Annotated in this window: 47 protein-coding genes, 1 pseudogene and 1 riboswitch (2 of these 49 running past the window's edge); of the genes and pseudogenes, 23 read left to right on the top strand and 25 right to left on the bottom strand. The window is 70.0% G+C overall.

What is annotated here, in order from left to right:
- Positions 1-4,813 carry the beginning of a glycosyltransferase gene (locus tag BJY18_RS25135; RefSeq protein WP_184782425.1) on the bottom strand. 9,812 nt of this gene lie to the left of the window's left edge, so the window shows 4,813 of its 14,625 coding nt (coding positions 1-4,813); its start codon is at positions 4,811-4,813; its stop codon lies beyond the left edge, outside the window.
- A gap of 196 nt (positions 4,814-5,009) precedes the next feature.
- On the opposite strand from BJY18_RS25135, the gene BJY18_RS25130 reads away from it, so the two are divergent.
- Together BJY18_RS25130 and BJY18_RS25125 are read left to right on the top strand one after the other, a co-directional pair.
- Positions 5,010-5,981: a hypothetical protein gene (locus BJY18_RS25130; RefSeq protein WP_184782424.1), complete on the top strand. Its 972-nt coding sequence runs from the start codon at positions 5,010-5,012 to the stop codon at positions 5,979-5,981.
- Positions 5,982-7,991: 2,010 nt separating this feature from the next.
- Positions 7,992-8,282, top strand: a complete 291-nt coding sequence (locus tag BJY18_RS25125; protein ID WP_184782423.1) for a hypothetical protein — start codon at positions 7,992-7,994, stop codon at positions 8,280-8,282.
- Here the strand turns inward: BJY18_RS25125 and BJY18_RS38260 are convergent.
- From BJY18_RS38260 to BJY18_RS25065, 12 genes and pseudogenes are all read right to left on the bottom strand, one after another.
- Positions 8,210-8,527: pseudogene (locus BJY18_RS38260) on the bottom strand (WXG100-like domain-containing protein); the annotation flags it as partial. The gene BJY18_RS25125 and the pseudogene BJY18_RS38260 sit on opposite strands and share 73 nt — an antisense overlap.
- Positions 8,528-8,664: 137 nt before the next feature.
- Entirely contained in the window at positions 8,665-9,066 is a 402-nt protein-coding gene (locus BJY18_RS25115; RefSeq protein WP_246458967.1) for a hypothetical protein, read from the bottom strand.
- Positions 9,063-9,461, bottom strand: coding sequence for a YbaB/EbfC family nucleoid-associated protein (locus BJY18_RS25110; RefSeq protein ID WP_184782421.1), 399 nt, complete (start codon positions 9,459-9,461; stop codon positions 9,063-9,065). Before BJY18_RS25110 ends, BJY18_RS25115 begins: the two co-directional genes overlap by 4 nt.
- A 17-nt stretch (positions 9,462-9,478) precedes the next feature.
- Positions 9,479-12,790 carry a right-handed parallel beta-helix repeat-containing protein gene (locus tag BJY18_RS25105; RefSeq protein ID WP_184782420.1) on the bottom strand — a complete coding sequence of 1,104 codons (3,312 nt, stop codon included), beginning with the start codon at positions 12,788-12,790 and terminating at the stop codon, positions 9,479-9,481.
- A 19-nt stretch (positions 12,791-12,809) separates the two neighbouring features.
- Positions 12,810-15,728 (bottom strand): hypothetical protein, encoded by a 2,919-nt coding sequence (locus BJY18_RS25100; protein WP_184782419.1) that lies wholly within the window; start codon positions 15,726-15,728, stop codon positions 12,810-12,812.
- Positions 15,729-15,762: 34 nt separating this feature from the next.
- The gene (locus BJY18_RS25095) at positions 15,763-16,008 is read right to left on the bottom strand and encodes a type VII secretion protein EccB (RefSeq protein ID WP_184782418.1); all 246 of its coding nucleotides are present in this window, start codon (positions 16,006-16,008) and stop codon (positions 15,763-15,765) included.
- A 22-nt stretch (positions 16,009-16,030) separates the two neighbouring features.
- On the bottom strand, positions 16,031-17,416 hold the full coding sequence (eccD, locus tag BJY18_RS25090; RefSeq protein WP_184782417.1) for a type VII secretion integral membrane protein EccD: 1,386 nt from the start codon (positions 17,414-17,416) through the stop codon (positions 16,031-16,033).
- Positions 17,413-21,435, bottom strand: a complete 4,023-nt coding sequence (gene eccCa, locus BJY18_RS25085; RefSeq protein ID WP_184782416.1) for a type VII secretion protein EccCa — start codon at positions 21,433-21,435, stop codon at positions 17,413-17,415. Before eccCa ends, eccD begins: the two co-directional genes overlap by 4 nt.
- Positions 21,436-21,448: 13 nt before the next feature.
- Positions 21,449-25,123, bottom strand: coding sequence for a WXG100 family type VII secretion target (locus BJY18_RS25080; protein ID WP_184785073.1), 3,675 nt, complete (start codon positions 25,121-25,123; stop codon positions 21,449-21,451).
- Positions 25,124-25,168: 45 nt separating this feature from the next.
- Positions 25,169-25,720 carry a WXG100 family type VII secretion target gene (locus BJY18_RS25075; RefSeq protein ID WP_184782415.1) on the bottom strand — a complete coding sequence of 184 codons (552 nt, stop codon included), beginning with the start codon at positions 25,718-25,720 and terminating at the stop codon, positions 25,169-25,171.
- Positions 25,721-25,792: 72 nt separating this feature from the next.
- Positions 25,793-26,092: a WXG100 family type VII secretion target gene (locus tag BJY18_RS25070; RefSeq protein WP_184782414.1), complete on the bottom strand. Its 300-nt coding sequence runs from the start codon at positions 26,090-26,092 to the stop codon at positions 25,793-25,795.
- A 33-nt stretch (positions 26,093-26,125) separates the two neighbouring features.
- On the bottom strand, positions 26,126-26,464 hold the full coding sequence (locus tag BJY18_RS25065; protein ID WP_184782413.1) for a WXG100 family type VII secretion target: 339 nt from the start codon (positions 26,462-26,464) through the stop codon (positions 26,126-26,128).
- Positions 26,465-26,802: 338 nt separating this feature from the next.
- Between BJY18_RS25065 and BJY18_RS25060 the strand changes: the two genes are divergently transcribed.
- The 5 genes from BJY18_RS25060 to phoU all read left to right on the top strand — a co-directional run bounded on the left by BJY18_RS25060 (position 26,803) and on the right by phoU (position 34,222).
- Complete coding sequence (locus BJY18_RS25060) at positions 26,803-27,636, top strand: alpha/beta fold hydrolase (RefSeq protein ID WP_184782412.1); 834 nt, start codon at positions 26,803-26,805, stop codon at positions 27,634-27,636.
- A 257-nt stretch (positions 27,637-27,893) separates the two neighbouring features.
- Positions 27,894-28,451: an isopentenyl-diphosphate Delta-isomerase gene (gene idi / locus BJY18_RS25055; protein WP_184782411.1), complete on the top strand. Its 558-nt coding sequence runs from the start codon at positions 27,894-27,896 to the stop codon at positions 28,449-28,451.
- Positions 28,452-28,565: 114 nt separating this feature from the next.
- Positions 28,566-29,231 (top strand): GGDEF domain-containing protein, encoded by a 666-nt coding sequence (locus tag BJY18_RS25050; protein ID WP_184784828.1) that lies wholly within the window; start codon positions 28,566-28,568, stop codon positions 29,229-29,231.
- Between the two features lie 2,848 nt (positions 29,232-32,079).
- Entirely contained in the window at positions 32,080-33,477 is a 1,398-nt protein-coding gene (locus BJY18_RS25045) for an LCP family protein (protein WP_184784827.1), read from the top strand.
- A gap of 73 nt (positions 33,478-33,550) precedes the next feature.
- Positions 33,551-34,222, top strand: a complete 672-nt coding sequence (gene phoU, locus BJY18_RS25040) for a phosphate signaling complex protein PhoU (RefSeq protein WP_184782410.1) — start codon at positions 33,551-33,553, stop codon at positions 34,220-34,222.
- 108 nt (positions 34,223-34,330) lie between these two features.
- Here phoU and pstB read toward each other — a convergent pair whose 3' ends face one another.
- From pstB to BJY18_RS25010, 6 genes are all read right to left on the bottom strand, one after another.
- Positions 34,331-35,107 carry a phosphate ABC transporter ATP-binding protein PstB gene (pstB, locus tag BJY18_RS25035; protein WP_184782409.1) on the bottom strand — a complete coding sequence of 259 codons (777 nt, stop codon included), beginning with the start codon at positions 35,105-35,107 and terminating at the stop codon, positions 34,331-34,333.
- Positions 35,108-35,110: 3 nt separating this feature from the next.
- Positions 35,111-36,025 carry a phosphate ABC transporter permease PstA gene (gene pstA / locus BJY18_RS25030; protein ID WP_184782408.1) on the bottom strand — a complete coding sequence of 305 codons (915 nt, stop codon included), beginning with the start codon at positions 36,023-36,025 and terminating at the stop codon, positions 35,111-35,113.
- Positions 36,026-36,027: 2 nt separating this feature from the next.
- Positions 36,028-36,948, bottom strand: coding sequence for a phosphate ABC transporter permease subunit PstC (gene pstC, locus BJY18_RS25025; protein ID WP_184784826.1), 921 nt, complete (start codon positions 36,946-36,948; stop codon positions 36,028-36,030).
- A gap of 192 nt (positions 36,949-37,140) precedes the next feature.
- On the bottom strand, positions 37,141-38,268 hold the full coding sequence (pstS, locus tag BJY18_RS25020) for a phosphate ABC transporter substrate-binding protein PstS (protein WP_184782407.1): 1,128 nt from the start codon (positions 38,266-38,268) through the stop codon (positions 37,141-37,143).
- A 240-nt stretch (positions 38,269-38,508) separates the two neighbouring features.
- On the bottom strand, positions 38,509-39,408 hold the full coding sequence (mshD, locus tag BJY18_RS25015; RefSeq protein ID WP_184782406.1) for a mycothiol synthase: 900 nt from the start codon (positions 39,406-39,408) through the stop codon (positions 38,509-38,511).
- An 83-nt stretch (positions 39,409-39,491) separates the two neighbouring features.
- Positions 39,492-40,238: a response regulator transcription factor gene (locus tag BJY18_RS25010; protein ID WP_184782404.1), complete on the bottom strand. Its 747-nt coding sequence runs from the start codon at positions 40,236-40,238 to the stop codon at positions 39,492-39,494.
- A gap of 227 nt (positions 40,239-40,465) precedes the next feature.
- Between BJY18_RS25010 and BJY18_RS25005 the strand changes: the two genes are divergently transcribed.
- From BJY18_RS25005 to BJY18_RS24970, 9 genes are all read left to right on the top strand, one after another.
- A complete protein-coding gene (locus tag BJY18_RS25005) occupies positions 40,466-41,302 on the top strand; it encodes an LmeA family phospholipid-binding protein (RefSeq protein WP_312873951.1) in 837 nt (278 codons plus the stop codon).
- A 7-nt stretch (positions 41,303-41,309) separates the two neighbouring features.
- On the top strand, positions 41,310-41,813 hold the full coding sequence (locus tag BJY18_RS25000; protein WP_184782400.1) for a TlpA family protein disulfide reductase: 504 nt from the start codon (positions 41,310-41,312) through the stop codon (positions 41,811-41,813).
- 87 nt (positions 41,814-41,900) lie between these two features.
- Entirely contained in the window at positions 41,901-41,999 is a 99-nt protein-coding gene (locus tag BJY18_RS37820) for a putative leader peptide (RefSeq protein ID WP_312873950.1), read from the top strand.
- Positions 42,000-42,081: 82 nt separating this feature from the next.
- Positions 42,082-42,513: a DUF4395 domain-containing protein gene (locus BJY18_RS24995; RefSeq protein ID WP_184782399.1), complete on the top strand. Its 432-nt coding sequence runs from the start codon at positions 42,082-42,084 to the stop codon at positions 42,511-42,513.
- Between the two features lie 31 nt (positions 42,514-42,544).
- Positions 42,545-43,381, top strand: a complete 837-nt coding sequence (locus tag BJY18_RS24990) for a sulfurtransferase (protein ID WP_184782398.1) — start codon at positions 42,545-42,547, stop codon at positions 43,379-43,381.
- Complete coding sequence (locus BJY18_RS24985) at positions 43,381-43,692, top strand: DUF1416 domain-containing protein (RefSeq protein WP_184782397.1); 312 nt, start codon at positions 43,381-43,383, stop codon at positions 43,690-43,692. Before BJY18_RS24990 ends, BJY18_RS24985 begins: the two co-directional genes overlap by 1 nt.
- A 248-nt stretch (positions 43,693-43,940) precedes the next feature.
- A complete protein-coding gene (locus BJY18_RS24980) occupies positions 43,941-44,555 on the top strand; it encodes a heme-binding beta-barrel domain-containing protein (protein WP_184782396.1) in 615 nt (204 codons plus the stop codon).
- Positions 44,556-44,582: 27 nt separating this feature from the next.
- On the top strand, positions 44,583-45,449 hold the full coding sequence (locus BJY18_RS24975) for a 5-oxoprolinase subunit C family protein (protein ID WP_184782395.1): 867 nt from the start codon (positions 44,583-44,585) through the stop codon (positions 45,447-45,449).
- Positions 45,437-45,862 carry a ParB N-terminal domain-containing protein gene (locus BJY18_RS24970; protein ID WP_184782394.1) on the top strand — a complete coding sequence of 142 codons (426 nt, stop codon included), beginning with the start codon at positions 45,437-45,439 and terminating at the stop codon, positions 45,860-45,862. Before BJY18_RS24975 ends, BJY18_RS24970 begins: the two co-directional genes overlap by 13 nt.
- Here BJY18_RS24970 and BJY18_RS24965 read toward each other — a convergent pair.
- Positions 45,838-46,689 carry an aminodeoxychorismate lyase gene (locus BJY18_RS24965; RefSeq protein ID WP_184782393.1) on the bottom strand — a complete coding sequence of 284 codons (852 nt, stop codon included), beginning with the start codon at positions 46,687-46,689 and terminating at the stop codon, positions 45,838-45,840. The two genes, BJY18_RS24970 and BJY18_RS24965, sit on opposite strands and share 25 nt — an antisense overlap.
- An 80-nt stretch (positions 46,690-46,769) precedes the next feature.
- Here BJY18_RS24965 and ygfZ point away from each other — a divergent pair, with 80 nt between their 5' ends.
- From ygfZ to BJY18_RS24950, 3 genes are read left to right on the top strand one after another with little or no spacing between them, the layout of a single operon-like run.
- Positions 46,770-47,891 (top strand): CAF17-like 4Fe-4S cluster assembly/insertion protein YgfZ, encoded by a 1,122-nt coding sequence (gene ygfZ / locus BJY18_RS24960; protein ID WP_184782392.1) that lies wholly within the window; start codon positions 46,770-46,772, stop codon positions 47,889-47,891.
- A gap of 43 nt (positions 47,892-47,934) precedes the next feature.
- Complete coding sequence (locus BJY18_RS24955; RefSeq protein WP_184782391.1) at positions 47,935-48,501, top strand: RsiG family protein; 567 nt, start codon at positions 47,935-47,937, stop codon at positions 48,499-48,501.
- Positions 48,498-49,439 carry an asparaginase gene (locus BJY18_RS24950; RefSeq protein ID WP_184782390.1) on the top strand — a complete coding sequence of 314 codons (942 nt, stop codon included), beginning with the start codon at positions 48,498-48,500 and terminating at the stop codon, positions 49,437-49,439. Before BJY18_RS24955 ends, BJY18_RS24950 begins: the two co-directional genes overlap by 4 nt.
- Here the strand turns inward: BJY18_RS24950 and BJY18_RS24945 are convergent.
- Positions 49,420-50,319 (bottom strand): DUF8083 family protein, encoded by a 900-nt coding sequence (locus BJY18_RS24945; RefSeq protein WP_184782389.1) that lies wholly within the window; start codon positions 50,317-50,319, stop codon positions 49,420-49,422. The two genes, BJY18_RS24950 and BJY18_RS24945, sit on opposite strands and share 20 nt — an antisense overlap.
- Positions 50,320-50,526: 207 nt before the next feature.
- Between BJY18_RS24945 and BJY18_RS24940 the strand changes: the two genes are divergently transcribed.
- Together BJY18_RS24940 and BJY18_RS24935 are read left to right on the top strand one after the other, a co-directional pair.
- Positions 50,527-50,709, top strand: coding sequence for a DUF3073 domain-containing protein (locus tag BJY18_RS24940; protein ID WP_184782387.1), 183 nt, complete (start codon positions 50,527-50,529; stop codon positions 50,707-50,709).
- A 123-nt stretch (positions 50,710-50,832) separates the two neighbouring features.
- Positions 50,833-51,693: a 3-hydroxybutyryl-CoA dehydrogenase gene (locus BJY18_RS24935; RefSeq protein ID WP_184782385.1), complete on the top strand. Its 861-nt coding sequence runs from the start codon at positions 50,833-50,835 to the stop codon at positions 51,691-51,693.
- Here the strand turns inward: BJY18_RS24935 and BJY18_RS24930 are convergent.
- From BJY18_RS24930 to BJY18_RS24915, 4 genes are read right to left on the bottom strand one after another with little or no spacing between them, the layout of a single operon-like run.
- On the bottom strand, positions 51,684-52,475 hold the full coding sequence (locus BJY18_RS24930) for an ECF transporter S component (RefSeq protein WP_184782383.1): 792 nt from the start codon (positions 52,473-52,475) through the stop codon (positions 51,684-51,686). The genes BJY18_RS24935 and BJY18_RS24930 overlap by 10 nt on opposite strands.
- A complete protein-coding gene (locus BJY18_RS24925; RefSeq protein WP_184782381.1) occupies positions 52,472-54,070 on the bottom strand; it encodes an ABC transporter ATP-binding protein in 1,599 nt (532 codons plus the stop codon). Before BJY18_RS24925 ends, BJY18_RS24930 begins: the two co-directional genes overlap by 4 nt.
- Positions 54,067-55,146: a CbiQ family ECF transporter T component gene (locus BJY18_RS24920; RefSeq protein WP_184782379.1), complete on the bottom strand. Its 1,080-nt coding sequence runs from the start codon at positions 55,144-55,146 to the stop codon at positions 54,067-54,069. The genes BJY18_RS24925 and BJY18_RS24920 overlap by 4 nt, the downstream gene beginning before the upstream one ends.
- A complete protein-coding gene (locus BJY18_RS24915; protein WP_184782377.1) occupies positions 55,133-55,789 on the bottom strand; it encodes a hypothetical protein in 657 nt (218 codons plus the stop codon). Before BJY18_RS24915 ends, BJY18_RS24920 begins: the two co-directional genes overlap by 14 nt.
- Positions 55,790-55,806: 17 nt before the next feature.
- A riboswitch (cobalamin riboswitch) is annotated at positions 55,807-55,946 on the bottom strand.
- 33 nt (positions 55,947-55,979) lie between these two features.
- Here BJY18_RS24915 and BJY18_RS24910 point away from each other — a divergent pair.
- Both BJY18_RS24910 and BJY18_RS24905 read left to right on the top strand, forming a co-directional pair.
- Positions 55,980-56,873, top strand: coding sequence for a Gfo/Idh/MocA family protein (locus BJY18_RS24910; RefSeq protein WP_184782375.1), 894 nt, complete (start codon positions 55,980-55,982; stop codon positions 56,871-56,873).
- A gap of 201 nt (positions 56,874-57,074) precedes the next feature.
- Positions 57,075-57,671, top strand: partial view of a VanZ family protein gene (locus BJY18_RS24905; RefSeq protein WP_184782373.1) — the 5' portion only. The gene runs 60 nt beyond the window's last position; only the first 597 of its 657 coding nucleotides appear in the window; it begins with the start codon at positions 57,075-57,077; the stop codon falls past the right edge of the window.

The following is a 57,671-nucleotide window of genomic DNA, read 5'->3' as shown; positions in this document are numbered from 1 at the left end:
CGATCGTCGGCTGCGGCAGCTTCGTGATCCGGTCGGAGCCGACCGAAGCGAAGTCCGGCTCCGCCGTCACGTGCACCTCGTACCACTTCTCGCCGACTCGCACCATCGACTTTCGTCCACTGCCCAGGAAGGACTCGAACTCGGGACCACTCAGCGACTCGGTGATCGCGTCGATGCCTTCGGCTTTCGGCGGATTCTGCTGCGGCGCGCTGAACCCGCGGAGCACGTTCTCGATGGCATTGCCCACGTCCTTCGCACCACGGACGTCCGCCGGAACGATCGACCCGAGTGCTTTCCCGTTCCGCGCGAACTCGGGCAACCGCTGCGTCAGCGGACGCGTATCCGGCTCCTCCTCAGTGGACGTCTCCTCGTCGGCGACGAGTACGGTGTCGTCCTGCTGCGGTTTCCAGTCTGCGACGAGCTGATCGAAGAAGGCCGCACGCTGGGGCGCCTCGGCCCGGAGCCGATCCGGGTCCAGGAAGTAGAACTTGGCTGTCTCAGCCATGTCCTCATTGGGGTTCGTGGAACCGTAACGACTCATCGGCCGCTCGCCGTCGAAGGCCGGGAAGCCGTCCGAAGTCCAGTAGCCGGTGTGCTCGTTGAACGCCCCGAGGTGTTCGCCCCTGAGCGTCTTGGCGATCCGGGCAGCGCGATTGCGGGACAGTTCGTCGCCCTGCTTCGCGAACACGTCCGGGTGCGCGGACTCGAGTCGTGTCACGAATTCCGCACGACGCGGCGAGTTCTCGGCCAGGTTCTGCGGGACGAGTAGATGGGATTTGATCGCCGCCGTGAAGTCGGCGAAGTCGCTGCGGGCGTTCGGATCACTCGGCGGCTCGGCGTCCGGACGCCGCTTCGGGGTGTTGTCCTCGTTCCACACGCCGACGTGTTTGGTGTAGTCGTCGAGAGCGTATTTGAGCAGACCGTGCGAAAGCTCGTGCGTGACCATCCCTTCGACCTCGCGGCGGCCGCCGCCGAAATCCCGGTCAAGGCCGGCGAGCGCGTAGATGTTCACCGTCTTGTGCGAGCCGATGTATTCACCGGCCATAGCAGGCGACATCCGGCCGTTCTCGATGCCCAGGCTCACCGCACCGATGTGCTGCACTTCCTGCTCGATGTCCGCACGGCTGGAGCTTTGCCGTTGCGCACCGATGATCGGCGCGTAGTGCTTCAACGCGTCCTCCGCGCCGGCCCGCTCGTCCGCTGTGAACTCACGCTGTCTCACCGCCTTCAGCGTGAGCGCGCTCGCCTTTGGATTGCTTTCTCGTACTGCTTCGAGGCCACGGTGGGAATCGAAGTCGATCCCGGTCTCCGAATCGGTGGGGTGATCCGAGTCCGGCTTCGGTGGCGCCGCCGCCGGCGTGTGCAGGGACGGCGCGGGATTGTTTCCGAGAGTGTCGGTGAGTGCCTGTCGAGTCGCCACGATGAGGTCGGCGAGCCGCTTCCCGTCCTCCATGTTCTGCCTCATGCCCGCGACCAGACTGCTCCGGTCACCCGGGGACAGGTTCGCGAGCACGTCGGAGAACTTCTCCGGCCGCGGTGGCATCGGCTTGCCGGGTTCGATGCCGGAGAAGGCGGCCTTCTTCGCCAGCTGCACCAGATTCACCTGGTCGGCGGTGAGCTGGGTGTGGTTGCTCAGGTAGCGGCCGATCTGGTCGGCCCATTTGGTGTCTTTCGCGTGGCTCTGGTCGAGTGCGGTGATCCCGTTCGGGTCGGTGCCGACCTTCGCCGCGATCCGCGTGCCGTCGGTCTGGATCGCCACGTTCGGATCGAACTTCGCCACACCGCGGGGGTCCAGGCCGGTCCATTCCGCCTTGCGCTGTGCCAGGACGGAATCGACCAGGCCCTGGCCCTCCTCGGCGTTGTACCGGAACCTGCTGCTGCCTGGTTTGCGGTAGCCGAAGGTGACATCGTTCTCGAGCTGGTCGCGCTTCATCCGGACGAAGGTGTTCGGCTCCGGGAAGTAAACCGAACGCGGATCGACCTCCGCCATCGCCCGGCGTACGTTCAGATCCAGCTGCGCCGCCCGGCTCGCGTTCGCACCGTCGTCCGGCCGTACCTGGTAGCCACCGCTGATCAGCTCCGGTGCACCATCCTCGCTGCCGGTCACGACCGAGTTCACCGCGTCGAACAACGGCCCGCTCGGCGTGTTCAGCGAATGCACGTCCGCGTCGCCCGTGTGGAGGTAGACGTCCTGGTCACCCCCGGATTCGCGGATCTGGCCGATCAGGTCCGCGGTGACCGGATTGCGTGCAATCGTTTCCCGGATCGTGGCGTACGGGATCGTCTTCTGGTCGACCACGTCCGTGGTCGGGTTCTTCCACGTGAATCCCACGACCGCCACCGGGAAGCGGTTGTCCCAGTTGCTCTGGAACTGCTGGATCTGCTGCGAGATCGCCCGTTCCGAACCCGGCGTCCCGTTCAATCCGATCACCAGCGCGAAGCGGCCGTCAGACGAGTTGCCGGTGAAGCCGCCCGCGTACTTCTCGGCGATCGTCTGCAGATCGTCCTTGGTTGTCGCCGGCACTGTGGCCACCACGCCGACGCCGTCCTGGTTGTCGTCGTCGCGCGTGCCGACGTTGCCGATGATCCCGGTCTCGCGCACTACCTTGAAATTGTATTCCTGCTGCGCTTGCTTGAATTCCGCCTTGCCGCCGTTGACCGGCGGGGTGCCTTCGTTCGGGTCCGGTGCATGGCTCGGGAAGTGCAGGCCGGGGTTGGCTTCCGGAGTGTGGTCGTCCTGGGGGGTGGAGTCGTCCGGATTTTCCCGCTGCGAGGCCGGGTTCTGCGCCGGCTCGCTGCCGAGGTGGTGGTCGCGGATGTTCGCGGTGTCCGACACGTTTTCGAGCTGGTCGAGATTGCCCTGGTTGAGCCGCGAGTCGTGCCACGCGTCCGGACCCATCACGCCGGGCTGGTCGTCCCGGTTGAACAGCATGTCGTCGCTGCGGTAGCCCTCCCCCAGACCGAGGAAATGCATCAGCTCGTGGGCGATGCCGAAACTGGAGTCGTGCACGTCCCAGTTGAGCTGATTGGTGTCCGGGGTGCCGCTGTCCACTGTGGAGTCGTGCACATTCACCGGGACCGGGCGTGACGAGTCGGTCTCCCAGCTGGTGTCACCGGGACGAATGTCATCGGCGACGCGCGCGTCGATCCGGATGTGCACCTGGTCGCCGCCGCGCAACTGGTAGTTCTGGTTGATCCAGTCGTCGAGATGGTTCTGCGCGTCCTGGACGAGCTGGGCCCGTTCGTCCGGCGAAACCGATCCGGTGTGGGACGTGAGATCGATCGGGATCGTGTACTCCCGCACCCAATGGCCAGGGGAGGTCTCGAATCGGCGGACATCGAACCGGATGTTCGTGATCGCGCCGGCGAGCTGGCCGCCCTGCAGTCCCTCGCGGTTTCCGCTGAACTGCTCGGCGATCCTCGTGGCCGGGTCGAACCGTTCGGACGCGAACCGCGTGGCCGGGGCAGTGTCCCGGCGACCGTGCCAATCCTGTGGTCCCGGAAGGTTTCTGGAATTGTCCGGCTGCGGGTTCGACGGCGGGTTCGGCTGATTGCGTGGTGCGGCCGAGGGAGTCTGCGTCGCCGCGGAGTGGTTGCCCTGGAGGTTGTCGATGAGGGCTTGCCGCGTCGAGAGGGTCAGGGCGGCGAGCTTCTCGACATCCCCGCGATGGTCTTTCATCTCTCGTTTCAGCGTATTGACGTCCGCCGGCGACAGGTTCGCGGATACCTCGCCGAACCTGCCCGGCCGATTCGGCGTCGGCCCGTTCGGGGTGATTCCGTGGAACGCGGCCTTCGCGGCGATTTTCGCCAGGTTGGGGTCGAGATCGGTGTGGTTCGCGAGGTAATGGCCGATCTGGTCGGACCAGGTGGTTTCGTTCGCGTGACTCTGGGTCAACGCGGTGATGCCGTTCGGGTCCGTACCGACTTTGCTCGCGATGCGCGATCCGTCGGTCCGGATGGCCAGGTCGGAGGTGAACTTCGCGATCGCGTCCGGGTGCCCGCTGTACTGCCAGCCCGGATTCCGCTGCGACAGCACCGAATCGACGAGCCCCTGCCCTTCCTTGGCGCCGTAGTCGAATTTGCCGGTGTTCGGGTTCTTCGTACCGAACGTCGCGTCGTTTTCGAGCTTGCCGCCGTCCATCCGCACGAACGTGTTGGGCTCGGGAAAGTAGACCGACCGCGAGTCGACGCCGGCGAGCGCCTGGCGCACGTCGAGATCCAGTTGGGCGGCCTGGTTGGCGAGGTCCCCGTCGTCCGGACGGACACGGTAGCCGCCACTGATCAGCTCCGGTGCACCCTCCGGATTGTTCCGCACAGTATCGTTCACCGCATCGAAAAGGGGTCCATTATTGGTATCCAGGGAATGCAGGTCTGCATCGCCGATGTGCAGGTATACCTGGTTGTCGCCACCATTCTGACGTATTTTATTAGTCAGGTTCTCGGTGACCGGGTTCCGGACGATCGTCTCGCGGATACCGCCGTAAGGAATGGACTTCTGATCGACGACGTCGGTGGTCGGGTTCTTCCAGGTGAACCCCACCACCGCTACCGGGAAGCGATTGTCCCAGCTGTTCTGGAACTGCTGGATCTGCTGGGATATTGCTTGCTCGGAGCCTGGATTGCCATTGATCCCGATCACCAGGCCGAAGCGGCCCTTGCCGGAATCACCGGTGAACCCGGATTCGTATTTCTGCGCGATCGCGTTGAGGTCGTCGCTGGTGGTAGCGGCGACCGTGGCCACCACGCCGACGCTGTTCTGGTTGCCGGCGTTCCGGTTACCGACGTCGCCGAGGATTCCGGTTTCGTGGACCACGGTGTACTTGAAGTTCTTCAGGTGCTGCCTGAAGTCGTCCTTACCCCCGGTGACCGGAGGATTCTTGCCGACGTTGGGCCCAGGCGTGGGCCTCGGTGCGGGCGCCGGCTTCTTCGGCGCCGCAGCCGGGGTATGAAGATTGCGCCGAGGCGGTTTCGACGGAGTGCTACCGGCCTTCGGCGCCGGCGTGGGATCGGTGCTGATCGACGTGGCCGGCGGGGGAACCGGCCTCGCGGACGGCCCGGACTTCGTCCCGGCAACTGGGTTCGGATTCCGGGACGGGCTGGGCTTCGTCTCGGTGTTCGATCTCGGTTTCGCGGACGGGCTGGGCTTCCCGTCGGTGGCCGGAGACGGGCCCGGGTTTGGCGACGGGGCCGGGTTTTGTGATGAATCCGGGGTCGGCGACGGGCTGGGGTTCGAAGCCGTCGACTGGTTCGAGTTCGGCGACGGAGGCGGGCTGGGCGTCGGCGAGACGTTCGGCTGGGGATTGGCCGTCGGTGAGCTGATGCTGGCTGCGGGGCTCGGGCCGTCGACGTTGCTCTTCGGGTTCGGCCCGGCGTTCGGGGTGGGGCTCAAGGTCGAGCCGACGCCGCGGACGCTGCCGGACGTGGGTGGCGGAACCGGCTTGGGCTGGGGGGTCGGGCCGGGATTGGCGGGACGGTTCGGTCCGGGCGTGGAGTTCTGGCTCGGGGTCGGCGACGGACTGGCCGTGCCGCTGGGGTTCGCGGACGGGTTCGGCGAGGAGTTCACGTTCGGAGTTGACGACGTCCCCGGCGTCGGCGACGGGCTCGGGCTGGGCGCCGGGCGCGGGTTCGGCGAACCGTCGGTGTCCGGCGACGGGGACGGGTTCTGGCCGACGTTCGGGCTGGGTGTCGGGGCGGGATTGGGGCTCGTTTCCGGGCGGGGGCCGGTGCTGGGGCTGAGGCTCGGGCCGTGGTCGGAGTCGTGTCCGGGGGTCGGCGAGGGGGTGGGGGTGTGCTGGGTGCCTGGCTGGTTGCCGGCCGCCGGGCTCGGGTTCGGGACAGAGGCTGGGCCGGTGGCGGGATTCGGTGTGCCTTCGGCGCCGGGGTGCGGGGTGGGTGCCGGGTTCGTGCTCTGGTTGCCGCCGAAACCGGGTAGCCCGGTGTCCTGGTGGGTCGCGGACGACGGCGGCGGGGTGGACAGGTGATCACCAACGGTGGCGGGCGGAGGCGTTGCCGAACCGCCGCGGTTGCCGGTGGGCGGTGCTGAGACGGGCTCGTTGGTGCCGCCGAAGTCGTGCCCCGACGAACTCGGGCCGACGGGCGACGGAGCAGGCCGACCGGTGTCAACCGAACCCGACGTCGACGGCGGAGGCGCAACATCATGGCCGGTGCCCTTCGCGCCGGGGGAGGGATTGGTCGCCGGATTCGGGCTCCCGCCTGGATTGGTACCGGAGTTGGGGTTGGTGCTGGTGCCCGGCGGGTTGGCACTGGTGCCCGGTGGGTTGGCGCTGGTGCCCGGATTAGCGCTGCTGCCTGGGTTGATACCGGTTCCGGAGTTGCTGCCCGGGTCGGTGCTCGTGCCCGGGTCGGTGCTAGCGCCCGGGTTGGTGCTCGTGCCCGGGTTGGTGCTCGTGCCCGGGTTGCTGCCAGTGCCGGAGTTGCTGCCCGGGTTGGCGCTGGCACCCGGGTTGGTACCGCTGCCGGGGTTGATGCCAGTGTCGGAGTTGCTGCCTGGGTTGGCGTTGCCGCCCTGGTCCGAGTTGCCGCCCGGGTTGGTGTTGGCGCTCGGGTTGGCATTGCCGTCCGGATTGCCGTTACCGCCGGGGTTCGCATCGCTGCCCGGGTTGGTGGTGCTGCCGGGGTTTGCGTTGTTTCCTGGGCTTCCGTTGATGGCGGGGTCCGGGTTTCCGCCTGCGTTCGTGGTGGTTCCGGGTTGGGGGTTCGTTGCTGGATTCGTGGTTGGGGGCTGGTTGCCGGGGGCGGGGTCGCCCTGGCCGGTGTCCTGGTTGGTGCTGCCGTTGGTGCTGGGAGTGGTGGCCGGCGGGGTGGCGTTCTGGTTCGTGGTGGACTCGTTGGTGCCGGTATTGGAGTTGGCACCACCCTGGTTGCCGGTGTCGGAATTGGTTCCGCCGGGGCTGGAGTTGGCGTCACCTGGAGAGTTGTGGCTCGTTCCCCCGGTCGGGTTCGTGTTGCCGGACCGGTCGGCGCCCGTCTGGTTCGAACCGCCAGTTGGGTCGGACCCACCTGCCGAACCCGGACCAGTTGCTGGGTCGGACCCATTTGCCGAACCAGGGCTCGTTGCCGGGTCGGACCCACCCGCCGAACTTGGGCCATTCGTTGGGTTCGACCCACCCGTCGAATCCTGACCACTCGCTGGGTTCGACCCACCCGCGGGATTCGAACCGGCTCCGGGAGCGGGGGCGGCCCCTGGAGTGGGTCCGTTCGCTGGGTTCGAGCCGCCAGACGATCCCGAGCCGCCGGTTGGGTTCGAGCCGCCAGACGATCCCGAGCCGCCGGTTGGGTTCGAGCCGCCGGTCGGGCCGGGGCCGCTGCCAGGGGTTGAGCCGGCTGCCGGGTCCGAGTTGCCGGGGGCTCGGGGGGTGTCGCCTCCGGAGTTGCTGTTTCCGGAGCCGTTTCCCCCAGAGCCGTTTCCGCCAGGGGTGCCGCCTCCGGAGTTGCCGCCCTCGGGGGCACCGCCTCCGGAGTTGCTGCCCCCAGAGTCACCGCTCCCGGAGTTGCTGCCGCCGGAACTGCCCCCGGAGCTGCCGCCCGAATCGTTGCCGCCGGGGGATGGCCGGGCGCCGGGTGGGGGTGCGTCGGGGCCGTCTACCGGGGTGACGTCGATGTTGCCGGTTCCGTTGTTGCCGCCGGGGTCCTTCGGGCCCTGTCCCTGGCCGCCGTTGCCGCCGTCGTTCAGGTGGTCGTGCAGGCTCTGGCCGGCGCGACCGGCGCCGTGGGTCGCGGCGCCGCTCAGGCCGCCGTTCAGGGCGCCCCAGCCCAGGCTGTCCAGGTCACCGCCGAAGAGGCCGGCGCCGGACAGGCCCACGACGACCTCGGTCGCCGCTTCGACGCCGGCCGCGCCGAACACGTTGTGGCCCCATTTTCCCAGTCCGCTGTGCGCCCCCGCGGCGAAGGCGCCGCCGATCGCACCCAGTGCGGCGTTCTGGCCGATCTGCTCCCAGTCGAACCCGTCCCGGTTCCCCTGCGCGATCTGGATGAACTCGGCGAGCATCTCCTCGGCCGCCTCTTCGGCCGCCTCCTGCGCGGCCTCCCTCGCGACCCTCGACAGCAAACTCATCAGCCGCGACATCAACGACCGCTCGACCTGCATCACGGCCGTCCGCCCGGCCGCCCAGATAGCCGGGATCAACGGGGCGGTGAACGGGTTCGACATCGCCCAGATCAGGTCCGCCGCGGTCACCGCGATGGAAATCAGAATGCCGTACTTGGCATTTTCCACGTTGAGCGCGTATTCCCGCAGCGCCGCCGCCTGCTGCTGGGCTTGAGCCGCGTACCCGGCGCCCATGGTGCTCAGCTTGTTCGCGAACGACGCGAAGTTCGTCGCAACGTCGCCGCCGACGTTGCTGGTCACCCGCTGCGACAAATTGCTGAAACCCTGGTCCGCCGCCGCGATCTGGGCGGCGACCTGGTCCCATTCCGCGGCCAGTTCGCGGGCCTTGTCCTCGTCGCCCTGCGGCCAGGCGTCACCCGCGATGATGTAGAACACCCAGTTCAGGCTGGGATCGACCATCAGGCTCATCGCGGGTTCACCTCCTTCGGACACAGGCGGGACGGAAACAGGCCGGCGGTTCCGGCGAGACCTCGCCCTCCGGGCTCGTCATTCCCGCGCGGACCGGGTGCGTCGGCCGCGGCGGTTCCTCGCCCGTACTAGGCCGGCGGCGGTGAGTCGGAGTCGCCGCCGGAACCCGAACCGCCGCTGCCCACTTTTTCGTTCAGCTGCGTGAAGTTCTGGAGCAGCAGGTTCGACGCGTCGAAGGCGCCCTGGTCGGCCTCGCGGAACGACGTGGCCATGTCGCCGATCGAGTCACGGGTCGCCTCGACCGCGGCCGCCCAGGCGTTGATGCCGTTGTAGATCCCGGTCGCCGATTCGAGGTGCGTTTTGTAGAACTCGTTGCCGTTCTTGTCGTTCCCGGCGGCGTCGCTGATCCGGCTGGGGTTGGCGAGGCCCTGCACCCGCTGGGCCAGCGTGCGCAGCTCGGTGCTCTTGCCGTCGAATCCGTCGCGTCCGTTGTCGAGTCCGTCGGCGTCGACGAAAAACTGGTCCGTCACGGCAGGTTCCCTTCTTCGAATCCCGGCACACGCGCCGAGAACAGGGCATTCACGTCCACTTTCCCGCTCATCAGATCCTCCGCGGAGATTCCCGGCGGCAGCATCGGCGCCATCAGTTCGGCGGCCGCGGCCACGGACTTCTCCCGTGCCGCGGCAACGGTCTGCACGATCACCGAAGCCAGTTCCGCAGGTGCCATGCGCTTGTACGCGCCGGTCGGGAACGAAAGCTCGGTGAGCTCACCGGTCCGGCCGACAGTGGCGGTCACCTCGCGCCGCGCCGACGTGGCGGAGCTGGTCGCGGTATCGACCTCGTTGCGCGTCTCGTCGAAATGCTCACGCTGACGCTGATAGGCACCCATCGCGTCTTCGAGCATCTTCTCGTACTGCGAACTCATCGAAGGACCTCCCTTGCTCAGCCGACCGAGGCCAGGCCCGGCCCGAGGGCCAGCGCACCGGTGTCGGGCGGGCGGATGCCCCGCAGATCGGCGGCGGCCAGCGTGCGGGACGCGGCAGCGGCCGAAAGCGTGCGGGCGAGTTCGTGCGCGGCGTGTGCGGTGTGCTCGGAGGCCGCGGACAGCTCGTGCGCCAGCGCATCGCGTACGTCGTCGGGAACCTCGTGGCCACGGCGAACCAGCAGCCGCACCGCGATCTCCGCGAGCTCGTCCACTGTGTACTCACCGAGCTGCCAGCCGTACGGGAACGCCTCACGCAAGGTGGGCAGCTGCGCCAGCAGTTTGCCCACCCGATCGCTTTCGCCGGTGAACACCACGACCGGGTCCGCGGGGCGGCGGCCGATCATCCCGGCCAGCGCCTCCAGCGCCTCAACCCCGGGAGTGTGCGGCGACGTGTCCCAGTCGCCGTCGAGATCGACCACCAGCGTGCCGCCGGAGGCGTCGTCCACCGCGGCCCGTACCAGGTGCTCGGCCTGCCCCGGCCAGCGCGGCGACAGTTCCTCGGCGAGGTGCCGGCGCACCATCTGTCCAATGGGGACCATGCCGAACTCGGAAAGAATCTGCCCGTACAGCTTGGCGTACTCCGACCGGCCGGTGCCCCGTTTCCCGCTGATCACCAGATTCGCCTGGTGTCCCAACGGTTGCCTGGCGTGCGTGAGCTTGCCCAGGTTGAGCAGCAACTGCTCGGCATTCTTCCGCACCGAGGACTGCCCGACCAGCCCACTCAGCCGCTTCCACCCCGCACTCGTCTCCACGGCGGCCACCGGATCAGCGGTCACCGACACTGTGGACTGAGCCGCCGACGGCAACTGCGTCAGTTCGGCACCGAGATCGTCGGCAGTCAGCCGGTTCAGCTCGATGTCCTTCGACGGCGGGTGCAATGCCAGCCGGGACGCCTGGTTGTTCACCATCGCCTCGAAAAGCTTGCGCGCCACACGGCCGTTACCGAACGTGGACGTCTTCGGCACGCGCTCGAAGTACTCCCGCAACGCGCCCAGCGCATCGTCGGTCATTTCGTAGTAATGCTTGCGCGTCAACCCGGTGGTGATGGTGACCAGTTCGTCCACGCTGTAGTTCGGGAATTCGATGGTGCGGGTGAATCGCGACGCGAGCCCGGGATTCGACTGCAGGAACTGCTCCATCTGCTCCGAATAGCCCGCGACGATCACCACCAGCGAATCGCGCTGGTCTTCCATGATCTTCATCAGCGCGTCGATGGCTTCCTGGCCGAAGTCCGGTCCGGAACCGCCGGTGGGCGCACTCAGCGTGTACGCCTCGTCGATGAACAGCACGCCGCCGATGGCCTTTTCGACCACCTCGGTGGTCTTGATCGCGGTCGACCCGATGTACTGCCCCACCAGGTCCTGGCGCGCCACCTCGATCATGTGCCCTTTGGACAGGATTCCCAGCTCCGCCAGCACTGTTCCGTACAGCCGGGCGACGGTCGTCTTACCGGTACCCGGCGGACCCGCGAACACCAGATGCCGCGACATCGGCGGCATCGGCAACCCCATCCGTTCCCGCATCTGCGACATTTTGATCAGGTTGATCAGGCCGGTGACTTCCTTCTTCACCCCAGCAAGGCCGACCAGCGACTCCAGATCACCCAGCGGGCCTTCGAGCACTTCACCGGCCGCCTCGCTCACCGTCTGGTCGGAAGTGAGTTCCGGCGCCGCGAAATCGCCCGGCGGACCCGCGCTGATCGGCTCATCGGTGGCCCGTGTCGAATCGGTGATCAGGTTGTCCACTTCGGTCTTCTCGCCACTGGAAACGAATTCGCCACCAGCACCGTTGACCACGCAGTCGCGGATGCTGACCGCTTCGGTGGTCTCGACGTGGAAACCGTCCGCTTCGGCACCGAGGATCTCGCACTCGGTGAACGCCGCACGCGAGGCGACGCGCACACCGTTGCCTCGCGCGTTGCGTACCCGGCACCGCGACGCGACCAGCTTCGCTCCCGCGAAGACCGTGATCCCGTCCGTGCCCGACTCTACGATCTCGCAGTCCTGCAAGGAGGTTTCCGTGGTGCCCGCCACCTGCAGGCCGCCGCCACGCACCAGCACGGACTTGGCCGACGACGAGGCACCGGAGGAGAACGACACGGCCGCCTCGGCGCTCGAGGTGACCCGGATGTCGGTCAGCGTCAGCCGCGCGTCTTCGGTGACCTGAACCCCGGTTTCCCGGCCGGTCTCGATCGAAGCGTCCGCAAGATCCAGAGTGGACTGTCCGGAAAGGATGATACCGGGCCCGCTGTCGGTGGTCAGCCGCAGTCCGCCGATGGTCACCGCGGACTCCGCACTGATCATCATCGCGGTCTGCGAGGAACCGCGTACGGTAGCGCGCTCGAACCGCGGCCGCGCCTGGTCGTCGACGAGGATCGTGATCGGCGACCCCTCGAATGTGCAGTCCACGAACTGCGGCGCCGCGGCTCCGGTGGCCTGCACGGCGTTCCCACCGGCCCCGGCGAACACGCACTCCCGCAGCAGTGGCGCGGCCGAGGCCGCCACATGCACCGCCTGCATCGGCGCCGACCGGAACTCCGACGACGCCACGGAAACCCGGCCCTGGCTGGTCACGTACAGGTCCACGTTCGCACTGTCCCGGACGGTCAGGCTGGTGATCGTGGCCCGGCCCTGCTGCTCCACGACCATCGCCGGCTTCTGTGCCCCGGCGATCTCGCACTGCTCGATGACCGCGACCGCTTCACCGTTCACGCACACGCCGTTGCCCGCCGCACCCTGCACCACGCAGCGTCGCAGCACCACGGAACCGACCTCGGCCACCACTACCCCGGACGAAGCGGCGTCGACGATTTCGGTGTCCTCGATGGTCGACTGCGACGGCGAGGCGATCACCACCCCGGCGCCGGCCGTGCTGGTCACCGTGCAGCCCCGCAACGCCAGGGAACCTTCCAGCCGGGCCAGCAGCGTCGCCCACGAATTCCCGGACAGCCGGCACCCGTCCAGCGCCGCCTCCCCGCGGACCACGTCGACCGTGACCAGCTGGTCGTCGGCGCCGGTCAGGGTGAACCCGCTCAACTGCACCGCTTCGGCGTTGGCGACCAGCACACTCCCGGTGGTGGCCACGACCTCCACCGTGCCCGCACCCTGCTCGGCCACGAGGGAAACCATCCGGTCCACCACGAGGTTCTCCTCGTAGCGTCCCGGATGGACACTGATCGTCGCACCCGGCTGCGCCTGCGCCAGCGCCGCGCCGATCGTCGGGTACGCACCCGGCCGATCACCGGCGACCACGAGCAACTGTCGGTTCATCGTCTCCGCCTCTCCACCCTCAGGCCAGTCCCGGGAGCGCCCCGAACCGCTCCGCCGCCTGGTCGTCCAGCACCGTCCTGACCAGATCCGCACCGGCTTCCGCCCAGCTCTCGAGCGTGCGCCGCAGCGAGTTCATGGCCAGCTCGTCCAGGGACACCCGGTCGCTCGCCACCCGCCCGGTCTCATCGATCTCGCTCGCGGTCAGCTCCCGCAGCAGCACCGCACCGCGGGCTCCGTCGGCCGGCTTCCGGGTCTCCAGCACCTTGAAACTCGTTCCCGGCACGAACAACACCCGGTCCGCCACGCCACCCTCGGCCGGCTCCAGCAGCTTCGTGCGCCGTCCGGTGATCGACCAGACGAGCACGTCGGTCTCCCCCGCGACCGCCGCGGAAGGACGGATCAGCGCGTTCAGGAAACCCCATTCGGTGAGCACTTTCCGCCCGTCCAGCAGCGACCACGCCGACGACGGCAGGTCGGTGGCGAACGTCGCGGGCCCGCGGTGCGAGGGCAGCCGGCTCAACCCGGCCACCACGCACCGGGCGACCGGCACGTGCGGGCCGTTCACGCCGCGACGCAGACCGCTGTCGATAGCCGCGCCCTTGCGGGACAGGTAAAGCTGCACGGCCACCGCGTCGGTCAGCACCTCGGCGGACGACGAGGTCGACAGAACGCCCTGGAAGCCCGGGTGCTCGGACAGGATCCGCGCGACTGTGTTCGACATGAGGCCGTACTCCGCGCCGAGGGACTTGCGCAGCCACTGCCGCTCCTTGTCCGCGCCGCGTTTGGGCAGCAGTGCGGTGGATTCCGCACCAGGGGTCGCCTGGAAACGCAGCTCCGCCCGGGTCTTCCCGGGTTTCGGGGCGGCCGCGGACGGATCGGCGGGGGTGACGGTGACCGGAGCCGGGCTCAGCCGCTGGGCGAGCGACGGATCCGACTTCGGTGCCGGGCCGGCGGGTGCCGGTTGGGGAGCGGCCGCGGAACCGGCGACGGGGACGTCCGTCGGCGTGGCCAGGCCCGCGACGTCGACCGGCATGGCGGGCGGCGGGGTCGCCGGCTTCGGAGCTGCAGGAGCCGCAGTGGTGGTTTCCGGCGCGCCCGGCTTTGTCGAGACGTCGGTCACCGGATCCGAGACGGTGGACAAAGCTTCCGGAGCAATCACGGTCGAAGTGGGCGCTTCCGTCGGGACCGCGGGGCCCGAAGTGGTCGCCTCACCTGAGACCGCAGGGCCCGAAGTCGTTGCCTCGCCGGAAGCCAGGTCTCCCGGAACCGCGGGTCCCGAAGCCGTCAGGTCGGCCGGCTCCGCGGGGGCGACCGGACTGGACGGTGCGGCGGGACGGGAGGGCTCGGCCGCCGGGTCCGTGCGAGGGGAACCGGCCGGGGCGACGGGGCCGGCAGCCGAGGCCGGGGCGACAGGGTTGGGTGTCGAGACCGGTCCGACGGGGCTGGGTGCCGGTGCGACGGGATTGGGCGCCGGTGTGGCGAGCGCGCCGGGGAACTCCGTCGGGGCGGCAATGCCGAGGGCGGCCGGGGCTGCCGGCCGGTAGGCGGGCACGGGGGTCGCCGGGCGGTATTCCACGGCCGGGGCCGGTGCGGTCAGTTCCGCGGCGGCTTCGCCGGGCGACGGGTGACCGGACTCGATTTCGGCGAGTGCCCTGGTGGTGACCTGCGGGCGGGTGCGTTCGGCGAGCAGTGCGGCGGCGGAGGACACCCGGCTCATCCGCCGGGTCTGCTCGTCGAGCCGGGCCAGCAGGTCCTCGGCCAGCAACCGCATCCGCGGCGCGGACGCCTCGTCGGAGGCGTCGAAGGTGAGGTTGTGCACCGCGGCGTCGAGAGTGAGTGCGCGGACCGCGGCGGTGTTCGGGCCGTCCTGGGGCGGGCGGACGAGCAGTCCTGATCGGACGACCTCGATGACGGCGTCGGGGGCGTACCAGTAGACCGCGGGGGCGAGCTCGTCGAGCCCGTGGACGGGTGGACGGTGGGAGAGCAGTTCGGGCAGCGGAACCGGGGTCTCGCCGGATTCGCGTGGCTGATAGCCGAGTTCGCCCGCGAACGGACGCCATCCCAGCCTGCCGTCGTGGAGGACCGTGCGCTGGGTCGGCATGCGTGGCGAACCGACCGGGATGCCGGCGTAGAAGGCGACCGGTTTGCCCAGCAGATCGGCCAGCGCCTGACCGGCGGTGACACCGGCGGGCACGGCCACCGGTCCGTACTGGACGAACCGAGCGCCGGCGCGGACGTTCTCGGGCAGCCGTGCCCAGAGCCGCGCGGCGTCGTCGAGGGTCAGCGGCGGGCAGCCGGGGGAACCCAGCACGATGGTGATGGTGTCGTGCTGCGCGGGCATTCCGGCGATGAGTGCTCGGCGGTGATGACGCTGCGGGCCGTCGAAGCCGACCGGACGGATCCAGAGACCGCCGGGCAGCGGTTCGGCGACCCCGCGGGAGCTGGTCGGGATCAGTTCGGCGGTGACACCGCAGTCCCAGGCCGGACGCGGGAACCGTTTGGCCTCCCAGGAAGGTGCGCGGCCGGGACGGAAGCGGACCCAGCCGCTGCCGCGTCCGGAGTGGACGAACAGCGCGCCGCCGGCGCTGGGGATGACCGAACCATCCGGTGCCAGCACGGGACGGTTGATGCGTTCGGCGAGCCATTGCCCGGCCAGCGCGGTGGTTTCGCGGGAACGGCCGCCGATCACCAGCCGTACTCCGCGCCGGCGCCGGGGCAGGGCCTTGGCCACCGACTCCCACATCGAGATGGGCGAGTCGACCGGCAGGTCGACGACGACAAGGTCGTGTTCGGCGTCGGCCGCCACGCCCAGCGCGAGAGCCTGTGCCTCGCCGGTCATCCCCTCCGCGAGGTGCACCACCAGCGCGTTGCCCACCGTCTTCTTGTCCAGTGCGGCCAGCGAATTCGCCGTGCCGCGCCGAGCCAGGGAGAGCTCCATGGTCACCTTCCTTCCTGCCGCTGCCTCGACCCGCTCAGACCGTGCGCCCGGGTACCGGGGCCGGTCCGGACGGCGACGAGCCGGTGTGGTGCGCGATCAGGCCGTAGACGAAGAACCCGACGGCGATCAGCACGCCGAGCAGCAGCCCGACCAGCAGGCCGGTCCACGCCCGCTTCGCCGGGACGTCGAGGTGGCTGGCGTCGCCGAGTACGAGTGCCGAGGTCATCCGTCCGATGAGGAACGAGTACGCCTCGACGTGGTCCTTCTGGGTTTGCACCATGTCCGGGTCACCTCCCTGTCATTCATTCGGTGAGTCCGGCGGCCCACGAGTAGACGCCGAACAACTGCAGCAGGATCGGGATCATCGCGACCGCGCTCAGGGTCTCCAGCCAGTTCGCCAGATGCCCCCAGATCGGCAGCAGCCGCCGTGGCGGCGGACGCAGCATCGCCAGCAGGAGCAGGAAGAACACCGCCGCGAGCCCACCGAGGCAGGCGCCCCGCCACTCGGTCGGCAGCGGCTGGATCAGCGCGAGGCCGAGCAGCACCAGCCCGATCGCGCCGGACACCGCCAGCGGCACGCGCTGCCACACGCCCAGCAACGCCCGCGAGCGCATCAGGACCGCGGCGGTGACCAGACCGCCCAGTATCGCCGGCCACAGTCCCCCGTCCACCAGGAACGGGTAGCAGCCGGTGAAGATCACAGTGGCGGCCAGGCAGGCGATGGTGAGGTAGCCGTTGGCGTAGCCGGTCTGCCGGTTCATCTGCTCGGCAGGCGCGGGTTCGATGTCGTACTGCAGTTCACCGGCCGAACGCGGCAGTTGCGGACCGCGGATCCGGGCGAACCGGATGCCGACCCGCGGGGCGAAGACCATGAACCCGACCAGCACGAACGACACGAGCCCTGCGGTTTGCACTGTGGAGAACCCGACACCGAGGTGCAGCCACAACGTGACCGCTCCGCCGACGCCGATCGCCACGACCGCGCCGAAGGGCACGAACGGGATCGCCGGCGACCACGCGGCCCGCCCGCCCAGCACCAGCCCACCGGCGAGCGCGAACGTCAGGCAGCCGGTCAGCAACGGCGCGCCCTGCAAGTCGAACGCCGGTCCGAGGCCGGCGACCGCGACCGCACCGGCCAGGAACGCGAATCCGCAGCCGCCCAGTCCCAGCAGGCCCAGCAACGTCCGGTCCGTCGAACGCACCCCGGTCGCCACGGCGGCGGTCAGCAGTCCGAGCGCGAGCACCCCACCGCCGATCGCGGACAGCCCGGTCGAGCCCGGGTAGAGCAGCACGCGGGCCAGTACCACCAGGCAGAAGATCGCGAACCCGAGGAAGAGACCCCGGTTGAGTTCCGGGCGCCAGCGTCCGGGCTGCCGGGCGACGGCGGTGGCCATGCCGTCGGCGATGTCGTCGAAGTCCAGTTCCGGCAACGGGTCCTGGCGGGGGCGCAGGTGGAACTCCTCACCCTCCTTCCAGTCCAGCGACTCCGGCGTACCCGCCGCGTCCAGCGGCTGCTCGCCGAGGCGTTGCAGCACCCACGAGTCGCCGAGGTCCTCGCGGCCGCCGGTGTGCTGCAGCAGCACCGGAAGCAGGCTGGTCAGCGGTACCGACATCGGCACGGCCAGATCCGCCCGGCCCTGCGGTCCGTACACCGTGATCCGGCACAGTTCGCCGGTCAACGTGCTCATCGCACACCCCTTTCCGTCATCGCGAGCGGAGACAGTCCGTCACCGGCCGGTTCGTCCTCCAGCGGCACGAACCCGGTCTGCACGAGTTTCACGCCACGGCGGGTGACCAGTTGCGCGCGGCCGGCGGGCAGCGACCGCGGCGCCGCCTCGCCGAGGAACTTGCCCTCTTCCTTCGGGTAGGAGAACACCACCCCGGGGCTGCCCAGCTCCCAGATCCGGCGCACCACCGCGTCGGACAGGGCCCGCATCGCACCCGAGGTGCTGCGGCCGAGGATGAGGTGGAACCCGATGTAGGAACCCTGGGACAGCAACGACAACAGCGGCTCCAGCGGCGAGCCCATGCCCGTGGTCAGCAGCTGGTAGTCGTCGATCACGAAGAACAGCCGCGGCCCGGTCCACCAGTCGCGGCGCTTGAGCCGGTCGGCGGTGATGCTCTGGTCCGGCACCCGCGGCGTCAGCGACACGCTGGCCTGCTGGGCCAGCTCCTGCAACGCTTCGGTCGTGGTCGCGTACCCGACGCGGTACTCCTCGGGCACCTCGGTGTCCAGCTGCCGGCTCGGGTCGGCGAGCACGATCTTCGCCTCACTCGAGGGGTACCGCGCCAGCACCGAGCGCAGCACCAGCCGCAGCAGGTTCGTCTTGCCGGTCTCGTTGTCGCCGAAGGTCAGCAGGTGCGGGGTGGCCGAGAAGTCGTGCCAGACCGGAAGCAGGCGCTGCTCGTCCTGTCCCAGCGCGACCCGCAGGTCGCCGTCGGGGCCCGGCAGCTGAACCATCGGCAGCTTCGCGGGCAGCAGCCGCACCGACGGCGCGGGCGCGCCCGGCCAGAACAGGTGCACCTCCTCGGCGACCGACTTCGTGGCCGCGGCCAGATCCTCGGTGTTGCCACTGCCGTCCATCCGCGGCAGCGCGGCCAGGAAGTGCAGCCCGTCCGGGGTCAGCCCGCGGCCCGGCTGGTTCGGCACCGTCTTCGCCTTGCGCGAACCGATCTCCGACTCCATCGGATCGCCGAGCCGCAGCTCGAACCGGGTCTGCAGCAGGTCCCGCAGGTACGGGCGGATCTCCGACCAGCGGGTCGCGCCGATCACCACGTGCACGCCGAACGACAGCCCGCGCGAGGCCAGCTCGCCGATCTTCTGTTCCAGGTCGCCGTAGTCGTTCTTGAGGCTGTACCAGCCGTCGACCACCAGGAACACGTCACCGAACGGATCGTCGATCCGGCCCGACTTGCGCAGCTCGCGGTAAGCGTCCATGGATTCGATGCCGTGCTCGGCGAACAGCGTTTCGCGGCTTTCCATGACCTGCGAGATCTCTTCGATGGTCCGCACCACCCGGTCCCGTTCGAGCCGGGTGGCGATCGATCCGACGTGCGGCAGGCCGTTGAGCGACATGATCCCGCCGCCGCCGAAGTCCAGGCCGTAGAACTGGACCTCGCGCGGGGTGTGGGTCATCGCCAGCGCGAGCACCAGGGTGCGCAGCACGGTCGACTTGCCGGTCTTCGGGCCACCCACGACCGCGACGTGCCCGGCCGCCGACGACAGGTCGGCCATCAGCAGCTCACGCACCTGCTCGAACGGCCGGTCGATCATGCCCATCGGCACCCGCAGCCGTCCCCAGTGCGCGGGGTCCGACACCGACATCCCGCGGACCGGATCCGGCACCACACTCGGCAGGAGCGAATCCAGGCTCGGCGATTCGGCCAGCGGCGGCAGCCACACCTGCCGTGCCGCCGGTCCCGAACCGGCCAGCCGGTCCACGAAGACGTCCGCCAGCGTCAGCCCGCCCGGGGCGGCCGCCTCCAAGGCGTCCACATCGGACTGCTTCTCCTCCGGCTCCGGCTCGTCGTCGTGCACGATCAGCTTGGTGGGCCGGGCCTGGGTGAAGAACGGGACGACCGCCCGGCTCGCCCGCGCCGCGGCCACCGCGGAGTTCTCGCCGCTGCCTGCGGGCACCGGCCCGGACACGTAGGCGGCCTTGAAGCGCACCAGGTTCGTGGTATCGATTTTCAGGTATCCGTTGCCCGGCTCCGGCGGCAGTTCGTACGCGCTGCCGGCGCCGATCACGCTGCGGGATTCCATCGAGGAGAAGGTGCGCAGTGCGATCCGGTACGAAAGGTGGCCCTCCACCCGGTGGATGCGGCCCTCGTCCAGCCGCTGCGAGGCGAGCAGCAGGTGCACCCCGAGGCTGCGGCCGAGCCTGCCGACCGACACGAACAGCTCCATGAACTCCGGCTTCGCACTCAGCAGCTCGGAGAACTCGTCCACCACCAGGAACAACGTCGGCATCGGTGCCAGCTGCTCGCCGGCCGCACGTGCCTTTTCGTATTCGTACAGCGACGGGTAACCGCTCGCGCGCAGCTGTTCCTGCCTGCGCACCATTTCGCCGTTGAGCGAGTCCTGCATGCGGTCGACCAGCGGCAGTTCGTCGGCGAGGTTGGTGATCATCGCCGAGGTGTGCGGCAGGCGGTCCATGCCGAGGAACGTCGCGCCGCCCTTGAAGTCGACGAGCACGAAGTTGAGGATTTCCGACGAATGCGTCGCGGCCAGCCCGAGCACGAGGGTGCGCAGGAGCTCCGATTTGCCTGAACCGGTCGCCCCGATCAGCATCCCGTGCGGACCCATCCCGCCCTGGGCGGACTCCTTCAGGTCCAGCTCGACGATCTCGCCGTCCTCGGTCACCCCGATCGGTACCGACATCCGCGCCCGCTGCACCGCCCGCGGCCGCCACTGGGTCGCGATGTCGAACGTGTGCACGTCCTTGATCCCCAGCAACGCGGTCAGCCCGAAATCACTGTCCAACGGCTGGTCCGCGATTTCCAGCGTGCCGCTCGTGCGCTTCGGCGCGAGCAGCCGGGACAGCCCCTCCGACTGGGTCACCGACAGTTCGTCCCGCGACGCGGAGCCCACGCCGGAGCCGGCCGGGAACTCCACCACGTCGTCCTTGGTGGTCAGCCGCAGCACCTTCGGGCCGCCCGGGAGGGTTCCGGTCACGTCCAGCAACACCACGTTCCGCAGGCCCGCACCCACCAGCCGCGACGACTCCGGGATCGTCGCCAGATGCGCGACCACGACCACGAACGGCTCGGTCGTGGTCGGCCCGACGGTCTTGTCGTGGTCGTCCCGGTCCGCCACTTCCGGGCCCAGGATGTCCATCAGCTCGTCGTGGTCCGCGGCCAGCAGCCGCAGCGGGCCGGCGGTGTCGCGCAACGTCGGGTGGTTGTTGTGCGGCAGCCATTTCACCCAGTCCCACTGCGCCTGCGCCGACTCCGTGGTCAGCACCGCCAGCCGCAGCTCGTCCGGCGAGTGGAACGTCACCAGCTGCGCGAGCATCGCCCGGACCAGCGCGACCGCCGCGTCCGGATCACCGTCGAACTCCACGCTCGTGAAGCTGCGCAACCCCACCGCGGTCGGGATCCCGGACAACGTGCGATAGGTCTCGGTGAACCGGCGCAGCGAAATGGCCGACAACGGCTCCAGATCCTCGATCGGCTTGGTCACCGGCGGCATCAGCTCCAGCGCCGACTGCTGGCTGCCCAGCCCGATCCGCACCCTGGCGAAGTCGTCGTGGCTGACCCGGCGTTCCCACAGCCGCGGGCCCATCGCCACCGACCACAGCGAATCCGGCGACGGGTTGTTCCACGCCACCGCCCGCCGCTGGTCCTCCGCGGTCGAGCGGGCGCGCTCCCGTACCTGCGTGATGTAGCGCAGGTAGTCCCGCCTTTCCGCCTTCATCTTCCGCTTGCGCTCGCCCGAGGCACGGGACAGCTGCCCCAGGCTCATGGCCATCATGGACACACCCATGCCGCCACCGATCACGTAGGTGAACGGCGAGCTGCCCGCGACCCCGGAGAAGGCCAGCACCATGACCATCGACCCGATGGCCATCGGCAGCATCATCAGCAGCGAGTTGAAGTCCCGGGCCGCAGGCTCCGCCATCACCGGCGGTTCCTGCAGGTCCACCTGACCTTCGGGCATTTCGGGGCCGGCCGCGCGCGGGCCCCGCTTCACCGTTTCCGTGCTCATCGGCGCACCACCCTCATTCGAGCACCCCCGAGGAACGGCGGCCGCCCGGAGCGCCCCAGGCCGAGTCGTCCTGCCGCAGGAGATCCGCCATGGTGCGTTCCTCCTCCTCTTCCGCCTCGTCCCCGTCCCCGGCGGACGAGGCGTCCTTTTCGGATGGTTCCGGCTCGGGTTCCGGGCCGTCGCCGCACATCGGGATGTCGTCGAAGAGGATCTCGGCCGACCCACCGCGAAGCCGCTGGTAGGTGCTCAGCACCGGTTCCGGTTCGGCGGCCGGTTCCGTACGCCACGGTTCGGCACTGCGCTCGAGATAGTCGGTGCCGATCTCCTCGGCCCGGTCCTCGGCCACCCTCCCGACCGGCAGCAGGCCGGGCAGGAACTCGGCCGTTCCGACGTCCCAGGCGGACGTGTCCTCGGCGTCGACCGGCTGCACCACGGCGATGCGTACGATGTCGTCCGCTTCGCCGCCGCCCTGGGGAACGGCCGGCGGTGCGGCGCGCTCCTCCCGGCGCGGTTCCCCGGCGGTGCCCCAGCCCGGCTGCGGACTCGTGCCCCAGCCGGTGTTCGTCGGAGACTGCTGGTCCACACCGGCCGCCTCCGACGTGGTGCCCTGCTCCGAATGAGTGTCCACAGCGGACGAATCCGCCCAGGACGCCGCTTGCAACGGCGGGGTTTCGCCGTGCGCGCTGGGTGCGCCGACACCGTCGACGGTGCCCGCCACCCACGGCTGTTGCACCCCGCCGAGCAGACCAGCCGAATCCGGCCGCTCCGCCGACGACTGGTTCTGCGCACCGGCACCGCCCATACCGCCCGGCGGCACCATCGGCGTTCCCGGCGTCTGCTGCTGGTCGGCGCCGATGGCGTCGGGCAGCTCCGCACTCGTGGTCTCGCCGTTCGGCGGAGAGGCCCACGCAGCCGACTCACTCGACGGCGTGTCCCCGAACGCGTTCGGGTCGCCGACGCTGCCAGGCGTGCTCGCGGTCCACGGCTGCTGGACACCACCGAGCAGTCCGGCCGCATCCGGCCGCTCCGCCGACGACTGGTTCATGCCACCGGCACCGCCCATACCGCCCGGCGGCATCATCGGCGGCGTCCCCGAACCCGGCTGCTGCGGCAGCTGTTGCTGGTTGTTCTCGTTCTGCTCACCGATCGGATCCGGCAGCTTCGGACCGTCGGTCTCGCCGATGCCGGTGAACCCGACGGAGTCACCACCGGTGCCGCCCGGAGGTGGCGCCCACCCGGCCGATTCGCTGCGCGGGGTCTCGCCCTGCGACGTCGGATCGCCGACGCCGCCAGGCATCTCGCTCAGCCACGGCCGGTCGACGTTCCCGAGCAGGCCGGCCGAGTCCGGCCGCTCCGCCGAAGGCGCGTTCATCCCGCCGGCACCGCCCATACCGCCCGGCGGCATCATCGGCGGCGTCCCGGCGCCCGGTGTCTGCGGCAGCTGCTGCTGGTTCTCGTTCTGGCTGCCGATCGGATCCGGCAGCTTCGGACCGTCGCTCTCGCCGATGCCCTTGAATCCGTCGCCGATCGAGTCACCGGGACCAGACCCCACGCCACCGGGATCGACGGCACCACCCGGAGGCGGTGCCCATTCGGCCGAGCTCAGCGGCGGCGTCTCGCCCTGCGACGTCGGATCGCCGACGCCACCAGGGATTTCGCTCAGCCAAGGCTTGTCCACGTTCCCGAGCAGGCCCGAGGAGTCCGGGCGCTCCGCCGAAGGAGCGTTCATCCCACCGGCGCCACCCATGCCACCCGGCGGCATCATCGGCGGCGTACCGGCACCCGGCGTCTGCTGCTGTTGCTGGTTGTTCTGGTTCTGCTCGCCGATCGGATCCGGCATTTTCGGCAGATCGCTCTCGCCGAGGCCCTTGATCGCATCCGGACCGCCGGTGCCGCCGGTGCCGCCGAGGCCGTCACCGAGCCCGCCGGGACCGTCGCCGAGTCCACCGCTCGCACCGGGCGGCGGAGCCCAGTTGGCCGAGCTCAGCGGCGGGGCCTCGCCGTTCGCGTTCGGGTTGCCGATGCCTTCGGGCGGCGGGCTCACCCACGGCTGCTTGATGTTGCCGAGCAGACCGGAGGAATCCGGCCGTTCCGACGACGGCGAGTTCATGCCACCGGCGCCACCCATGCCACCCGGCGGCATCATCGGCATCCCGCCGCCGCCGGGCGTCTGGTCGCCCGGCGGGGTCAGCCCGGGCGGCAGATGGGCCGGGTTGAGCGCGTTGTTGGCCAGATCGCTGTTGCCGCCCAGCCCGGAATCCCCCGGTGGCGGCGGGATCTGCGGCGACGTCAGGTTGCCGCTCCCACCCGGGTTGTTCCCGAGGCCGCCGGAGCTGCCAGGGGGCGGCGGGATCTGCGGTGAGGTCAGGTTGTTGCCGAGCGAGTTCCCCGGCGGCGGGGAAAGCGGCGGCGACTTGAGGTTGTTGTTGCCGGTGCTGCCGTTCGGTCCGCCACCGGTGCTGCCGGGCGGCGGCGGAATGGGTGCGGGCGAAAGCGGCGGCGGGGTCGGTGAACCACCGGTGCTGCCGTCCGGCGGGGGCGGCAGGTCCGGCGATTGCAGCTTGTTGTTCCCTGGGCCGTTGTTTCCACCGGGACCGTTGCTCCCGCCGGGCGGCGGCGGGATGACGGCGTTGTTCAACGGCGGCGGCGTCCCGTTCCCACCGGGACCATCGACACCACCCGGAGGCGGCGGGATCTCGGCGTTGTTCAACGGCGGCGGCACGTCGCTGCCACCGGGACCACCACCGCTACCGCCCGGAGGAGGTGGAAGTTCGGCATTGTTCAACGGCGGCGGCGCACCAGGCCCATCGCTACCGCCGGGCGGTGGAGTCACCGGCGGCGGCTCCGGCGTCGGCGGAGGCGGCGACGTCGGGGGCGGAGTGGGTGGCGGCGGCGCGGGCGGCGGTGGGGTCACCGGCGGCGGAGGCGGCGGGGTGGGTGCGGGCGGCGGGTCCGGCGGCGGAGGCGGCGGAGGAGGCGGATCGGGCTGGTCGGTGTTCGGGGGAGGCGGCGGGGTCGTCTGCCCCTCGTTCACGGTGACGCTGTGGTACTGCTGAGCGAGCTGGCCGGCGACCTTGCGCATGTCGTTGGTCATCATCTCGACCGCGTCCGGGAACTGGGAGATGTAGGCGCGTCCGTCGTCGAGCTGCTTGCCGCGCGCGATCACCTGCGCGGCGTAGAACCGGTCGATGTACCGGATGGTGTCCTGCGCCCACTTCAGGTAGGCCGCGGAATTGACCAGCTGGGTCGGCACGTTGTGGGACCCGCCGTCGTCCGCGATCCGGTCCGCCAGATCGGAGAACTTGGTGGCGAAGGTGGTCATCATGGTCTTGAAGTTGGTGGCGGCCTCGCCCTTCCACGGTCCGTCCGGGCCGGCGAGGGCGGCGGTCTGGTCCTTGAGGGCCTGGGCGACCATCGCGAGGTTCTGTTGGGTCTCCTGGAAGATCCCCGCGGCATCCTGCAACGACTGCCAGTTCACATTGCCGTAGGCCTTGTCGAGGTTGTCCTGGCCGTGTTCCATCGAGCCCCCGCCGAGGACGGCGGCTTCGATCTGCTTCCAGGACAGGCCATCGAAATCCTTCGTCGGGTCACCGGTGGTGTTCCCGTTTCCGGTACCGGTGGTGTCCGGCCAGACCCCGGTTTCGTCGGCAGTGAATCCGTGACTGTTGTCGTCGTGCTTGTCGCCCATCGTCCCTCGATCGCTTCGAACCCGGAGAGACCGCCGCCCGTGCGGTCAGTGCTTCTGACCGGCGTTGGTGATCTGGCCGTTGACCTCGTTGAAGTACTCGTTGTACTCATCCGCGGTCATCTTGTTGACCTCATCGGCGTTCTCGTACGCCTTCGCGGCCGTGTTCACCGCCTCGGACATGTCACCGAGCGCCCGGACCAGATCGTGGATCGCGGTCTTCGAGGTGTCCCGCAACGCGTTCGAGCCCAGAATCGGCTGGAAGATCTTCTCGTTCGCGGTGAGGAAGATCCCGGGCTTCAACTGAACACCGTCCAGTTTGTGCTCCAGGTCCTTGATCGGACCGTCGGCCAGGGTCTCGAGGTTCTTCGCGAACGTCCGCATGGCCTCGGTGTTGACCGCGGTCACGCCCTTGCCCGGCGTGTCCGAGCCACCCGGGACCGGCGGTGGCTTGCCCACGTCGCCCGGCGGGATCCACTCGTTGCTCGGATCCGGCGGGGTCTGGTCACCGGGGCTGTTGAAGTCCCCGGATTCCGAGGGCTCCGGATCCTCGTAAGCGTTGTTGTTCTGACCGTAGGAGTTGTCACCCAGCGCCACCATGACTTCTCACCGTCCTTTCCGGTCCACTTCTGTGGTGCGGCACGGTTGCCGCACCACAGAAGAAGGAAGACGTCAGTTCGCGGCGAACCGCTTGGCGTTGTTGCCCTCGGTGGTCGAGGTGCCCTCGTTGATCGAACCGAGGGTCTGCGCGGCCGCGTCGAGCGCCTGCGGCAGGGTGAGCGCGGCCTGGTGGCAGAAGTTGTAGGTCTCGTGGAACATGTCCGCCGCGACGCCGGTCCAGTTTTCACGCTGGCTTTCGATGACCGCCTTCATCTGGTCAAGCAGCTCGGTGATCTGGTTGGACTGCTGCTTGGCCTGCCCGACGGTGTCCTGCATCGTCGCGAAGCTGATCTGGAACTGACCCAAAGCCATGGGGTTGTCCTTTCGTTGGGGAAGGAAGGGGGATCAGAAGCCCTGCAGACCGCCGCCGCCGATGATGGCGGCGTTGTTGTTGGCGTTCGAGGTGTTGTCCTGGTCCTGGGCGTCGTACTGGGATGCCGAGGCCTGCACGTTCTGCGAGAGCTCGTCCAGCTTCTGCACGATCTTGCGGACCGTCTGGTCGAACTGCCCCATGGCGCCACTGAAAACGTTCGCGGAGTCCGCGCGCCAGGTGCTGAACAGCGACTGCATGGTCGCGTCGACCTTCTGGTTCACCCCCGTGATGTTCTGCCCGGTGTCGGTGATCGTCTGCGCACCCTTGCGCATGACGTCGGTATCGACGAGTGCGCCGTCCTTGGAAGCCACGCTTTCTCCTCTGGTCGTGTACTGGGGTTTGCCGACCTGGCGGGCCAGGCCGCACGATGTCTCCGCGGATGCCCTTCGTTCGGCCGGTACGGAGGGCAGACGGGGACTGCGGACTTACGGTAAGTGTCCGGTCGAGGCCTTGTCGCCGCGTTGTTCCCTTCTGAACACCGGCTTGCGTGTTGTGGGGCAACCACGGCGCGGACCCCGCCTCGCCCGGTGTTCGTGAACTGCGACGACGTTTCCGACGTGGCCATACCCACTGTTGCCCCTTTGTCCGCGTGGCTGTGCCCTGGCAGGCACTGCGAGCGGCACGGTTGTCCGGTCGTAGAGTGCTGGATGTGATCGACCAGGTGAGCATCCCGACCGAGGCCGGATCCTTCGACGCGATCGCCGCCGGACCCGAGGACGGCCGACCGGTACTGCTGCTGCACGGCTTCCCGGAAGCCGCGGTGGAGTGGGAGCACCAGGTGGCCACGCTCGGCGTGCTCGGCTACCGCGCGGTGGCACCGGATCAGCGCGGCTACTCTCCCGGCGTACGCCCGGAGCGGCCTGCCGAGTACGGCATCGGCTCGCTGGTGTCCGATGTGGTCACCATCGCCGATGCCCTGGGCTGGCAACGATTCGACCTGGTGGGCCACGACTGGGGCGGCGCGGTCGCGTGGTGGACCGCCGACGAGCACCCGCAGCGGCTGCGCAGCCTCACCGTGGTGTCCACACCGCATCCGGGCGCGCTGGCCGAGGCGCTGCGCACCGACGAGGACCAGCACCTGCGTTCGGGGTACATGACCGAATGGCGGCAGACCCCCGCCACCGAGCGGCGGATGCTGGCCGACGGCGCGAAGGCACTGCGGGAGATCTTCGACCGGCGGATCCCGCCCAGCAAGATCGACGAGTACGTGCAGCGGCTCACCGAACCGGGCGCACTGACCGCCGCGCTGAACTGGTACCGCGCGGGCAGGCCCGGCGGGAAGATCGGCCGGATCTCGGTGCCCGCCCTGTACGTGTGGTCCACAGAGGACGTCGCTTTCGGATCCACCGCGGCGTTGGCCACCGAGCAGTGGTGCACCGGACCGTACCGGTTCGAAATGCTGGAGGACGTGTCGCACTGGGCCGTGGAGGAGGCACCGGAAGCGGTGACCTCATTGCTCGTGGAACACCTCGGCGGGCAGTGAACGCGATTGCCCGGAATGGATTGCCTATTGCAGGTGAAATCGCCTGGTTCGCGGTAGGGTGGAATCGGCAGCAGTGAGCTGAGTGCATTTCCTTGCGTGCCATTTTTCGATCGCATCGTTTTCGACGGCCGCGCGTTTCGTCAGCGTCGGCGTCAGGTGACTCTCCGTCGGGCGCCGCCACCCGGCCCGGCGAACATCGCGGGCAGCCACCCGGCCTGCGGTACCGGCCGGCGCGCCAGTGGTGTTCAGTGCCGAACGTGGAAACCAGCACAGAGACCGAGCGCGTCGTGTTCGTGACCGAGGACGGCGTGCCCACCGGGGAGACCGGACCGAAGCTCGCCAGCCACCACGCCGAGACGCGACTGCACCTCGCGTTCTCCTGTTACGTCCTGCGCCATTCGGACCAGGCGTTGCTGATCACGCAACGCGCCGGACACAAGAAGGTGTGGCCGGACGTCTGGACGAACAGCGTGTGCGGTCACCCCGCGCCGGACGAGGCGCTGGAGGACGCGGTCCGCCGGCGGGCAACCTACGAGCTCGGCCTGCCGGTGCTGACCGACCTGTCGTGCGTGCTGCCGAAGTACCGGTACCGGACACCGCCGTACCAGGGAATCGTGGAGAACGAGTTCTGCCCGGTGTTCGTCGCGTGGAGTGAGCGCGAGCCGGAGCCCAACCCCGAGGAGGTCGGCGACTGGCGGTGGATTCCGTGGTCCGATTACGGACAGTTGCTCGAGAATTCTGAGGCAAACGTGAGTTACTGGGCGAGGGACCAGTTCGCGCAGCTCAGGGATCGGAAACCGTTTTCCCGACTCTGAGCGGAAAACTCCGTTGCGTGACAACGGTGGAAGCTCGTCGTCCACTTGAGCGAAATTCGTGCTGACCCGTACCGATACCTCAAGAAGCCGCACCTTTACGTCGACAACCAAGGGGTGGCGGAGGTGGGTGTGTCGGTGGAAGACGAGCTCACGGCGGGGACCCCCGCGCCGGATCTGCTGGCGCTGCACGAGTCGATCGCGGACCTGTTCGCCACCCAGGGCGACTGGCGGCGGGCCTACCACCACCTGCGGTCCGCGCTCGACATCGCGCGGGCAGGCAGCCTGCGCGATCCGCTCACGTCGAGCTACAACCGGCGTTATCTCGACCAGCGGCTGCTCGGCCTGCCCCTGTCCGGCGGGCTGGCGGTCGCGCTCGTCGACCTGGACCGGTTCAAGTCGGTGAACGACACGTACGGTCACCTCCTCGGCGACCGCGTGCTCTGCCGGGTCGCGGACCTTCTGCAGGAGGGGTTGCCGCCGGAGGCGTTCTGCGCGCGGTACGGCGGTGAGGAATTCGCACTCGTCCTGCCCGGCGTGGAGCAGCCGCGCGCGCTGCGGATCGCCGAGGCCGCCCGCGCGCGGATCGCTCGTCACTCCTGGTCAGAACTTCAGCCCGGACTTCAGGTGACGATCAGCGTGGGCCTCGCGCACGGCACCGGCTCCGGACCGCGTCAGCTGCACCGGGCCGACGATCTCCTCTACGCCGCCAAGCACGCCGGACGCAACAAGGTCGCCTATCGGGACCGCGAATCCGCACAGGTCATTACGCACTCTGAGTGACTTCGACTCGCAATTGCCCCATTCCCGGAACCCGATCTTCACCTGTTCGCCCGCTTCCGCGCTCCGCAGATCGACGCAAGGTGAAGAATTTCGCGGCAGGGTGTCGTCACCAACGGCGGGTATCCGTACGATAACGAAAAGCTCCCCCGGTACGACGTGTCCTGGGAGACCCGGCCACCCGAGGCCGGGTTCGAAGGCGAGCCGCCCCGACCGGCGCCCCTGACGTGCGAGAGGAGACCGAGTGCCTGACGACCGCAACACCCCCGGCACCGGTCAGCACTCCGATCCCGCGTCCCGTCGAGGCCGCCGCCGTTCGATGGACACCCACGGCGGCATCAGCGTGTCCGACGTGCTCGCCAGGCACACCGGGGAACGCCCCACCTTCGACGGCGAATCCGGCGCCCGGCGCGCCGAACCACCGACCACCCTGCCCCGCTCCGGCACCGGGGATACCAGCGGAAACGACACCGGCCGCGAAGCCAACGGCCACGACCTCCCGCCGAACGGCACCACCGACCGCGCCCCGAACGGACGCGGCTTCAGCGGAAACGACACCCGCCGTGGGGAGGACGGGATCGGGGCTGGCCCCGGTCCCGCCGCCGTCGAGCACGGACGCGGACGGGGTACGAACGGCACCGGCGAGCACCACAGCGGCCCCGGCGCGAGCGGCACCGCCGGAGAGTACGGGCGCGGTACGAATGGCACCGGCACGCACTTCGCCGACCGCGACCGGTCTGGTGGATCCGGGGCTCACAGCCGGGACGTCCACGGCCACGCAGGCGAATCCCGCACGGCGGCGACCGGTTCGCACGCTGCGGAAACCCGTGTTTCCGACAGCGAGCCGGGCCTCTTCCCGGGCGCACACGCAGCCGATTCCGGCGCGGACGGGACCGCGGGTCCTCCGCAAGGCGCCCACCACGCAGCACCGGAGGAAACGGCTCCCCCCGAAGACGAGCCTTCCAGTCACGCAGGAGGCCCGCGGTCGTCGCGCGCGTCCCGGCATACCGAACCGTCACCGCCCGCCGCCGGCTCCCGCTTGCACTCCCCGCCCGCCGCGTTCCCGGCGGGCGGCTCGGTACCCGGCGTCCCCGCAACGTCCGGGGTCAACGACCCGGCTCCGGCTTCCAGCCACCCCGGCCCGGTCAATCCCCCAGCGGGATGGCACGGCCCCACCGACACCACACACGGCCAGCACGGTCCTGACGCCCGCGCCCAGGGTCACCACGGTCCCGACGCCGCCACCCACGGCCACCACAGTCCCGACACCGGTGCACACGGCCAGCACGGTCCCGCCGACCCCGCGCCCACTCACCACGGTCCCGACGCCGGCAGTTCCGACCGTCCCGGGGCCGGTGGCGGCGTTCCCGGAAGGCCGGGTCCCCGTGGTCTCGTGGCCGATCGTCCGGCGAACGGTGCTTTCGGCCCCTACGGTCCCGCCGAAGCAGGGCAAGGACAGTTCGGGCCTGCGCCAGGACGTCCTGGTCCGGGTGACGCCACTCAGGGCGAAGTCGACAAAGCTGTGAACACGCCCGCTGCTCGTCCCGGTAGGCCAGGTCCGGACGGGCCGATTTCGCCGCGGGATGAGGGCCGCGGGCGGATGCGCGCCAGGCAAGGGGAAGCCGGGGCGGCGGGCGGAGAACATTCCGTGACCGGCCTAGACCCGGGTGAGGGACATCCGGTGGCCGGCCGGACAGCGGGTGGGGGACATCCGGTGACCGGCCGGACAGCGGGTGGGGGACATCCGGTGACCGGCCGGACCGCGAACGCCGAACGTCCGGTGACCGGCCAGGCCGCGGGCGGTGGGCCGGAGTCGGACAGGCCTGGGTTGGCGGGGCCCTCGCGTGGTGGCCGGCCCGAGGGGGAGGCACCGGGCCGTTCCGGTGTCGGGGACGCCGCCGAGCCTGACGGTGGTGTTCCGGCTCCGCCCGAGGGTTTCGCTCCGCGGGACCGGACGCTGAACGGTGCTGTACCACCGCGGCCTCGGCGCGGGCCGGGTCGCGGAGCGTTGCCGCCGGAGCCTCGGCGGCCTGGCGACGGGGGGCTGCCGCCTGGACCGCGCGACTCCGGCGACGGACCACCCGACGGGCAGCGGCCGAACGACGGCTCGCCCGCTCCCGGAATCCGCGCCGGGGCGCCGTTCCCGAACGGAGGCGCCGGACGGCGTCGTATGCCCCGTGGTCGTGCTCCGGAAGGAGGGACGGCCGTTGAGGGAACCGCTCGTGGCCGGCCAGCCGACGGTGAACCGTCCGCGGAAGTTCCGGAGGCCGAGCGCACGCAGATCGCCGCTGCGATGGCACCTCGGTCCGGTCGTGGACGTCGACGGCCCGCTGCCCCGCCACGGCCGTTCCCACCCGAGTCCGACGTCGAGCACGCGCACCCCGCACCCGGCCCGAACGGCGGGCGCCCGCAGCCCGCGCCAGGGCTGAACGGTGAGCAGCCACAGCCCGCACCCGGGCCGAACGGCGAGCGGGCACAGTTCGCGCCAGGGGCGAACGGCCACGGCAACGACCTCGCACCAGGTCGCAACGGCCAGACGCGGCTCCGGCCGGGCGTGCAGCCCGAGCGACCCCAGGCCGACGCCGAGCGCACGCAGCTCACCCCGGCGCCGAACGGTGAGCGTCCCCGGGGACCCGGCGGGAAGTCCGAGCGGGCACCGGCCGACGCCGAGCGCACCCAGCTCACCCCCGCGCCCAACGCGGACCGCACCCATCTCACCCCCGCGCCGGACGCCGAGCGCACGCAGCTGACCGCGGCGGCGGGGGACCGTACCCAGGTCGGCGCGGTACCGGGGAAGCGGCGGTCGCCGAAGCGGCCCGCGTCGGCGCGTGGCGAGCAGGATCGGCTCACCATGACCGACGAGATGGAGGCGATCGACGAGGCGACGCAGTACCGGCGCAAGATCGACCACAGTCTCGCGCGCTTCTCCGCCGCCCACGACGACGCCGCGGCCGAAGAGGCCAAGCGGCGGGAGCGGCTGGAGCGGTTCACGTCCCGGCCGGTCGCGTTGCTGGAGCAGACGCGTACCGCGCTGCAGCGCGTGGTGGCACCGGGGGCCGCCGAAAAGATTGAAAAGGCCGAAAAAGCCGAGGACCCACCGCAGACCCGGCTGCAGGAAAAGAAGCAGCGGCACACCGAACGCAGCATCCGGATCGGCCGGATCGCGCTGATCGTGGTCGCCGCGCTGATCTTCCTCGGTACCGGGATCGCCTGGGGTGCGGTCAACTGGTTCGACGCCAAGTTCACCGAGGTTTCCGCACTGGACGAGAACTCCGCCGACATCCAGAACGCCGACGCGCAGGCCAACGACGAGAACTTCCTGATGGTCGGCTCGGACACCCGCGACGGCGCCTCCGCGGAGGAGGGCGCCGGCACCTCGGAAAGCACCCCGGGGGCGCGTTCGGACACGATCATGGTCGCGCACGTGCCCGCGGACCGGAAACGCGTCGTGGTCGTCTCCTTCCCGCGCGACCTGGAAATCGACCGGCCAGCCTGCAACCGCTGGGATCCGAAGAAATCCGCGACCACCGACGACATCTCGCCGGAGCAGAAGATCGCCAAGCTGAACACCGCGTACGCGGTCGGCGGGCCGCAGTGCGTGACCAAGGTGATCCAGAAGATCACCGGACTGCGCATCAACCACTTCATCGGCATCGACTTCAACGGCTTCAAGGGCATGGTCGACGCGGTGCACGGCGTGACCGTCCACAATGAACAGCCGATCGACGACACCACCCTCGGCAAGGTGCTGATGGAGACCGGCGACGTGACCATCTCCGGCGACCAGGCACTGAGCTACGTGCGGGCCCGGCACGTGAAGGGCGATCCCACCTCCGACTACGGCCGGATCAAGCGGCAGCAGGAATTCATCGGCGCGTTGCTGAAAAAGGTGATGTCCTCGGACGTGGTGCTCGATCCGGGCAAGCTGTCCGGCTTCATCACCGCGTTCGCGCGCGCAACCTTCGGCGACAACCTCGGCGTGCAGCAGATGATGACGCTCGCCCAGTCGATGCGCGGCCTCGACCCTGGCCGGATCACCTTCACGACGGTGCCGACCGTCGGGCTGCCCAACAAGCGCGGCAACGAGGTCCTCGTCGAGTCGAACACCGAGAAACTCTTCGACGCACTGCGCGACAACACCCCGCTGCCCTCGGACAAGGCCGTGCCCGGACCGTCCTCCACCGCCGACCAGGCCGGCAACAGCACGCACAGCTCGAAATCCGCGTCGGCGAACGACTCCGCGGGCTGATCGTCAGACCGGGTTCACGTGCGGTTCATCCGGCGATGCGGTATTCGCGCTGCTCAGGCCGTAGGCTGAGGGCATGCGTGAGGCCTACCATGTCGAACTCGATCAGCTCGCCCAGAACCTGGCCGCGATGTCGGCACAGGTGGCCGATGCCATGGAGCGTGCGACGACCGCGTTGCTCGAAGTCGACCTCGGCCTCGCCGAGCAGGTGATCAGCGACGACGCGAAGGTCGACGACGCGCGCGCCGAAAGCGAGGAGCAGGCGTACGCGTTGCTCGCGCTGCAGGCGCCGGTCGCCACCGACCTGCGCACTGTGCTCGCCGCCATCCACGCGGCGGAAAGCCTGGAGCGCATGGGTGATCTCGCCCTGCACGTGGCCAAGGCGGCCCGCCGCCGGCACCCGGAGCCGGTGCTGCCGGATTCGGTGAAGCCGTACTTCGCCGAAATGGGCGAGGCCGCCGTGAAGCTGGCGCGGCAGGCCGAGCAGGTCATCCAGACCAAGGACGTGTCCGCGGCCAAGGACCTCGAGGCCAGCGACGACCAGGTCGACGACATCCACCGGCACCTGTTCACCGTGCTGATGGACCGCGAATGGCCGCACGGCGTCGCCACCGCGGTCGACGTCACGCTGCTCGGACGCTTCTACGAACGCTACGCCGACCACGCGGTGTCCGTGGCGAAGCGGATGATCTTCGTGGTCACCGGCCGGATGCCGGGCTACGGTTCGGACGAGGACCTCACCGTCTGAAGCAGCCGAAAAGCCGCCATCCCGAACCAGGGGGTGGCGGCTTTTCCATGCCCGCCGGCAGAAAGTGCCCAGGCCGGGGAGAACCGGCCTGGGCACTCCCGAGGCCGATCAGCCGAAGCGGCCGGAGATGTAGTCCTCGGTCGCCTTCTCGTCCGGGTTGGAGAAGATCCGCTCGGTGTCGTTCAGCTCGATCAGCCGGCCCGGCTGGCCGACGCCGGCCAGGTTGAAGAACGCCGTCTGGTCCGAAACCCGGGCCGCCTGCTGCATGTTGTGCGTCACGATGACGATCGTGTACTCCTTCTTCAGCTCACCGATCAGGTCCTCGATGGCGAGGGTGGAGATCGGGTCGAGCGCGGAACACGGTTCGTCCATGAGCAGCACGTCCGGCTGCACCGCGATCGCGCGGGCAATGCACAGCCGCTGCTGCTGACCGCCGGAAAGGCCACCACCGGGCTTGGTCAGCCGGTCCTTGACCTCGTTCCACAGGTTCGCGCCACGCAGTGCGCGTTCGGCGACCTCGTCGAGCTGCTTGCGGTTCTTCGTGCCGCCGAGACGAAGTCCGGCCACCACGTTGTCCTTGATGGACATCGTCGGGAACGGATTGGGCCGCTGGAACACCATGCCGATGGTCCGGCGCACCTGTACCGGGTCCACAGTGGACGAGTAGATGTCCTCACCGTCGAGCAGCACCTGACCGTCCACCCTGGCACCGGGGATGACCTCGTGCATCCGGTTCAGGGTGCGCAGCACGGTCGACTTGCCGCAGCCGGACGGGCCGATGAACGCGGTCACGTTCCGCGGCGGGACGTCCAGCGTGACGCTGTCCACGGCGTGGAACTTGCCGTAGTAGATGTCCAGGTCCTTGACGTCGATTCGCTTGGCCATGACTCACTTCTTCTTCGGGGCGACGAGGCGGGAAAAGACCGTGGCGAGCAGGTTGATCAACGCGATGATGAGCACCAGCGTGAGCGCCGCGCCCCAGATCCGGTCGAAGCCGACGCTGCCGGGGTCCATCGAGTTGGTGGCGCGTTCGTTGTTCATCACCAACGGAAGCGCGGCCTGCTCGCCGTCGAAGATGTTCCAGTTCGTGTAGGCGGAGTAGCCCACGAGCACCAGCAGTGGCGCGGTCTCGCCCATCACCCTGGCGAGCGCCATCATGATGCCGCCGATGATGCCGGACAACGCGGTGGGCAGCACGATCTTCATGATCGTCTTCCACTTCGGCACGCCCAGCGCGTAGGAGGCCTCCCGCAGATCGTCCGGCACGATCCGCAGCATTTCCTCCGCCGACCGCACGACCACCGGGATCATCAGCAGCACCAGCGCCAGCGACACGGCGAAGCCGCTGCGCGGCAGGCCGAGCGTGGTGATCCACAGCGCGTAGATGAACAGAGCGGCCACAATGGACGGAACGCCGGAGAGGATGTCCACCATGAACGTGGTGAGCCGGGCGAGTTTGCCCCGGCCGTACTCCACGAGGTAGATCGCCACCAGCATGCCGATCGGTACCGCGATCACCGCGCACACCAGGCCCTGCAGCAGGGTTCCGATGACCGCGTGCAGCACCCCGCCGCCGACCTCGTCCGGCAGCACCGAACCGAAGTCCTCGCTCCACCAGTTGGTGTAGGGCAGGCGCTTGATGCCGTTCGCGATCACCGTGTACAGCACCCACACCAGTGGGACCACCGCGATCAGGAAGGACAGCCACACGAGCACGGTCGCGAAGCCGTTCTTGAGTTTGCGGCTCGTGCTGACCTGCTGGAAGGCGGGTGTGACCGCGGGCCGTTCGAGCGTGGTCGACATGCTCAGTCCCCCTTCTTCGCGATGATCGACCGGGCGGCGAAGTTGACCAGGAACGTCAGCACGAACAGCACGAGACCGGCCGCGATGTAGGCACCGGCCGAGGTGGGATTGTTGAACTCACTGTAGTTCTGGGCGATCTTCGAAGCGAACGTCGCGCCGCCGTCGAACAGGCTCCAGTCGAAGTTGCGCCCCTGCGGGATCAGCAGGATCACCGCCAGCGCAATGGTTTCGCCGAGTGCGCGGCCGAGGCCGAGCATCGACGCGCCGATGTAGCCCGCCTTGCCGAAGGGCAGCACCGTGGTGCGGATGACCTCCCAGCGCGTGGCGCCGAGCGCCAGCGCGCCCTCGATGTGCGTGGTCGGCGTCCGCTGGAACACCTCGCGCGAGAGCGAGGTGATGATCGGAAGGATCATCACCGCCAGCACGATGCCCGCGGTGAAGATCGTGCCGCGCACGTTCGGCTCGACGTTGCCGGGCGCCAACAGCGGGAACCACGCGAAGGTTTCGTTGATCCACTGGGAGAACGGCTCGATCGCCGGGGCGAACACGAGAATGCCCCAGAGACCGAAGATGATCGAGGGCACCGCGGCGAGCAGGTCCACCACGTAGGCGAACGGCCGGGCCAGCCGGGACGGCGCGTACTGGGTCAGGAAGAGCGCGATGCCGAGCGAGATCGGCATCGCGATGATCAGCGCCACCACCGAGGTCGCGACGGTGACCTCGGCGAGGTCCGCGATGCCGAACGCCATGTTCGTCGGGTCGTTGGTCGACCAGCCGTGGTTGAACAGGAAGTTCGCGTGGTTCGCGCGCAGCGCCGGAATGGCCTGGATGACCAGGAAGATCCCGATCAGGCCGATCAGCGCGACGACGAAGATGCCGGACCCGGTGGTCAGGTTCTGGAAGATGCGGTCACCGGCCCGCACCTTCTTCGGCTTCGTGTCCCCGGGCGGCGCGGAGGGCGCCGGCGAGGCTGGGTTGTCCGAAATCGGATCCTCCGGGAACGCTCGAGAGGACGACGAACGCCCACCGGTGTCGCCGGTGGGCGTTCGCGTCCAGGGTGGTTCGCTCATCGACTTTCCTGGCAGTATCTACTCGCTCCGGCTACTCGCGCTCGGTCAGGAGATCGCCTTGACCGCGGTCAGCACCTTGTCCTGCAGGCTCTGCGGGATCGGCACGTACCCCTTGGCCGACAGCGGCTGCTGCCCCTGGGTCGCGGACACCGTCAGGAAGGCCTTGACGGCCTTGGCGACATCCGGGTTCGAGTACTTCGAGCAGACGATCTCGTAGGTCGTCAGCAGCAGCGGGTAGGCGCCTGCCACATTGCTCGAGTAGATCCCGTCGAGGTCGAGCGCCAGGTCGTTCGTGCCCTCGTTCAGGAACTTCGCCGAGTCCAGCGACTTCGCCACGTTCTCCGAGGACAGCGCGACGCCGCCGGAACCGCTGTCGATCAGCGCCGGGGTGACGCCGTCCTTGGCGAACGCGCCCTCCACGTAGGTGATCGAGCCGTCGGCACCCTTGACCGTGCTGGCCACGCCGTTCGAGCCCTGCGCGCCGTTGCCCACGCCACCGTTGAACTTCTTGCCCGCGCCCTGGGTCCACGCGTCCTTGGCGGCCGCGGACAGGTACTTCTGGAAGTTGTCCGTGGTGCCCGACTCGTCGGAGCGGGAGACGACCTGGATCGGCTTGTCCGGCAGGTTCAGGCTCTCGTTGCCCTTGACCGCCTTGATCGCCGGGTCGTTCCACTTCGTGATGCCACCGTTGAAGATCTTCGCGATCACGGTCGGGGTCAGCGTCAGCTTGTCGACCCCGGACAGGTGGTAGCCGACCGCGACCGGGCCGACCACCAGCGGGATGTTCCAGGCGGGGGAGGCACAGCGTTTGGTCGCCGCTTCGAGGTCGGTCTCGGTGACCGGGGAGTCCGAACCGCCGAAGTCGACCTGGTTGGCGTTGAACTGCTTGACCCCGGCGCCGGAACCGCTCGCGGTGTAGTTGACCTGCTGGCCGTCGCACTTCTTGCCGTACTGCTGCTTGAAGATTTCGATGGCGTTGTTCTGCGCCGTCGAGCCTTCACCGGACAGCGGGCTCTTGCCACCGCAGTCGACCTGCGCGGTACCGGTGGCGGCCGGCGCGCCCGAGGCTGCCGCGTTGGTGTTCGAGGCGGCGGGGTCGGAGCCACAGGCGGCGAGCACCAGAGCGGCACTCGCCACCACGCCGACGGCACCCAGGGGCCGCATGATCTTCACTGCATTTCCTCCACTCGGCAGATGCCTGCTGGAATCCGGGCCGGATCGGCGGCGGTTCGCACCGCGCCGAATCCGGACATTAGGCAGCGCCGGTGGACGGTCACCCTTGGTCAGATGAACGAGAAGTGAACAAGCCACTGGCTGTGACCAGCGCGACTCGCCCGAACGAGTGCCGTGGCCTTCTCGTGATCGCTCAGTACGCAGAAAGTAACACTGCGCACGGCGTCTTGGCGACGGTGATCACTGACCGTACTGAACGTCGGTCTCGAAACGGGTGAACCCGAGCTTCTCGTACACCGCGAGCGCCGCGGCGTTGTCGCCCTCGACGTAAAGGATCACTTGCCGTAGCCCCCTGGACCGGAGGTAACGCAGTCCGGCGAGCGTCAGTGCCTTCCCGAGTCCGCCACCCTGCGTGGCCGGATCGACCCCGACGACGTACACCTCACCGACCGGCTCGCCACCGAACCGGCCGGCCACCGGATCGTGCACCTTGGTCCAGTGGAAACCGGTGACGCGCTGCCGATCGTCCTCGGCCAGGAAGAAGCCCGCCGGGTCGAACCACGCCTGCCGCTCCTCGTCCCGCAGTTCGGCGACGGTGAGCGCGCCCTGCTCAGGATGCCAGTCGAAAGCGCGCGCGTTGACCGCGATCACTGCTTCCTCGTCCTGCGCGGGCACGAACGTGCGCAGCCGGATATCGTTGCGCAGCACCGGTTCCGGCCAGGTCGCGGAGTCCGCGTCGACGTGCAGGACCAAGAGCTCACGCTGCCGGCCGAGCCCCAGCTTCGCGGCGAGGGCGGCCGCGCCGGGATGGTCACCGTGTGCCCACACCCGGAACCCGGCCGCGGCGCGTTCGACGAGAGCCCGCGTGAGTGCGGCACCCACACCGTGGCGGCGATGTCCGGGGCGCACCACGAGTTCCGCGACCTGACGACCGTGCGCATCACCGTCGACGTCCAGGTGCAGATAGCCGGCCGGGACTCCGTCGCGGCGGGCGAGCAGGTGCCATCCGCCGGCGAACTCACGCGGCAACGGACCGGCCGGATCGACCTCCGGACGACCGTCCTGCGCCTCGGCGGCCCGCAGCACCTCGCGAACCTCGTCGAGGAAGGGTTCCGTGGTCCAGTCGCTCAGTTCGATCACGGCTCGACCCTACCCACACCGCACCGGCCGATCGGGTCGCAGCGAGGTCCGTCACGGCTTGCCGAGCCGGCGAGCGGCAGGCGTCAGCGGCGCGAAAGCTCGTGTGCGTCGGCAGGCACGGCGGGAGCTGCGGGGACGACGGGCTTCGCCCCCTTGGCCGGCCGCTCGAACTTGTAGCCGACGTTGCGGACGGTGCCGATCATCTGCTCGTGCTCGGGGCCGAGTTTCGCGCGCAGGCGCCGGACGTGCACGTCCACCGTGCGGGTGCCGCCGAAGAAGTCGTAACCCCAGACCTCCTGCAGCAGCTGGGCGCGGGTGAAGACCCGGCCCGCGTGCTGCGCCAGGTACTTCAGCAGCTCGAACTCCTTGTAGGTCAGCTCGAGCGTGCGGCGGCGCAGCTTCGCGGTGTAGGTGGCCTCGTCGATCACCAGGTCACCGACGCGCAGTTCGGTGTCCGCCTGCCCGGCGCCACCGTCGCGGGTGGTGACCAGCCGCAGCCGCGCGTCGGCCTCGGCCGGGCCCGCGGTCGGGAGCAGGATGTCGTCGGCGCGCCATTCCGCGCTGACCGCCACCAGGCCGCCCTCCCCGATGACGGCGATCACCGGAGTGCCGGCCTCGTCGTCTCCGGCGCCCTTCAGCAGCCGGCAGAGGCTTTTCGCCGACGCCAGATCAGTGCGCGCGTCCAGCAGGATCACGTCCCGGTGCCCGGCGTCGAGCAGGGCGGTCACTTCGGGAGGGCGTACGCGTACCGTGTGCGGCAGCAGGTCGAGAGCGGGGAGTACCGAGGTCGCGTCAGCTTCCGCAGTCAACACCAAGAGGTCCAGGCTCATCAGCCGCACCGCCTTCACAGTTTCGCCGCCTCGAACGTGGCGCCGGTCGGTGCTGAGTGAGAATAGCGGGTTAACGGGCCTGGAACCTAGCTCGTGCTGGATCGATCACACCTGGGCGAAGCGCCCCGCCGACGAACAGGAGTACCCCCGCGATGGTGAGCAGAGGGCCCGCGACGCAAGGCGACCGACCGGCGACCCGGCCGGGAACCAGCCGCCGCGGACGCCGGGTGCGCCGCTGGGTCATCGCCCTCGGCGTGGTGGTGCTCGTACTGGTCGGGGCCGATTTCGGTGCCGCGGCCTTCGCCGAGCACGAGATCTCCCAACGGGCCCGTACGCAGCTGAGCCTGAGCGACGATCCGTCGGTGGACATCCACGGCTTCCCGTTCCTCGTCGAGGCACTCTCCGGTGACTACAGTCACATCTCGGTCTACGCGGACGGCGTGCCGGTCGGCGAGAGCCTGCGTGACGTGCGGGTGAGCGCGGAACTGGAGGACGTCACCGCGCCGCTGTCGGACATCGCCTCCGGGAAGACGGAGTCGGTGAAGATCGGCAAGCTCACCGGCGGGGTCACCATCAAGGCCTCCGACATCGCCCGGATCTCACCGCTGGACAAGATCCAGAACCTGAAGATCGACCAGTCCACCCAGTCCTACGTGAAGTACGGCGACACCGAGGAGGGCAAGCAGCCCGATCCGACGCCGACCGACGAGGCGGGCGAGCCTGCCGACGACACCACCGCCGGAATGCGCATCTCCGGCGACGTGCAGGTGGCCGGGCAGAAGGTGGAGATCTTCTGCTTCGCGCTGATCCAGCTCGAGGGCAAGAGCATCTCGATCGTGCCGCACCGTCTGCAGTTCGGGAATGACCAGTCGACCACGACTGTTCCAGACGCTGTGCAGAAGGCGTTGCTGCCGAACTTCCGCGCCACGATCGACACCAGCACGCTGCCGCTCTCGGTCACCCCGACCGCGGTGCGCGTGGACAGCGGCTCGGTGACGATCAAGGGCAAGGCGACCGGCGTGAGCTTCGCCGACCTGTCGGTCACGAAGACACCGAAGGGGTGAGTACCCGGTGGTCGGATTTTGGGTCCTGCTGGCGGTACTGGTCGTCGCGCTGGCGGCCGGTTTCCTGCTGAAGTCACGCGACGGCCGGATCCGCCCGGCCAAGCGGGCCGCGCATACGGGGGCCGGCGAAGACACGGAGACACCCGTTGCCGCGTCCACCACCGCGGACCGTGCCGGCCGGTCGGCCGCTGCGCACTTGCCCGCTCCCGTCGCCGAGGTGCTCGACGCGGGGGCGGCCGTCACGCTGGTGCAGATCTCCACCACGTTCTGCGCTCCCTGCCGGCACACGCGGGCGCTGCTGTCCGCGCTGGCGGACAAAACCCCGGGGTTGCGGCACGTGGACCTCGACGTCACGAACCAGCCGGAGGTCGCGCAGGCGCTTTCCGTGCTGCGGACCCCGACCACCCTCGCGCTGACCCCGGACGGCCGCGAGCTGCTGCGGGTCGGCGGCCTGCCCAAGGGGCCTGAGCTGCTGGAAGCCCTGCGTCCGCACCTCGCGGCCACCGGCTGAGCCGGGGTTGTTTCCCAGGATCCGGAACTCGTCCCAAGGTATGAACCAGGTTCCCGCAGTGAGGGAAGACTGGGTACCCTGCGTGCTGTGGACGAGCTGCCCATCACCCTCCTGACGCAGCGCCGCGCGGTGGATCTGTGCCGCGTGCGCAGCAGCTTGTGTCCGCGGTTCACCGGCCGGCGCTGAAGCACGTCTCGCGCCTCGCCTTCGCGTTTCCCCGCGTGCTCTTCCCTCGCACCGATTCCCCTCGCACCAAGCAGGAGGAACCATGTCCGCCGGACCGGCCGTCGACCCGCGTGGTCCCAGGTTCGCCGCGATCGTGACCACGGTGGTGCTCGCCGTGGTGCTCGTGACGCAGTGGTGGCCGCTGCTCGCGCTGCAGACCGTGGTGTTCGCGATCGGCGCTTTCATCGGGCTCAAGCCGGCGCCGTACTCGGTGGTCTACCGGCTGCTCGTCGCGCCGCGGCTGGGCCCGCCGGGTGAGCGCGAGGACGCCGCCCCGCTGCGGTTCGCGCAGGCGGTCGGCTTCGTGTTCGCGTTGATCGGCACGATCGGCTTCGTCGCGGGCGTGAGCACGCTGGGCATCGTGGCGACCGCGTTCGCGTTGTTCGCGGCCTTTCTCAACGCGGCGTTCGACTTCTGCCTCGGCTGCGAGATGTACCTGCTGATCAAGCGTTTCAGCCCGGCCCGGGCCTCGTAGAAAACCATCCCCCAGAAAGAGAGTTCGCTCCATGAGCCGTGAAGACGTCCTGGTCACCACCCAGTGGGCCGAGGAGAACCTGGACACCCCCGGTGTGGTGTTCGCCGAGGTCGACGAGGACACCACCGCCTACGACACCGGGCACATCCGCGGTGCGGTGAAGCTCGACTGGCGCAACGACCTGCAGGACAAGGTGCGCCGCGACTTCGTCAGCAAGGAGGACTTCGAAAAGCTGCTGTCGGAGAAGGGCATCTCCAACGACGACCGGGTGATCCTCTACGGCGGCAACAACAACTGGTTCGCCGCCTACGCCTACTGGTACTTCAAGCTCTACGGCCACCAGAACGTGCAGCTGCTCGACGGCGGCCGCAAGAAGTGGGAGCTCGACGGCCGTGAGCTGAACTCCGACGAGGTCAAGCGCGACGCCACGCAGTACCGGGCGAAGGAGCCGGACACCTCGATCCGCGCGTTCCGCGACGAGGTCGTGCAGTCCATCGGCGCGAAGAACTACGTGGACGTGCGTTCGCCGGACGAGTTCGCCGGCAAGCTGCTCGCCCCGGCGCACCTTCCGCAGGAGGTCGCGCAGGTGCCCGGCCACATCCCGGGCGCGCTGAACGTGCCGTGGGCGAAGGTGGCCAACGAGGACGGCACCTTCAAGTCCGAGGACGAGATCAAGGAGCTGTACGCCGAGGCGGGCATCGACGAGTCGAAGGCGACCATCGCCTACTGCCGCATCGGTGAGCGCTCGTCGATCGCGTGGTTCGCGCTGCACGAGCTGCTCGGCTACTCCGACGTGAAGAACTACGACGGTTCCTGGACCGAGTACGGCTCGCTGGTCGGCGTGCCGGTCGAGCTGGGAGCGAAGTGATGGCGGCCGACGACGGCTGCGGCGCTCCGGTCCAGGAGGCGACCCCGGCGGACTTCGACACCAACGGTCAGGTCGTGCTGGCCGGCAAGGTGACCGGCACCGCGGGACCGGTGGGCGGCGCGTTCGTCCGCCTGCTCGACGGCGGCGGCGACTTCGCCGGCGAGGTGGTCTCCTCCGACGACGGCGATTTCCGCTTCTACGCGGCGGCGGGCTCGTGGACGGTGCGCGCGCTGCACCGCACGGGCAACGGCGAAGCCTCAGTCACCGCGGCCGGTCCGGGTCTGCACCAGCTGGCGATTTCGGTCGCCTGACCCGCCATTCGACGGGCGTGAAGGCCCCTTCGACGGAATCCGGTTCCGTCGAAGGGGCCTTCACGGCGTTCAGGGTGGTGACTGTGCTCACCGGAGGTGGCCCGCGCGGGGCCGGACGACGGCGGGCCGACTATTCTGCTGGACGTGGAGACCCTGTTTACGATTCTGCTGATCCTCGCGGGTATCGCGATCGTGTGGTTCGCGGTCTACGTCGTCTACCGGCTGTACGCCGAGCAACGCTGAGCGGCATGACCACGAGTGGCGACGAGGCCATCGCGGCGGCCGAGGAACGCGCGGCGAGCACGCGCGAGCGCAACCTGCCGTTGTGGGACGACCTCCCGATTCCGAACGACACGGCCAACCTGCGCGAGGGCGAGAACCTGAACGACGCCTGCCTGGCGCTGCTTCCGCTGGTCGGCGTCTGGCGCGGCGAGGGCGAGATCTCGTACCCGACCATCGACGGGCCGATCAAGTTCGCGCAGCAGCTCACCGTGTCCCACGACGGCCGCCCGTTCGTCGTCCACGAGGCACGTTCGTGGCTGCTGAACGAGGACGGCAGCGTGCTGCGCCCGGCCGCCCGCGAGTCGGGGTTCTGGCGGCCGCAGGAGGACGACACGCTGGAGCTGCTGCTCACCCACAGCTCGGGCGTCGTCGAACTGTTCTACGGCAAACCACGCAACCAGACGTCCTGGGAGCTGGGCACGGACGCGGTCATCCGCTCCGCGACGGCCAAGGACGTCACCGGTGCCCGGCGACTCTACGGCCTGATCAACGGCGACCTCGGCTACGTCGAGGAGCGCGCGATGATGGGCCAGGAGATGCAGCCGCACGCCTCGGCGCTGTTGCGTCGTGTGGTGGGCTGAGGCCCACAGCCGCCGGCGGAGCGGATCATGCGGGCGCTGGAGATCGTTGCGACCGGTCCGCTCGCGCTCGTCCAGGACCTCGGCCGCCCCGGGTACGCACACCTGGGAGTGCCGCCCTCCGGCGCACTGGACGCCGCGGCGTTGCGGCTGGCGAACCGGCTGGCCGGCAACTCCGAGGACGCGGCCGGGGTCGAAACCGTGCTCGGCGGCCTGGAGGTGCGGGCGACGGAATCATGCACGGCGGCGGTGACCGGACCGTCCGTACCGGTCACTGTGGACGGTCGCGAGGTCGGCTCACACGTGCCCGTGCCGCTGCGGGCAGGACAGCGGCTCACCATCGGCACGCCGTCGACCGGGCTGCGCTGCTATCTCGCGGTGTCCGGGGGCCTGGCCGTGGAGCCGGTGCTGGGCAGCCGTTCGCGGGACGTGCTCTCGGGCCTCGGGCCGGTGCCGCTCGAACCGGGCATGACGGTCCCGCTCGGCTCGGCGACGGGGCTGCCTGCCGGAGCCGACGTCGTGCCTCCCGCGTCCGCCCCGGCCGAGCTCGTCGTGCCGGTTCTGCTGGGACCACGGGACGACTGGCTCGCCGACGCCGCGGCCGGGCTCGGCTGCTGGTGGACGGTCACCGCCGAGGTCAATCGCGTCGGCCTCCGCCTCGACGGGCCGCCGCTGCGCCGCGCTCGCACCGGCGAGCTGCCGAGCGAGGGCATCGTGACCGGCGCGATCCAGGTCCCGCCCGACGGTCAGCCGATCGTGTTCCTCGCCGACCATCCGACGACCGGCGGGTATCCGGTGGCGGCGACGGTGAGACGGAAATCACTCGACGCACTCGCCCAGGTCCGTCCCGGAACCTTGCTGCGCTTCCAGCCGTCCTTCCGGGTGTGGAACGGGTAACGATCACCGGTGGCGCGGGTTTCCTGGAGCTGAACACCGGCGGACGCGTGGAGCTGCCGCAGTCGCTGCGCATCGCGCTGGCCACCGGTCAGCTGCGGCGTCCGCTGGCGGACACGCTGCGTGCGGTGCTGGCGCTGCTCGTGGACGGCGACTACCGGGTGAACGGGCCGGAGCGGCTGACCGAGGCCGCCGCTCTCGTGCCGGCCACCGAGTGGCCGGAGCACGACCACGCACGCGTGACCTACTATCGCGCCGCGATCCGGTCCGGCCACCTGCCGGTGGCGATCGTGCTGTCCGGTGCCCGCGCGCTGCTGCTCGACGGTCACCACAAGATCACCGCCTACCGGGCGGAAGGCGTGCCGGCGTCGGTGGTGCGGATCAGCGCGGCTCAGCCCGAGTACTCGGACTCGTAGATCGCGGCCAACTCCTGGTGCACGGCGGTCGAATCGGGCAGCGCCACGCCGTCGAGCGTGTGCACGCGGGTGACCAGCCGGACCGAAGAGGCCAGGAATACCCCGTCGCCACGGGCCAGGTCGGTGGCCGCGAGCGGTTCCACCTTCACGTTCCAGCCCGCCTTCTCCGCACCGCGGAACAGCGCGTACTGCGTGGTGCCGGGCAGGATGCCGATGGTGGACGGCGGCGTGTAGAGCGTGCGGTCCTTGGCCAGTATCACGGTGGACGTCGGGCCTTCCAGCACGGATCCGTCCGTGGCCGTGAAAATAACGTCCTGCGCACCGCGCCGCGCCGCTTCTCGCAACGCGGCCATGTTCACCGCGTAGGAGATCGACTTCGAGCCCAGCAGCAACCATGGCGCGTGCTCGGCGACGTCCGGGCCGAAGCCACGCTCCAGCGTCACCACGGACACGCCGTCCTCGCGTGCCCGCAACACCTTCGCGTCAACTTCCACGCCCAGCGCGAACGCCGTCGGCGTGCCCGCCGGATCGCCGTCGACCCCTCGCGTGTACACGAGCTTCAGCGCGATTTCCCTGCCGCCCTGCCATCCGTCGATCACCGCACGGGCAGCGCGTTCGAAGCCGGCCAGGTCGGGCGCCGGCAGGTCCAGCATCGCCGCGGAACGGGCGAGCCGGTCGAGGTGCGGGCGCAGTTCCCGCGGCTTCTTGTCCGCCACGAGGATGGTCTCGAACACCCCGTCTCCACGCAGCAGACCGAGGTCGTCCACCCGCAGGTGGGCGGCTCCGGAGTCGGCAAGGGATCCGTCGAGGAAGGCAAGCACGCGCATGCGCCTCACGGTACTCACCCGGGAAAATCGTTTACCTCGCGGAAGCGAGCGCTCGCGCGAAGCGGAGATAGGCTGAAGGCATGCCGTACCGCTCGCCGTTGCTCGAAGCCCCCCGCGTGGTCGCCCCTCCCGAAGGCCATCCCGAGGCCGGCGTGCCCTGGCACTGGGGAGATCCCTTCGCCGAGCAGCGCACCGCCGCCCGCGGGGTGGTCGTGATCGACCGTTCGCACCGGGAAGTCCTTGCGGTCGGCGGACAAGAGCGGCTTTCCTGGCTGCACCTGGTCATCTCGCAACACGTGACCGAGCTGGCCGAGGACACCGGCACCGAAGGCCTCGTGCTCGACAGCCAGGGCCACCTCGACACCCACTTCGTGCTCGCGCACACTGCCGGCACGGTCTATCTGGACAGCGATCCCGGCGCGGTCGCCACGAGCGCGTTGCCCAAGGGCGGCAAGCAAACCCTGCGCGAGTACCTGGAAGCGATGAAGTTCTGGGCCCAGGTGGACATCCGCGACGCGACCGGGGAGCTGGCGCTGCTGAGCGTGCTCGGCCCGGACACGGACAAGGTGCTCGGCTTCGAGCTGGATGCCGCGCCGTATTCCGTGGCGGCGCTGCCCGGCGGCGGGTTCGCGCGGCGGATGCCGTGGCCCACCCGCGACGCGGTGGACCTGGCCGTCCCGCGCGGCGAGCTCGCCGAGTGGTGGCAACGACTCACCGACGCGGGCGCACGCCCGACCGGCACGTGGACGTTCGACGCGCTGCGGGTGGAGTCGCGGCACCCGCGCCTCGGCGTGGACACCGACGAGCGCACCATCCCGCACGAGGTGGGCTGGATCGGCACGGCCGCGCACGTGGCCAAGGGCTGCTACCGCGGGCAGGAGACGGTGTCGAAGGTGCACAACGTCGGCCGCCCGCCGCGGTACCTGGCGCTGCTGCATCTCGACGGCTCACCCGAGATCACCCCGGAGACCGGCGATCCGGTCAAGCTCGGCGGGCGCGTGGTCGGCCGGGTCGGCAGCGTGGTGCAGCACCACGAGCTGGGGCCGATCGCGCTCGCGCTGGTGAAGCGCTCGGTGCCGGCCGCCGCCGAGCTGCTCGCCGGCGACGAGGACCGGATCGTGCAGGCCGTGGTCGACCCGGATTCGGTGCCCGGCGAGCACGCCGCGCCCGGCCGGGAGGCGGCGCAGCGGCTGCGCGGCTGACGCGACGGTAGCGCCCCCGGGAAATGTGGAGCAGGATGTGCCCGTGATCGAAGTTCGTCCCGGCGGGCGACGGCGGATCGACCGCGTCCTCGCCCCGGGATACCTCACCGGCCTCGGTGACCTATCCCTGCCGGTGCTGCGCGAACGCCGGGACGAGGCCGCGCAGGAGGAGACCGACCTGTCCTACCTGCGCCGGCTGCTGCACGCGCGGATCGACATCGTGCGTGCCGAACAGCAGCGCCGGTCCTCCGGCGGCGAGAGCAGCATCGTCGACCGGCTCGCCTCGATCCTCGCCGACAACGCGCTCGGCCCTGCCGCCGGCTCCGGCAGGCACCAGCAGCTCGAGCCGTCCCGCGCGGGCGAACACCGCCGGCACGCCGAGGCACTGATCGGCAACACCGACCTCACCGACGTCGGGGCGCTCCCGGACGACAAGCTGGCCGCCGCGCTGGAGACGTACGCGGCCGAGGAGTCTTCCGTCTCCGACGCCCGGCGCCGCGTCCAGGGCGTGATGGACACGCTCAACGCGGAGATCGCCGCGCGCTACCACAGCGGCGCGGCCACTGTGGACGATCTGCTGGACTCGGAGCTGGGGCGCACCGGCGAATGACCGGCGATCCGATCCTGGTCGAGGTCGTCCGGTCCGGCTTCGTGGAAAGCGTGCACCGTGGCGCGCTCGTCGTCACGGGCCCGGACGGCGCCGTGCTGCACTCGGCAGGCGACGTCGTGAGCCCGATCTTCCCCCGGTCGTCGAACAAGCCGCTGCAGGGCGTCGGGATGCTCCGCGCCGGACTCGGCCACGAAGGTGCCGACCTCGCGCTGGCGTGTGCTTCCCACTCCGGCGAGACCGGTCACGTCGAACGCGTGTCGGCCATGCTCGGCGCCGCCGGGCTCGATCCGTCGGCGCTGGCGTGCCCGCCCGACTTCCCGCTGAACGAGGACGCCGCACGCGCCGCCGTCGAACGGCTGCCGATCACCATGAACTGCTCGGGCAAGCACGCCGCGATGCTCGCCACCTGCGTGGCCGCCGGCTGGCCGGTGGACGGCTACGAGGACCCGGACCATCCCCTGCAGCAAACGCTTGCGGCGACCGTCGAGGAGCTGACCGGGGAACCCATCGCGGCGACCGGCGTCGACGGGTGTGGTGCGCCGCTGTTCGCCTTCTCGCTGACCGGCCTCGCCCGCTCGTTCGGCCGGTTGACGCAGGCGGAGAGCGGATCCGCGCAGCGGCGGGTGGCGGACGCGATGCGAGCGCACCCGTGGCTGGTCGGGGGCACCGGCCGGGAGGACACCCGGCTGATGGAGGCGGTGCCCGGGCTGCTCGCGAAGGCCGGCGCCGAGGGCGTGCTGGCGTTCGCGCTGGCCGACGGCACGGCGGCCGCGATCAAGATCGCCGACGGCGCCAAACGCGGCTACCCGCCGCTGGCCATGGCGATCCTGGCCCAGCTCGGCGTCCACCCGTCCGGGCTCGAGGACCTGGCCCGCCCGGCCGTACTCGGCGGTGGCCGCGAGGTCGGTCACCTGCGCGTCAGTTGGCGTGCTCCCTAGCCGCGAGGTCGCCCCAGAACTCGCGGAGCTCGGAGAACAGCTCGGCCAGCTCCTCGACGTTGCCACTGCGCAGCGCGTCGAGGATGTCGTGCACTTCCTCCGCGGTGGTGTCCGCGTCGAGGATCGGGTCGGCGAACAACTGCACGAGGCCGCCGTAGTCCAGTTCCACGACCGACCCCGGGTCGAAGCTGTCCAGCCACTCCCGGGTCTGCGCGAGCACCTGCCCCGGGCCGGATTCCCCGAAGGCGGCCTCGACGAGCTCGCTCGCGTCGGTCGCGCGGCGCACCGCGTCGGACATCGAGGTGCGCCACGACGCCTCGCGCGCCGGATCGTCCGGACCGGAACCGAGGACGAGTTTTCGCTCGTTCGGGTCGATCAACGCGAACCACGGCAGCGGCACGGTCCAGGTGGTGGTGAGGGTGTGCGCGGCGGAAGTGGACAGGTCGGTCAGCGCGGCCCGCGTGCGCGCCCGCGCGCGGTCGAAGGTGACGCCGCCGGCTTCGAGCACGACGCTGCGCACCGCGGGCGACTCGTCGTCGGTGAGGAAGGTGGACAGCGCCGCCGCCGAGCGTGCGCGCATTTCCAGCGGGCACACGAGCGGCCCGTCCACCGGATGCCCGGTGGGCACCTCCGCCGGATCCAGCACGAGCACGTCGGTGTCCAGGCTGGGTGCCGCCCGGCCGTCGGCGAGCTCCGCGGGCAGCAGCCGGACCGGCCTCGCCGCCTGTGACTTGAGCCACAGACACTGTTCGCGTCCGCCGATCGCGGCCCGCCGCAGGGTGGCCGCGGAAACGGCCTCGACCAGCCGTTGCCCGGGCGGATCGGCCAGGGCGGCGAGGGGTTCGTACACCCGCAGGTAGGCCGCGAAGGGTCGGAGCACCCGAGCATCGTGGCACGCCGACCAGCGCCGATCGGCACCGACCGGCCGGTAACCGGCGTCCGGCGGACACTGTCGCGACCGGCACACCGTGCCACGTCGCATCGAACCCCTCGGACACGGTACGGTGTGAGCAGGAAATAACTGTCGAGACGATGCGGGGCCGCCGATTCCCCCGGCCGCCCCGCCCCTGTGCGAGGGGGTCGAGCCATGGGGCGCGGCCGGGCTAAGGCCAAGCAGACGAAGGTGGCGCGCGAGCTCAAGTACAGCTCCCACGACACCGACTTCGATGCTTTGCAGCGCGAGCTGTCGAGTAGTTCCTCGGACAACCACGAGGACGACAACCGGTACGAGGACCCGTACGACGACGGGTACGACGAGTACCGCCGTTGACGCAGGCACACGCAGCGCGAGGGTGGGATCGGGCCACGGCCCGGTGACACCCTCGCGCTTCGTGTGCTGCCCGATTTTTCCCCGGAGTCGCGGTGTTTCCGCGACGGACGAAGGAGTGTGCCGGTGACCGACGTCGTCCGGGTGGGAGTGGTCGGAGCCGGGCTGATGGGTTCCGGCATCGCCGAGGTGCACGCGAAGGCCGGGCTCGACGTCGTGGTCAACGAGGTCGACCAGCCCGCACTCGACGCCGGGAAGGCCCGGATCGAGAAGTCGCTGCAGCGCGGGGTGAAAAGCGGCAAACTGTCCACCGAGGACGCCGACGCCGCACTCGGCAGGCTGCGCTTCACGACCGAGCTGGCCGAGTTCGCCGACCGGGACCTCGTCGTCGAGGCGGTCGTCGAACAGGAACAGGCCAAGGTCGAGGTGTTCCGCGCGCTGGACGAGATCGTCGAGCGGCCGGACGCGCTGTTCGCCTCCAACACCTCCTCGATCCCGATCATGAAGCTGGGCATGGCCACCGGCCGTCCGCAGCAGGTGGTCGGCATCCACTTCTTCAACCCGGTGCCGGTGCTGCCCTTGGTCGAGCTGGTCCCGTCGCTGCTGACCGGCGAGGACACCGCGCGCCGCGCCGAGGAACACGCCACGAACGCGCTCGGCAAGACGGTGATCCGCTCGCAGGACCGGGCGGGCTTCATCGTGAATTCGCTGCTGGTGCCGTATCTGCTCTCGGCGATCCGGATGATCGAGTCGGGGTTCGCCTCGGCCGAGGACATCGACCGCGGGATGGAGCTGGGCACCGCGCATCCGATGGGTCCGCTGCGGCTGTCCGACCTGATCGGCCTGGACACCATCAAGGCCATCGCGGACTCAATGTACGCCGAGTTCAAGGAGCCGCTGTACTCGTCGCCGCCGCTGCTGCTGCGCATGGTCGACGCCGGTCTGCTCGGCAAGAAGACCGGCCGCGGCTTCTATTCCTACAGCTGACCGAACGCCGCGCGCCGGGACGCCCTGCGCAGGACGGTCAGGACGGCGGGCCCGAGCAGCAGGATCGCGACGAGGTTCGTCAGCGCGCGTCCGGTGTCCCAGCCGAGCGTGGACGTGAGCACGGTGAACACCAGGAACCGGTGCAGGTTCTCGCCGAGCGGGGCGCCCGCCACGAAGTCCAGTGCGGTCGAGCCGGCCAGGAACGGCCAGGTGAACAGGCTCATCGCCAGCCCGTAGAAGTACGCGGCCAGCACGCCGTAGACCGCGAGCAGCGCGATCTCCCACCGGCCACGCACCCGGCGGGGCAACAGCCCGGCACCCAGCCCGACCAGCGACGAGGCCAGCATCTGGAACGGCAGCCACGGTCCGACGCCTCCGGTGAGCAGTGCGGAGGCGAACAGCGAAGTCGATCCGAGCACGAAGCCGAAACCCGGGCCGAAGACCCGTCCGGCCAGTACCAGCAGGAAGAACACCAGCTCGATCCCGCCGGTACCGGCGCCGAGCGGCCGCAGTGCGGCGTTCACCGCGGACAGCACCCCGAGCAGCGCGAGCGCCTTCGCGTCGAGCCCGCCGCTGGACAGTTCGGCGAGCACGATGAGGATCAGCACCGGCAGCGTGATCAGGAAGACGAACGGCGCGTCGGTGGTGTGCGCCGACGTGCCCACCCCGCCGCGGGCCAGCAGCGGCCAGCAGAACATCGCGAGCCCGGCGACGACCGCGACCGTGAGCACCAGCGCGCTGCGACGGCGGAGGCGGACGGCGGGGCCGAGAAAGTCCGTCACGGCAGTTCCTTCGCGACCTCGTCCACGGTGAGCCACGGTTCCGGTGCCAGGACCTTCGCCACCTGCGGCGCGAACGCCGGTGAGGAGACCACCACGTCGGCGGTCGGCCCGTCGGCCACCACCTCGCCCTCGGCGAGCACCACGACGCGGTCCGCGGCGGCCGCGACGAACTCGACGTCGTGCGTTGCCAGCAGGACGGCGTGCCCCGCAGCGGCCAGCGACGCCAGCACCGCGGTGAACTGCCGTTTCGCCGGGTAGTCGAGGCCGCGCGTCGGCTCGTCGAGCAGCAGCACGGGAGGCGCCGCGGCCAGCTGTACGGCCAGCACCAGCGCGAGCCGCTGACCTTCGGAGAGGTCACGCGGATTCGCCGCGTCGTCGATCCCCGGCACGAGCCGGTCGAGCAGCTTGCGGGCGGTGCCGTCGGCCGCGTCGGACTCGAGGTCGGCTTGCCGGCATTCGGCCGCGACGGAGTCGAGGTACAGCAGGTCGGCTGGGCTCTGCGGGACCAGCCCGACCCGCGTCCGCGCGGCGCGCGCACGCAGCGCCTTCGGATCCGAGCCGAGCACGTCGACCGTGCCGCCGGACCGGATCCCGCTGCCTTGCAACGCCCACAGCAGCGACGACTTGCCCGAACCGTTGCGGCCCATCAACGCGACCACTTCGCCCCGGCGGAGCCGCAGGTCGACACCGCGCACCGCGTGCACCCCGCCGTAGCGCACCCGGACCTCGCGCGCCGTGAGCACCGGCTCGCCGTCGCGCTCGGACGGGCGGTCGGGCACCCGCCCGGCCAGCTGTTCCCGCAGCGGACGGGCTTTCCGGCGCGCGTCGCGGACCGACAGCGGCAACGGCGTCCAGCCCGCCAGCCGCCCCAGCTCCACGATCGGCGGCGCGACGTCGGTGTGCGCGAACACCTCCGCGGGCGGCCCGGACACGACTGTGCCGTCGCCGGGCAGGTACAGGAGGCGATCGGCGTACTGGGCCACGCGTTCCATCCGGTGCTCGGCGACCACCACCGTGGTGCCCAGGTCGTGCACGAGCCGGGTGATCGCGGCCAGCACCTCCTCGGCGGCGGTCGGGTCGAGAGCCGACGTCGGCTCGTCGAGCACCAGCACGCTCGGATGCGCCGTGAGCACCGAACCGATCGCCACCCGTTGCTGCTGCCCGCCGGACAGTGTCCGCAGTGGACGGTCACGCAGCTCCGCGATGCCCAGCAGGTCGAGGGTTTCCTCGACCCGCTTGCGCATCACGTCGGGTGCCACGGCCAGCTGTTCCATGGCGTAGGCCAGTTCCTCCTCGACGGTGTCGGTGACGAACCCGGCCAGCGGATCCTGTCCGACGACGCCGACGACCTCGGCCAGCTCACGCGGCGGATGCTCGGCGGTGTCGAATCCGGCCACCCGCACCCGTCCGGTGAGCCGGCCACCGGTGAAGTGCGGGACGAGTCCGTTCATCGCGCCGAGCAAAGTCGACTTGCCGACCCCGGTGCGCCCGGCGACCAGGCACAGTTCGCCCTCTTCGATGTCCAGGTTCACGTCGGTGAGCACCGGGCGGGCGGCGCCCTCGTACCGGACGCCGACATGCGAGAACTCGATCACCGGACCACCTCCGCGACGAGCGCCGGGCGCGGGGCCAGCCAGGCGGGCAGCACGCAGACCAGGATCGCCAGCGCAGGCAGCAGCGGCAGCTCGGGCCAGGCCGGCGGGGACGCCGAAGTGGCCAGCGTGGCGGGATCGGCCACCAGCACGAGCACGCAGCCCGCCACCCCGCACAGCGCGACCAGCGTCTCCGGCAGTCGCCACGGGTCGGGCCGATACGTCGTGCGGCGCACCCGCCGGCCGCCGAGCACGAACCCGGCGCCGGCCACGACCAGGCCCCCCACCAGCATCGGCACTCCGAGCCACGACGCCGAGCCGTCCAGCACGCCGTACACGCCCACCGCGACCCCGACGAGCCCGGCGAGCACGCAGACCGCGATCACCACGCGAACCCGCCGGCCGAGGTAGCCGCGGCGGCCGTAACCGCGCGAGTCCATGGCCGCCGCCAGCTGCAGCGACCGGTCCATGGCGTCGGCGAGTACCGGCACGAAGATCCCCTTCACGAAACGCAGGCCGCGGGTCCGGCCGGCTCGAAGCCGGCGCGCTCGCCGTACCCGATGGACGCTCTCCACCAGCTGCGGTGCCACCGACAGCGCGACCGTGACCGCCGTGCCCACCTCGTACAGCGCGCCCGGCACGGCCTTCAGCAGGCGCTTCGGGTTCGCCAGCGCGTTCGCGGCACCGACGCAGAGCACGATCGTGGCCAGCCGGAGACCGTCGTAGAAGCCACCGAGAAGTTCCTCGGCGGAGGTGGGACCGAGCAGTTCGATCCCGGCAGCCGCTGCGGGCAGCGGGATCGAGGGCAGCGTGAACAGCACGTGCCCGCCGTCCTCGCCGCCGATCAGGATCCGGAACAGGATCCGGGACACGAGGATGACCCCGGCGACGATCGCGTACATCCGGAACGCCAGCGCCCAGGGCGCATCACCGCGCCGGGCCACCACCACGAACCCGGCCACCGCGATCACCAGAGCGAGCAGGAGCGGGTTCGTGGTCCGGCTCGCGACGACCGCGAGCGCGAGCGCCCACACCCACCACGCGCCGGGATGCAGCGCTCGCGCCTCAGCCCGCACCACGCCGGCGCCGGATCGCGGTGCCCACCCCGGCCGCGACGATCAGCACGACCACCACGATGCCCACGACCAGCCCCCACGGGAAACCGCTGTCCGAAGTGGACGACTGCTCCGCGGCCGGCGCGGGGGCGTTCGCCTTGCGCACCGGCGCGGTCCGCGGCGGCGGGTAGTCGGTGTAGGACTTGCCGATCGCGAAAGACCAGCCCTCGAAGCTCCCGGCGGGCGGCTTCCAGCTCTGGACGCCGACCTGGCTCGACGCCCATTTACCACCGTTCGTGGCGGTCCAGAAGCTCCAGCTGGCACTCTCCGGCGGCAGGTCGGTGCACGCCTGGTCGGCGGGCTTGCCCTCGATCCGGCAGATCAGCGCCAGGCCGTACTTACCCGCACCGGCCAGCTCAAGCCCGGCGTTCTGCAGTGCGGTGACCCCGTTCTCCTGCGGTCCGGGCGCACAGCGGATGAGCGGGTCACCGCCCAGGCCCTGGAAGTCGACGACGACGGTGACCCCGTTGCCGTCCGGGCAGTATCCCGGGGTGCCCTTGCCGGGCACGGTGGCGGCGGCGGGACTGGCCCCGCCAAAGCCGGTGGTGACGAGGAGTGCGCACCCGGCGAGGAATCGCCCCCAGTGGCGCGCGTGTGTGAACCCCATGGCTGATGAACCTCGCATCGATCGGACCACGACGGGCGATCCGGCTCACGGCCCACGGCGGGCCGCTCACGGTTGCGGGTCAGCGCCGGATTTCCACCGGCTTCCCCCGTTCGTGGCGTAGAACCCGTTGACGTTAACCCACCGCAGGCACCCGCCGGAAGCGACGACGGCCACACCTACACTTCCGGACGTGGGATTCGGACAGCTGCGCGTGGGCCTCGTCGGCACCGGACCGTGGGCGAGCACGGTGCACGCTCCCGGGCTGGCCGAGCATCCGGGCACCGTGCTCAGCGCGGTGTGGAGCCGGCGACCGGAGGCGGCACAGTCGCTCGCGCAGGTCCACGACGCCGTGCCCACCACCGATCTCGACGAGCTGTTCGAGCAGGTCGACGCACTCGCGTTCGCGGTGCCGCCCGCGGTGCAGGCGGAGATCGCGCCGCGCGCCGCGGCGGCGGGCAAGCACCTGATCCTCGAGAAGCCGATCGCCGCCGACCTGGCCGGTGCGCAGCGGCTGGCGGCCGCGGTGACCGAGGCCGGCGTCGCCTCGCTCGTGATGCTCACGCTGCGTTTCTCCCAGCAGACCCGCGAGTGGCTCGACGGCGTCACTCAGGCGGGTGGCTGGCGCGGCGGTGGCGCGCGGTGGCTGTCCGGCGCGCTGCTCGGCGGCCGGTACGCGACGTCGGCGTGGCGGCAGGACCCGGCAGGCGGCGCGCTCGCGGACATCGGACCTCACGCCTTCGACCTGCTCGACGCCGCGCTCGGGCCGATCACCGGCGTCCTCGCGGCCCACCGCGGCGAGAACGACCTGTGGCAGGTGCTGCTCGCCCACGAAGGGGGCGCGACGAGCACCGCGACGCTCACCCTGCGACTGCCGGTGCAGCCCACCGTCGCCGAGGTCGCGGTGTACGGCGAGCAGGGCTACCGGACATTGAGCCGATCGGGTACCGCTGCCGAGGCGTACACCGCACTGCTGGATGACTTCGCCGCGATGGTCGCGAGCGGGACCACCACGCACCCGTGTGACGTGCACCGCGGGGTGCACCTGGCGCGCATCATCGATCAAGCTCGTGCGCTGGCCGGCTGAAAACCTCGCGTTTTCCCTTGTGAAACAAGGATTTCCCACTCCACTATGGACTGCCCCAGCACGTAACTCCGTTTCCCGCCACCGGAAAAGTTCACCTCATAGTGCGCGTGACTGGAAGTGCCGCGCGGATCCCTTGATGCGATGGTGATCTTGGGGATGGGGAGAAGAGCGGTTCGGTGAGGGGTTCGAGAAGGGAAGCGCATGGGAGCCCTGCTGCGCGCTTTCTGGGGGATCATTCCGGCCACAGCGATCGCGCTGCCGTACGCGGCGCTCTGCTGGCCACTGCTCGTCGTCCGGAGGCGGCGAAGAAGCGGCGTGAGTGTCGCCCACGCGTCCGCCACCGCGGGCGTCGACCTGCTGATCGTGACCCTGGCCGGGCTGATCCTGCTGCTGGTGACGATGCCGGTCGGTGCCGCCGGTGGCAGCGCAGTCCACCTGGTACCCGGCACAGACCTCACCGAAGCATTCTCCGACGACGGTTCACTCTGGCAGGTGATCGGGAACCTGTTCCTGCTCGGCCCCCTGGGTGCGCTGGTCCCGCTGCGGGCCCCGCGGCTGCGCTCGGCCGGCCGGATCGCGCTGGTCGCGCTGATCGCGTCGCTCCTGGTGGAGGCGGCCCAGTTCGTGCTCCACAACGGACGCGTCACCTCGACCGACGACGTTCTGCTCAACACGCTGGGTGCGACCCTCGGCGCAGCGCTGACCCGCCCCGGCTGGCGGCGTTTCGACCTGCCCGTGCCGCCGATCCCGCAGCAAACGCGGCGGACCATCTGCGTGGCGCCACTCCGGCTGCACGAC

The organism is Amycolatopsis jiangsuensis (genome assembly GCF_014204865.1).
Taxonomy (GTDB): domain Bacteria; phylum Actinomycetota; class Actinomycetes; order Mycobacteriales; family Pseudonocardiaceae; genus Amycolatopsis; species Amycolatopsis jiangsuensis.
The sequence above is the reverse complement of the archived record's forward strand: the minus strand, read 5'-3'. Positions and strand labels throughout refer to the sequence as shown.

What these genes read in the sequence shown, in the direction of transcription:
- BJY18_RS25125 (WP_184782423.1), top strand. Translation starts at nt 7,992, where the DNA reads ATGAACTCGGCGAGCATCTCCTCGGCCGCCTCTTCGGCCGCCTCCTGC.
- BJY18_RS25110 (WP_184782421.1), bottom strand. Translation starts at nt 9,461, where the DNA reads ATGAGTTCGCAGTACGAGAAGATGCTCGAAGACGCGATGGGTGCCTAT.
- BJY18_RS25105 (WP_184782420.1), bottom strand. Translation starts at nt 12,790, where the DNA reads ATGAACCGACAGTTGCTCGTGGTCGCCGGTGATCGGCCGGGTGCGTAC.
- BJY18_RS25100 (WP_184782419.1), bottom strand. Translation starts at nt 15,728, where the DNA reads ATGGAGCTCTCCCTGGCTCGGCGCGGCACGGCGAATTCGCTGGCCGCA.
- BJY18_RS25095 (WP_184782418.1), bottom strand. Translation starts at nt 16,008, where the DNA reads ATGGTGCAAACCCAGAAGGACCACGTCGAGGCGTACTCGTTCCTCATC.
- eccD (WP_184782417.1), bottom strand. Translation starts at nt 17,416, where the DNA reads ATGAGCACGTTGACCGGCGAACTGTGCCGGATCACGGTGTACGGACCG.
- eccCa (WP_184782416.1), bottom strand. Translation starts at nt 21,435, where the DNA reads ATGAGCACGGAAACGGTGAAGCGGGGCCCGCGCGCGGCCGGCCCCGAA.
- BJY18_RS25080 (WP_184785073.1), bottom strand. Translation starts at nt 25,123, where the DNA reads ATGGGCGACAAGCACGACGACAACAGTCACGGATTCACTGCCGACGAA.
- BJY18_RS25075 (WP_184782415.1), bottom strand. Translation starts at nt 25,720, where the DNA reads ATGGTGGCGCTGGGTGACAACTCCTACGGTCAGAACAACAACGCTTAC.
- BJY18_RS25070 (WP_184782414.1), bottom strand. Translation starts at nt 26,092, where the DNA reads ATGGCTTTGGGTCAGTTCCAGATCAGCTTCGCGACGATGCAGGACACC.
- BJY18_RS25045 (WP_184784827.1), top strand. Translation starts at nt 32,080, where the DNA reads ATGACCGACGAGATGGAGGCGATCGACGAGGCGACGCAGTACCGGCGC.
- phoU (WP_184782410.1), top strand. Translation starts at nt 33,551, where the DNA reads ATGCGTGAGGCCTACCATGTCGAACTCGATCAGCTCGCCCAGAACCTG.
- pstB (WP_184782409.1), bottom strand. Translation starts at nt 35,107, where the DNA reads ATGGCCAAGCGAATCGACGTCAAGGACCTGGACATCTACTACGGCAAG.
- pstA (WP_184782408.1), bottom strand. Translation starts at nt 36,025, where the DNA reads ATGTCGACCACGCTCGAACGGCCCGCGGTCACACCCGCCTTCCAGCAG.
- BJY18_RS25010 (WP_184782404.1), bottom strand. Translation starts at nt 40,238, where the DNA reads ATGAGCCTGGACCTCTTGGTGTTGACTGCGGAAGCTGACGCGACCTCG.
- BJY18_RS24995 (WP_184782399.1), top strand. Translation starts at nt 42,082, where the DNA reads ATGTCCGCCGGACCGGCCGTCGACCCGCGTGGTCCCAGGTTCGCCGCG.
- BJY18_RS24990 (WP_184782398.1), top strand. Translation starts at nt 42,545, where the DNA reads ATGAGCCGTGAAGACGTCCTGGTCACCACCCAGTGGGCCGAGGAGAAC.
- BJY18_RS24985 (WP_184782397.1), top strand. Translation starts at nt 43,381, where the DNA reads ATGGCGGCCGACGACGGCTGCGGCGCTCCGGTCCAGGAGGCGACCCCG.
- BJY18_RS24980 (WP_184782396.1), top strand. Translation starts at nt 43,941, where the DNA reads ATGACCACGAGTGGCGACGAGGCCATCGCGGCGGCCGAGGAACGCGCG.
- BJY18_RS24975 (WP_184782395.1), top strand. Translation starts at nt 44,583, where the DNA reads ATGCGGGCGCTGGAGATCGTTGCGACCGGTCCGCTCGCGCTCGTCCAG.
- BJY18_RS24965 (WP_184782393.1), bottom strand. Translation starts at nt 46,689, where the DNA reads ATGCGCGTGCTTGCCTTCCTCGACGGATCCCTTGCCGACTCCGGAGCC.
- ygfZ (WP_184782392.1), top strand. Translation starts at nt 46,770, where the DNA reads ATGCCGTACCGCTCGCCGTTGCTCGAAGCCCCCCGCGTGGTCGCCCCT.
- BJY18_RS24950 (WP_184782390.1), top strand. Translation starts at nt 48,498, where the DNA reads ATGACCGGCGATCCGATCCTGGTCGAGGTCGTCCGGTCCGGCTTCGTG.
- BJY18_RS24940 (WP_184782387.1), top strand. Translation starts at nt 50,527, where the DNA reads ATGGGGCGCGGCCGGGCTAAGGCCAAGCAGACGAAGGTGGCGCGCGAG.
- BJY18_RS24915 (WP_184782377.1), bottom strand. Translation starts at nt 55,789, where the DNA reads ATGGGGTTCACACACGCGCGCCACTGGGGGCGATTCCTCGCCGGGTGC.